Origin of the sequence: Microcoleus sp. LEGE 07076 (genome assembly GCF_015207455.1) — a bacterium.
Lineage (GTDB): Bacteria > Cyanobacteriota > Cyanobacteriia > Cyanobacteriales > Microcoleaceae > Microcoleus.
This window is the reverse complement of sequence record NZ_JADEWV010000017.1, coordinates 1-50,859: the sequence shown is the minus strand read 5'-3', so window position 1 is coordinate 50,859 and position 50,859 is coordinate 1. Positions and strand designations below refer to the sequence as shown.

At 45.8% G+C, this 50,859-nt stretch carries 46 protein-coding genes, 1 tRNA gene and 1 pseudogene; 26 read left to right on the top strand and 22 right to left on the bottom strand.

Annotated elements, in window-relative coordinates; all coding sequences use genetic code 11:
- The coding region (locus IQ270_RS04885; protein WP_193972126.1) for a ShlB/FhaC/HecB family hemolysin secretion/activation protein at window positions 1–1,555 on the top strand (1,555 nt) is incomplete at its 5' end.
- A 240-nt stretch (window positions 1,556–1,795) separates the two neighbouring features.
- On the opposite strand, the gene IQ270_RS04880 is transcribed toward IQ270_RS04885, so the two are convergent.
- From IQ270_RS04880 to IQ270_RS04870, 3 genes are all read right to left on the bottom strand, one after another.
- Entirely contained in the window at window positions 1,796–2,194 is a 399-nt protein-coding gene (locus tag IQ270_RS04880; RefSeq protein ID WP_193972125.1) for an alr0857 family protein, read from the bottom strand.
- Between the two features lie 267 nt (window positions 2,195–2,461).
- Window positions 2,462–2,977: an HNH endonuclease gene (locus tag IQ270_RS04875; protein WP_193972124.1), complete on the bottom strand. Its 516-nt coding sequence runs from the start codon at window positions 2,975–2,977 to the stop codon at window positions 2,462–2,464.
- Between the two features lie 297 nt (window positions 2,978–3,274).
- A complete protein-coding gene (locus tag IQ270_RS04870; RefSeq protein ID WP_193972123.1) occupies window positions 3,275–3,529 on the bottom strand; it encodes a hypothetical protein in 255 nt (84 codons plus the stop codon).
- Window positions 3,530–3,621: 92 nt separating this feature from the next.
- Here IQ270_RS04870 and IQ270_RS04865 point away from each other — a divergent pair, with 92 nt between their 5' ends.
- The 4 genes from IQ270_RS04865 (at window position 3,622) to IQ270_RS04850 (ending at window position 9,746) form a co-directional block, all read left to right on the top strand.
- Complete coding sequence (locus tag IQ270_RS04865; RefSeq protein WP_193972122.1) at window positions 3,622–3,957, top strand: hypothetical protein; 336 nt, start codon at window positions 3,622–3,624, stop codon at window positions 3,955–3,957.
- 189 nt (window positions 3,958–4,146) lie between these two features.
- Window positions 4,147–5,499 carry a D-alanyl-D-alanine carboxypeptidase gene (locus IQ270_RS04860; protein ID WP_339384306.1) on the top strand — a complete coding sequence of 451 codons (1,353 nt, stop codon included), beginning with the start codon at window positions 4,147–4,149 and terminating at the stop codon, window positions 5,497–5,499.
- Window positions 5,500–6,568: 1,069 nt separating this feature from the next.
- The gene (gene ldpA / locus IQ270_RS04855) at window positions 6,569–7,714 is read left to right on the top strand and encodes a circadian clock protein LdpA (protein ID WP_193972121.1); all 1,146 of its coding nucleotides are present in this window, start codon (window positions 6,569–6,571) and stop codon (window positions 7,712–7,714) included.
- Window positions 7,715–7,967: 253 nt separating this feature from the next.
- Window positions 7,968–9,746, top strand: coding sequence for a R3H domain-containing nucleic acid-binding protein (locus IQ270_RS04850; protein ID WP_193972127.1), 1,779 nt, complete (start codon window positions 7,968–7,970; stop codon window positions 9,744–9,746).
- A gap of 148 nt (window positions 9,747–9,894) precedes the next feature.
- Here the strand turns inward: IQ270_RS04850 and IQ270_RS04845 are convergent, their stop codons facing one another.
- Window positions 9,895–10,074, bottom strand: coding sequence for a hypothetical protein (locus tag IQ270_RS04845; RefSeq protein ID WP_193972120.1), 180 nt, complete (start codon window positions 10,072–10,074; stop codon window positions 9,895–9,897).
- A gap of 35 nt (window positions 10,075–10,109) precedes the next feature.
- Here IQ270_RS04845 and IQ270_RS04840 point away from each other — a divergent pair, with 35 nt between their 5' ends.
- The 4 genes from IQ270_RS04840 to IQ270_RS04825 all read left to right on the top strand — a co-directional run bounded on the left by IQ270_RS04840 (window position 10,110) and on the right by IQ270_RS04825 (window position 16,756).
- Window positions 10,110–11,774: a protein-glutamate O-methyltransferase CheR gene (locus IQ270_RS04840; RefSeq protein ID WP_193972119.1), complete on the top strand. Its 1,665-nt coding sequence runs from the start codon at window positions 10,110–10,112 to the stop codon at window positions 11,772–11,774.
- A gap of 191 nt (window positions 11,775–11,965) precedes the next feature.
- The gene (locus IQ270_RS04835) at window positions 11,966–13,063 is read left to right on the top strand and encodes a chemotaxis protein CheW (protein WP_193972118.1); all 1,098 of its coding nucleotides are present in this window, start codon (window positions 11,966–11,968) and stop codon (window positions 13,061–13,063) included.
- Window positions 13,064–13,303: 240 nt separating this feature from the next.
- A complete protein-coding gene (locus IQ270_RS04830; protein WP_193972117.1) occupies window positions 13,304–14,764 on the top strand; it encodes a methyl-accepting chemotaxis protein in 1,461 nt (486 codons plus the stop codon).
- A gap of 186 nt (window positions 14,765–14,950) precedes the next feature.
- Entirely contained in the window at window positions 14,951–16,756 is a 1,806-nt protein-coding gene (locus tag IQ270_RS04825; protein WP_193972116.1) for a methyl-accepting chemotaxis protein, read from the top strand.
- 169 nt (window positions 16,757–16,925) lie between these two features.
- Here the strand turns inward: IQ270_RS04825 and IQ270_RS31810 are convergent, their stop codons facing one another.
- Window positions 16,926–17,048, bottom strand: a complete 123-nt coding sequence (locus IQ270_RS31810) for a hypothetical protein (protein WP_255532367.1) — start codon at window positions 17,046–17,048, stop codon at window positions 16,926–16,928.
- A gap of 8 nt (window positions 17,049–17,056) precedes the next feature.
- On the opposite strand from IQ270_RS31810, the gene IQ270_RS04820 reads away from it, so the two are divergent.
- The gene (locus IQ270_RS04820; RefSeq protein ID WP_193972115.1) at window positions 17,057–19,540 is read left to right on the top strand and encodes a hybrid sensor histidine kinase/response regulator; all 2,484 of its coding nucleotides are present in this window, start codon (window positions 17,057–17,059) and stop codon (window positions 19,538–19,540) included.
- Between the two features lie 332 nt (window positions 19,541–19,872).
- Window positions 19,873–20,961 (top strand): chemotaxis-specific protein-glutamate methyltransferase CheB, encoded by a 1,089-nt coding sequence (gene cheB, locus IQ270_RS04815; RefSeq protein ID WP_193972114.1) that lies wholly within the window; start codon window positions 19,873–19,875, stop codon window positions 20,959–20,961.
- Between the two features lie 42 nt (window positions 20,962–21,003).
- Here cheB and IQ270_RS04810 read toward each other — a convergent pair whose 3' ends face one another.
- The gene (locus tag IQ270_RS04810; RefSeq protein ID WP_193972113.1) at window positions 21,004–21,393 is read right to left on the bottom strand and encodes a PleD family two-component system response regulator; all 390 of its coding nucleotides are present in this window, start codon (window positions 21,391–21,393) and stop codon (window positions 21,004–21,006) included.
- Window positions 21,394–22,054: 661 nt separating this feature from the next.
- On the opposite strand from IQ270_RS04810, the gene IQ270_RS04805 reads away from it, so the two are divergent.
- Both IQ270_RS04805 and IQ270_RS04800 read left to right on the top strand, forming a co-directional pair.
- Window positions 22,055–24,871: a GAF domain-containing protein gene (locus tag IQ270_RS04805; RefSeq protein ID WP_193972112.1), complete on the top strand. Its 2,817-nt coding sequence runs from the start codon at window positions 22,055–22,057 to the stop codon at window positions 24,869–24,871.
- 101 nt (window positions 24,872–24,972) lie between these two features.
- Window positions 24,973–25,044: transfer RNA gene (locus tag IQ270_RS04800), tRNA-Gln, on the top strand.
- Between the two features lie 200 nt (window positions 25,045–25,244).
- On the opposite strand, the gene IQ270_RS04795 is transcribed toward IQ270_RS04800, so the two are convergent.
- Window positions 25,245–26,516, bottom strand: a complete 1,272-nt coding sequence (locus IQ270_RS04795; protein ID WP_193972111.1) for a serine hydrolase — start codon at window positions 26,514–26,516, stop codon at window positions 25,245–25,247.
- A 182-nt stretch (window positions 26,517–26,698) separates the two neighbouring features.
- On the opposite strand from IQ270_RS04795, the gene IQ270_RS04790 reads away from it, so the two are divergent.
- Entirely contained in the window at window positions 26,699–27,826 is a 1,128-nt protein-coding gene (locus IQ270_RS04790) for an N-acetylmuramoyl-L-alanine amidase-like domain-containing protein (protein WP_193972110.1), read from the top strand.
- Window positions 27,827–28,151: 325 nt separating this feature from the next.
- On the opposite strand, the gene IQ270_RS04785 is transcribed toward IQ270_RS04790, so the two are convergent.
- Both IQ270_RS04785 and IQ270_RS04780 read right to left on the bottom strand, forming a co-directional pair.
- Entirely contained in the window at window positions 28,152–28,460 is a 309-nt protein-coding gene (locus IQ270_RS04785) for a carbon dioxide-concentrating mechanism protein CcmK (protein ID WP_106149684.1), read from the bottom strand.
- Window positions 28,461–28,751: 291 nt separating this feature from the next.
- Window positions 28,752–29,069, bottom strand: a complete 318-nt coding sequence (locus IQ270_RS04780; protein WP_193972109.1) for a DUF3067 family protein — start codon at window positions 29,067–29,069, stop codon at window positions 28,752–28,754.
- Between the two features lie 205 nt (window positions 29,070–29,274).
- Here IQ270_RS04780 and petC point away from each other — a divergent pair, with 205 nt between their 5' ends.
- Together petC and petA are read left to right on the top strand one after the other, a co-directional pair.
- Window positions 29,275–29,817 (top strand): cytochrome b6-f complex iron-sulfur subunit, encoded by a 543-nt coding sequence (gene petC, locus IQ270_RS04775; RefSeq protein ID WP_193972108.1) that lies wholly within the window; start codon window positions 29,275–29,277, stop codon window positions 29,815–29,817.
- A 215-nt stretch (window positions 29,818–30,032) separates the two neighbouring features.
- Window positions 30,033–31,022, top strand: coding sequence for a cytochrome f (gene petA / locus IQ270_RS04770; protein WP_193972107.1), 990 nt, complete (start codon window positions 30,033–30,035; stop codon window positions 31,020–31,022).
- A 132-nt stretch (window positions 31,023–31,154) separates the two neighbouring features.
- Here the strand turns inward: petA and IQ270_RS04765 are convergent, their stop codons facing one another.
- A complete protein-coding gene (locus IQ270_RS04765) occupies window positions 31,155–31,295 on the bottom strand; it encodes a hypothetical protein (RefSeq protein WP_193972106.1) in 141 nt (46 codons plus the stop codon).
- Window positions 31,296–31,312: 17 nt separating this feature from the next.
- On the opposite strand from IQ270_RS04765, the gene IQ270_RS04760 reads away from it, so the two are divergent.
- The 4 genes from IQ270_RS04760 to IQ270_RS04745 all read left to right on the top strand — a co-directional run bounded on the left by IQ270_RS04760 (window position 31,313) and on the right by IQ270_RS04745 (window position 34,692).
- The gene (locus IQ270_RS04760; protein WP_193972105.1) at window positions 31,313–32,164 is read left to right on the top strand and encodes an alpha/beta fold hydrolase; all 852 of its coding nucleotides are present in this window, start codon (window positions 31,313–31,315) and stop codon (window positions 32,162–32,164) included.
- Between the two features lie 79 nt (window positions 32,165–32,243).
- Window positions 32,244–32,687, top strand: coding sequence for a photosystem II protein PsbQ (psbQ, locus tag IQ270_RS04755; RefSeq protein ID WP_193972104.1), 444 nt, complete (start codon window positions 32,244–32,246; stop codon window positions 32,685–32,687).
- A 244-nt stretch (window positions 32,688–32,931) separates the two neighbouring features.
- On the top strand, window positions 32,932–34,158 hold the full coding sequence (locus IQ270_RS04750; RefSeq protein ID WP_193972103.1) for an FAD-binding oxidoreductase: 1,227 nt from the start codon (window positions 32,932–32,934) through the stop codon (window positions 34,156–34,158).
- A 51-nt stretch (window positions 34,159–34,209) separates the two neighbouring features.
- Complete coding sequence (locus IQ270_RS04745; protein WP_193972102.1) at window positions 34,210–34,692, top strand: hypothetical protein; 483 nt, start codon at window positions 34,210–34,212, stop codon at window positions 34,690–34,692.
- 370 nt (window positions 34,693–35,062) lie between these two features.
- On the opposite strand, the gene IQ270_RS04740 is transcribed toward IQ270_RS04745, so the two are convergent.
- Together IQ270_RS04740 and IQ270_RS04735 are read right to left on the bottom strand one after the other, a co-directional pair.
- Complete coding sequence (locus IQ270_RS04740; protein ID WP_193972101.1) at window positions 35,063–35,479, bottom strand: NUDIX hydrolase; 417 nt, start codon at window positions 35,477–35,479, stop codon at window positions 35,063–35,065.
- Between the two features lie 234 nt (window positions 35,480–35,713).
- Complete coding sequence (locus IQ270_RS04735; protein ID WP_193972100.1) at window positions 35,714–38,338, bottom strand: M1 family metallopeptidase; 2,625 nt, start codon at window positions 38,336–38,338, stop codon at window positions 35,714–35,716.
- Window positions 38,339–38,564: 226 nt separating this feature from the next.
- Between IQ270_RS04735 and IQ270_RS04730 the strand changes: the two genes are divergently transcribed.
- Entirely contained in the window at window positions 38,565–39,647 is a 1,083-nt protein-coding gene (locus tag IQ270_RS04730; RefSeq protein WP_193972099.1) for a class I fructose-bisphosphate aldolase, read from the top strand.
- Between the two features lie 248 nt (window positions 39,648–39,895).
- Here the strand turns inward: IQ270_RS04730 and IQ270_RS04725 are convergent, their stop codons facing one another.
- Window positions 39,896–40,036, bottom strand: a complete 141-nt coding sequence (locus IQ270_RS04725) for an SDR family oxidoreductase (RefSeq protein WP_339384308.1) — start codon at window positions 40,034–40,036, stop codon at window positions 39,896–39,898.
- A gap of 255 nt (window positions 40,037–40,291) precedes the next feature.
- On the opposite strand from IQ270_RS04725, the pseudogene IQ270_RS30695 reads away from it, so the two are divergent.
- Window positions 40,292–40,901 (top strand): annotated as a pseudogene (locus IQ270_RS30695) (IS1 family transposase); the annotation flags it as partial.
- Between the two features lie 73 nt (window positions 40,902–40,974).
- Window positions 40,975–41,349 carry a CRISPR system precrRNA processing endoribonuclease RAMP protein Cas6 gene (gene cas6, locus IQ270_RS32220; RefSeq protein ID WP_339384307.1) on the top strand — a complete coding sequence of 125 codons (375 nt, stop codon included), beginning with the start codon at window positions 40,975–40,977 and terminating at the stop codon, window positions 41,347–41,349.
- A 186-nt stretch (window positions 41,350–41,535) separates the two neighbouring features.
- On the opposite strand, the gene IQ270_RS04715 is transcribed toward cas6, so the two are convergent.
- Window positions 41,536–41,862, bottom strand: a complete 327-nt coding sequence (locus IQ270_RS04715; RefSeq protein WP_193972098.1) for an antibiotic biosynthesis monooxygenase — start codon at window positions 41,860–41,862, stop codon at window positions 41,536–41,538.
- A 122-nt stretch (window positions 41,863–41,984) separates the two neighbouring features.
- Window positions 41,985–43,040, bottom strand: a complete 1,056-nt coding sequence (locus tag IQ270_RS04710; RefSeq protein WP_193972097.1) for an Rpn family recombination-promoting nuclease/putative transposase — start codon at window positions 43,038–43,040, stop codon at window positions 41,985–41,987.
- Between the two features lie 169 nt (window positions 43,041–43,209).
- Between IQ270_RS04710 and IQ270_RS04705 the strand changes: the two genes are divergently transcribed.
- Together IQ270_RS04705 and IQ270_RS04700 are read left to right on the top strand one after the other, a co-directional pair.
- Window positions 43,210–43,692 (top strand): response regulator transcription factor, encoded by a 483-nt coding sequence (locus IQ270_RS04705; protein WP_193972096.1) that lies wholly within the window; start codon window positions 43,210–43,212, stop codon window positions 43,690–43,692.
- 88 nt (window positions 43,693–43,780) lie between these two features.
- On the top strand, window positions 43,781–44,074 hold the full coding sequence (locus IQ270_RS04700; RefSeq protein ID WP_193972095.1) for a DUF2103 domain-containing protein: 294 nt from the start codon (window positions 43,781–43,783) through the stop codon (window positions 44,072–44,074).
- Between the two features lie 97 nt (window positions 44,075–44,171).
- Here IQ270_RS04700 and IQ270_RS04695 read toward each other — a convergent pair whose 3' ends face one another.
- Window positions 44,172–44,819 carry a HEAT repeat domain-containing protein gene (locus IQ270_RS04695; protein WP_193972094.1) on the bottom strand — a complete coding sequence of 216 codons (648 nt, stop codon included), beginning with the start codon at window positions 44,817–44,819 and terminating at the stop codon, window positions 44,172–44,174.
- A gap of 18 nt (window positions 44,820–44,837) precedes the next feature.
- On the opposite strand from IQ270_RS04695, the gene IQ270_RS04690 reads away from it, so the two are divergent.
- Entirely contained in the window at window positions 44,838–45,350 is a 513-nt protein-coding gene (locus IQ270_RS04690) for a DJ-1/PfpI family protein (RefSeq protein WP_339384304.1), read from the top strand.
- A gap of 99 nt (window positions 45,351–45,449) precedes the next feature.
- Here the strand turns inward: IQ270_RS04690 and IQ270_RS04685 are convergent, their stop codons facing one another.
- The 6 genes from IQ270_RS04685 to IQ270_RS04660 form a co-directional block, all read right to left on the bottom strand.
- The gene (locus IQ270_RS04685; protein ID WP_193972093.1) at window positions 45,450–46,280 is read right to left on the bottom strand and encodes a HEAT repeat domain-containing protein; all 831 of its coding nucleotides are present in this window, start codon (window positions 46,278–46,280) and stop codon (window positions 45,450–45,452) included.
- Window positions 46,281–46,512: 232 nt separating this feature from the next.
- The gene (locus IQ270_RS04680) at window positions 46,513–46,797 is read right to left on the bottom strand and encodes a phycobilisome linker polypeptide (RefSeq protein WP_193972092.1); all 285 of its coding nucleotides are present in this window, start codon (window positions 46,795–46,797) and stop codon (window positions 46,513–46,515) included.
- A 272-nt stretch (window positions 46,798–47,069) separates the two neighbouring features.
- Window positions 47,070–47,939, bottom strand: a complete 870-nt coding sequence (locus IQ270_RS04675; protein WP_193972091.1) for a phycobilisome linker polypeptide — start codon at window positions 47,937–47,939, stop codon at window positions 47,070–47,072.
- Window positions 47,940–48,154: 215 nt separating this feature from the next.
- Window positions 48,155–48,970, bottom strand: a complete 816-nt coding sequence (locus IQ270_RS04670) for a phycobilisome linker polypeptide (protein WP_193972090.1) — start codon at window positions 48,968–48,970, stop codon at window positions 48,155–48,157.
- A gap of 149 nt (window positions 48,971–49,119) precedes the next feature.
- Complete coding sequence (gene cpcA, locus IQ270_RS04665; protein WP_193972089.1) at window positions 49,120–49,608, bottom strand: phycocyanin subunit alpha; 489 nt, start codon at window positions 49,606–49,608, stop codon at window positions 49,120–49,122.
- Between the two features lie 111 nt (window positions 49,609–49,719).
- The gene (locus IQ270_RS04660) at window positions 49,720–50,238 is read right to left on the bottom strand and encodes a phycocyanin subunit beta (RefSeq protein ID WP_193972088.1); all 519 of its coding nucleotides are present in this window, start codon (window positions 50,236–50,238) and stop codon (window positions 49,720–49,722) included.
- Window positions 50,239–50,859 lie beyond the last annotated feature (621 nt).

Here is a 50,859-nt window from a genome sequence, read left to right as displayed (position 1 = left end):
TCCCCAAACACCGCCAACAGTTGCGCCCCAACCCCCGTCAGCAGTTCCCCAGCCGCTGCCGAATACAATAATTCAGGTGCAGAAAATTCAAGTAGTTGGCAGCACAATTTTAAGCGCTGACGAAATCAATGCCTTAATCAAGCCGTTAGAAGGCCGTTCTGTCACCCTAGAACAGCTCCAACAAATCGCCGATAAAATTACCGAAATTTACCTCAATCGAGGCTACATCACTACCAGAGCAGTCTTGCCGCCCCAAACTATCAGCGCAGGGGTAGTGCAAATTCAAGTGATCGAAGGCAAGCTGGCTCTAATTAAGGTAGAAGGAAATAAAAGAGTGCATCAAAGTTACATCCGCAGCCGGATTCGACTCGGTGCCGGAAGGCCTTTAAGCACATCTTCATTAGAAGACCAACTGCGGCTGCTGCGGGTAGATCCTTTATTTGACAATGTAGAAGCCAGCCTGCGGGCGGGAGATAATGAAGCCGAGAGCATTCTGATCGTCAGAGTCACGGAAGCTAATCCGTTTCAATCTAGTTTCAGCTTTGACAATTACTCGCCTCCGAGTGTCGGTTCCGAAAGATTGGGGGTTAGTTTGCGGCACCGCAATGTAACAGGAAATGGCGACGAACTTGCGGCGGCTTATTACCGATCGCTGGGCGATTCTGACTTGTTTGATTTTAGCTATCGCATCCCGCTAAATGCGATGAACGGCACTTTGCAACTGAGGGCGGCACCAAACCGCAACAGTATTGTACAAGCACCTTTTGATGCTTTTGACATTTCCGGAAAATCGCATTTGTTTGAAGTTAGTTACCGCCAGCCGCTGCGGAGAACGCCGATCGAAGAATTTGCCTTATCTGCCGGTATTACTTATCAGAAAGGCAGAACTTTTGTCGCCGGTGTACCGACTCCATTTGGCTCGGGCCCTGACTCCAATGGTGTCACGACTACCACTGCGATTAAGCTCGGACAGGACTACATTCGGCGCGACCCCCAGGGTGCTTGGGCTTTGCGATCGCAATTTACGATCGGCACTAGCTTGTTTGATGCTACTCAAAACGAAGGTGCTGTCCCTGACGGACAATTTTTGAGTTGGCTGGGTCAAGTGCAGCGAGTACAGCGATTAAATGATAAACATTTATTAATTTTGCAGTCAGACTTACAACTTTCTGCTAATAGTTTGTTACCTTCGCAGCAATTTGTAATTGGCGGCGGGCAATCTTTGCGCGGCTACCGCCAAAATGTGCGTTCTGGCGATAACGGCTTTCGACTGTCGATCGAGGATCGGATTACTTTGCAGCGGGATGCTTCGGGAAGTCCCAAACTTCAATTAGCTCCTTTTTTAGATGCGGGTACGGTGTGGAATACTGCCAACAATCCTAATAAGTTAACCAATCAGAGATTCTTGGCAGGTGTAGGTTTGGGGGTAATCTGGGAACCGATACGGCGGGTGAGCCTGCGCCTAGATTACGCTTTTCCTTTGATGAGCATTAGCGATAAAGGCGACAACCTCCAAGATAAGGGCATTTACTTCAACATCATTTATACACCTTAGTCTGATATCAATTCCGGTTGCACTCAAGGAGATAACTGTTGACTGTTGGCTGTTGACTGTTTAGAGATTTGAACTATACCGATGCAACCGGAAACGATATGACATCTTGCACGATTATCTAGAACGGGCTATAAGATCCCGTTCCACAAAAAGTGAATTTTGTTGTGGGGCGGGATCTTATAGCCGGCCCTGAAAGCCGGATTGAGAATGGTGCTTGCACGGTGAGGTTATCCTTCAATTTCAATCGCCGACTTCTCCGACAACCTCCGCAGCAGCCTGAGTTTCGAGCCAGAGTTTGAGCAGCAATCGCTCCGCCCGATCGCTCAATACAGTAGCAAACACGCCATCAGCGCCCTCAGATAGGTCAGAAATCCACGTACCGCGCAGAGTCACTTCCACAAAATCAGCATCAGCAACACAAAGGGCGATCGCATCGGTATCATCTCGGCGGGCCTCAGATTCCAGCAGAGACAGCGCCGGCAAATTTGCCGGCAGCAAAAATGCCGCAGTGCTCGGTTCCACGCTGATGCCTTGACCCACTCGCATAGCCAGCACAACTCGCAGCGCCACTAACTGTTCGGGAGATTGAGCCAAACGCTCCAAGTTAAAGCCCGTTTCAGTGTAAGTCAACTTCAGCATATTGACAGCCCTAAATTTGAAATTGAAAGTTGGTCAGTAGTCAGTAGTCATCAGTCATTAGTCATTAGTTGTTAGTTGTTAGTCATTGGTTCGCGCATTACGCATGGGCAGTGATAAACCGGGTTTATACGAATGTAAGGATTCACGATCAATGTACTAAGAAACATCGTTTCTGGGGTCGCAAATACGATCGCGAAATACAGTTGTTTTTGATTGACTAATGACCAATGACCAATGACCAATGACTAATGACTAATGACAAATTTCCTATTCCCCAATTTGGTATTCGTGCCAAAACATTTCGGAAAAAGCCACAGTGGGGTGCATAGGAGACTTCGGCTTAGTTCGCAGAGGCATTTGAGCTTCTGTTGGAGTTCGATCGCCCTTACGAGAGTTGCACCGTTCGCAAGCCGTCACCACGTTGTCCCAAGTATGCGTCCCGCCCTTCGATCGAGGCATCACGTGATCCAGCGTCAAATGGCGATTGCTGCTGCAGTATTGGCAAGAATGAGCATCGCGGCGCAGAACTTCCCGGCGATTGACCGGCGGCACTTTCCAAAGGCGTTCGCTGTTGGCAAAAGTCAAGCGGATGTGTTCGGGTACGTGGATGCTGCTGCTGGGCGATCGCACTAGCCAGCCATTGCCGATGCTATAATCTAGAGCTTGGGCCTTGCCTGTTACCAAAAGTACGATCGCCCGTTTGATGTTGACACGGCTCATAGGTAGGTAATTCTGAGAAAACACCACCACAGATTGCCTCAATACATCAGTTACTACGCTCACGGCTGGCTCCTCCTAATTTGGATTAAAAAATTGAAGAATTGAATAATTTTAGATTTGGGACTTTCGTTGTTTCCCCAGCATCGTTCGATTGAAGAATTTTAGATTTTAGATTGGTTTTTTTTGCTAGCATTGTGAGATTGAAGAATTTTAGATTTTAGATTGGGTTTTTTGTCACTTCCCCAAGCCTTTCCAAATTGCTCAAATATCCAATCAAATGCCCCCGCTTCTGTTACCAGAGAAGCGGGGGCAAAAAAAACTGCGTTCGTGCAAATTTTCATCCTCTGTCGGTACAGTTCTCTAGCTGTACCTCCCGCTTCGAGTATCTTTCTGTGGCTGTGCCACTGACAGATACTCCCTGTCTACCTCGCTGTAATTAATTTCTGCATTCTGTCCCAATCCACTATAACTGGGTTTATTTAGGCTCCGGCCTGCCCGCGAGGTTGCTGTGACGCGAGCCTCACCCGTCCAAAAAACGTGCCGCGACGAGTCAGGGCGACCTCTGGGGCGATCGCACTTCGGTTGATAGGTGGAGTAGGTGGGGAGAAATTTCACAGCAGGCAGAAGGTGGTTAAGAGGCTTTCAATCTAGCTGTAAACATACTACACTGATATTACAGATATGTCCACCCGTCACGGAGAAAAATTATGCATACCCTACCTAGAACCTCAACCACCGAAATGGAAGTCACCAGCATTCGACTAGAAAGAGAGCTTAAAGAGAGACTCAAAGAGCTCGCGGGCAATCAAGGCTATCAAGCTTTGATTCGAGATTTGCTCTGGAATTACGTCCAGCAGAAGTCTGGAGAGTATCGCCAGATGTTTGGTCGATCGGATATTCGAGCTAGCATTAATGCCACAGCACAGCAGGAGGAACGGTGCGCGCTTACAGGAGAGTTGATTCGAGTTAATGAGCCCATGTTATTAGGCCTGACGGTGCACGGAGAAATGGTGCCGCTGAGTATGGGGAGTATGGCTGGATAAACCAGTTTATCGAGAATTTTACAACCTGCCTGGGGTGAAGGCCCCAGGCGCTGAAGATCAAATCCCAAAGCATTTGGGGAATATCTATTTAACGAACCGCGAAGACGCGAACTGCGCGAAGGAAGATAAGAGAAGGAAGACGCGCAGCTAATGAATGCTAAAATTTCCATCGGGTGTGCCGCAAGATGAATGGTAAATTTGATGGAAAAGATTAAGGTAATGTTGCAAAATCGCTACTTGACTGCTGTAAGTTCGATCGCTCTTCTCACAATTATCGCCGGATGCGCCACTACCGAATCACCTCAACTTGCAACTCCCTCTCCTGTAGCCGAATCTTCACCGCCCCCGATTCAACCAAGTCAGCCCTTAACAGTTTCTGTCAACAATCCCGAAACCGCCACCAATACCAAAATCCAGCAATATCTCAACGAGTTGACAGCCCGAGGTTCTGCCAAAGAAGATCAAGGAATTTGGATGCAATCCGGCAATACTTTGCTAGCCAATCATCAAGGTACAGTTCCTCTGTCAGCCGCTTCCATTACCAAAGTAGCAACATCTCTGGTAGCCCTCCAACAATTCGGGCCGGAACATCAATTTATCACTGTAATTAGTACCAACGGGACGATCGAAGACGGCGTATTAAAAGGCGATTTAATTATTCAGGGTAGCGAAGATCCTTTGTTTGTTTGGGAAGAGGCGATCGCCCTCGGTAACACCTTAAATCAAAAAGGCATCAAGCGCATCACTGGCAGTTTGATAATTGTCGATAAATTTTACATGAATTTTGAACTTGACCCCCTCAAATCAGGAGAATTGCTCAAACAAGCATTGAACAGTCAAATCTGGCCCAGCGAAGCCGCCGCCCAGTATCAAACACTGCCACCCAACACGCCGAAACCTCAAATAACAATTGACGGTGCTGTCAAACTTCTCCCAGCACCTCCCACCAGCGCGCCTTTAGTCAAACATTATTCTTTACCCCTCACCGAACTGATCAAAAAAATGAATCAGTACAGCAATAATCTCATGGCAGATATGCTCGCTGATAGTGTCGGTGGCGCGAAAACAGTCGCACAAAAAGCAGCAGCCGCAACAGGGGTTCCTCCCGCAGAAATTCAACTTGTCAACGGTTCGGGATTGAGCGAAGACAACCGCATTTCTCCCAGGGCTGCTTGCGCCTTGTTTATAGCTTTAGAACGCTATCTTCAACCTTACAGCATGACAGTTGCTGATGTCCTAACTGTAGTTGGAAAAGATCAAGGAATACTCTCAGAACGGGCGCTGCCCAAATTAGCAGTAGTCAAATCTGGCACGTTGGATAATGTTAGCGCTTTGGGCGGAGCGCTGCCAACTCAAAAACAAGAAACTGTGTGGTTTGTGATTATGAATCGCGGCGCTAATGTCGAGACATTTCGCACTCAGCAAGAGGTTTTGCTGAAAAGCTTTTTGAATGAGTGGGGCAGTGTTCAAGCCTCACCGCCGGAATTAACGCCGAATCCTGCTAGAAATAGTAAGGTATCTCGCAACGAAATTGTTCAATAGCTTTGAGGCTTACGCATGGGGGCTGCTGAAGTTTTTTTAATACTTCATTTGTGCCCGCAAATTTGTCCAAAAACTGGGTTTGTTTAGTCCTAATGATTCACAGCAAAAAAACTTCAGCGGCAAAAGCTGCTAAAATAAACGAATGAAAAAGCCACAGCCACCAGATATCTGCAAAAAACCTTCATCGAGCAGTTGAGCCAAACTGAAAAAGTGGAAATGTTACTGGGTTAGGAAAAAAATATTGCAAAATTACAGAAAAAACTAGCTGACGAAAGATATAGTCACCTAGGACTCCTAGGCAAATGATTTTAAAAGCAGAACTGCCGACGAGGCACTTTTGAATACACATAACGACCAAAAAGTGAGATTTTTCTAGTTAATCTAGGTGGATTATGAAGGAGTTATTCTGTATAATTTTCATAGTGAGTGGAAACTCTTGCTGACGCCACAACACGAGCGTCGAAAGTAAATTTTACCTCGATTTGAGTATAACTTTCAACCTTTAGTCCCGGCAAGTATAATAAATATTTTTTATAAAAGTTCATTACATTAGTTGTATTGAGCGCTCTATTATATACCATAAAGTCAGGAGAGCCGTTTTGGTTTGTGGGGATATTGCTTTGAGTGTGCGATCGTGTAGCTAAATACCGACAGATCAGCAGTGGCGATCGGCTATTTAACTTTCATTCGGCCTTGGTTTGAGCCGGCTCAATACGCGCCGATGCTTTGCTGGGCGCTAGATGGCTCCGAATCGAGTTTTCAGAGTTCAAAACTCTCAATCCTGCAATAGTAGTCTGCTTTTTTCTTGCACGAACCGCTAACAAGTGATATTATTATGAGTCTGTCGGCAATTAAAACTTCAGCCAATAATTAAAAATTGCATCCGTAATAAAAAATTTCACAAAAGTTAGATGGCTAAAAAAGTCATGCTAGAACCTCCACATCTGGGGCTGACCCCCCAAGTCCGACTGCTATCGGTAGCGTTTTGATACTTGTCTATGCCTGAGTCGGAAAACTCAGTAGAAATTTTCACATAGTAATTTTTAGCCGGAAGGATTAACATATAAGGGTGACAGAACATTATCATCCCCTAAACTCATTAAAAGGCGGCCATTGGTTCAAACTGATCTGTGGGGCGAGCTTTCAACACTTGCCTGCTGTTCGGAATCTCACCTTGGCTTATACCTTAGCAGGCGCTGACTGTATTGATGTCGCGGCAGATCCCGCCGCCGTCGCAGCAGCGAAAGAAGCCCTACAAGTTGCCGACGAATTACAGGCAAGAACTCAAAACCGCAGGTTTGGCGGGAAAGGGTTGCCCTGGCTGATGGTGAGTTTAAACGATGGGGAAGACCCGCATTTTCGCAAGGCCGAATTCAACCCAGCCGATTGTCCGCCGGACTGCTGGCGGCCGTGCGAAAAAATATGCCCAGCCTCGGCAATAGTTTTTCAGAGCGCTGGTGAGGGTTTTTCTGGGGTGATAGATCGGCAATGCTACGGCTGCGGTCGCTGTCTGCCAGTTTGTCCGAGCCAATTAATCTACACTCGTTCTTACGTGTCTGCTCCCGCCGCGATCGCACCTTTAATCTTGCAATCGGGTGCGGATGCCCTAGAAATTCACACGCAAGTAGGCAGAGAGGCAGATTTTGCGCGACTTTGGTCGAGCATAGTTCCTTGGGTCGATCGACTCAAGTTAATAGCAATTAGTTGCCCCGATGGAGACGGTTTGATTGACTATTTGCGGACACTTTATCAAATAATTTCCCCCCTTCCTTGTCCCCTAATTTGGCAAACCGACGGTAGGCCGATGAGCGGAGATATCGGAACAGGAACTACTAGAGCGGCTGTCAAACTCGGTCAAAAAGTTTTGGCTGCCCAGTTGCCGGGATTCGTGCAACTGGCAGGAGGCACTAACGATCGCACTGTCAGCAAGCTCAGAGCCGGCGGACTGATGAGGGAGTATGGGAAAAATTTGTCAATTCCCGATCGCCCGCACATTGCAGGTATAGCTTACGGCAGCTATGCCAGGGTTTTGCTGTGGCCTATTTTAGAACAATTAGACACAATGCAGAGCGATCGAGCATTGGCAATTCCAGCAGCCAAGCCAGCAGCCGGAGTTCAAACACCTCGGTTGAATCAGCTCGAAGCCGTCCCAGAACTTCTCTGGGAGGCCGTGAGTTTAGCTCGTTCTCTAGTTTCCCAGCTCAAAGAATTTTAGTCAGTTGTTAGTTGTTAGTTGTTAGTTGTTAGTTGTTAGTTGTTAGTTGTTAGTTGTTAGTTGTTAGTTGTTAGTCAGTGGTGATCGGTCATTAGTTAGTAGTTAGTGGTTAAGAGTTACTTCCAATAACCAATAACCAATAACCAATAACCAATAACCAATAACAAACAACAAATAACAAATAACAAATAACCAATAACAAATAACCAATAACTAAAAAAAGTTGAAAACGTCACCGAACACACCGAGGCGAATGCAGATTACAGACGACCTCAACAGATTATTAGACATCGTTCCAGATGAGATCCGGCAGCCCCTTGAGCAGCACCCGCAGCGCAACAATCTTATTGAGATTGTGATGGATTTGGGCCGCCTACCAGAAGCTCGTTTTCCATCCTTGGCCGAACATCTTTCCGAAACGCCGATTTCTAAAGCAGACATCGAGTATTGCATCGAGCGAGTCGGCAGCTTCGGCGGCGACAACCGAGCCGGTATCGAGCAAACCCTGCACCGAATTAGCGCCATTCGCAACCGCAGCGGCGAGATTATCGGCTTGACTTTGAGGGTAGGCCGCGCTGTGTTCGGGACGATCGGTATTATCCGCGATTTAGTGGAAACCGGTCAGTCAATTTTGATGCTCGGTCGCCCCGGAGTCGGCAAAACCACGGCCCTGCGGGAAATTGCCCGCGTACTCGCCGATGACTTGGAAAAACGGGTGGTAATCATCGACACCTCCAACGAAATCGCCGGAGATGGAGATATCCCGCATCCGGCGATCGGCAGAGCTCGCAGAATGCAAGTTTCCCGTCCCGAACTTCAGCACCAAGTCATGATCGAAGCAGTGGAAAACCATATGCCGCAAGTGATCGTGATTGACGAAATCGGTACGGAATTAGAAGCTTTGGCCGCTCGGACGATCGCCGAAAGGGGCGTGCAGTTGGTCGGTACCGCCCACGGGAACCGGATCGAAAACTTGATGAAAAACCCGACTCTGGCAGACTTAATTGGGGGCATCCAAGCGGTGACGCTAGGAGATGACGAAGCAAGGCGCCGCGGTTCTCAAAAGACAGTTTTGGAACGCAAATCGCCGCCTACTTTTGAAATTGCGATCGAAATGCTCGAACGCCAGCGCTGGGTAATCCACGAACGAGTTTCAGATTCGATCGACTCTCTGCTGCGGGGACGCGAACCGAACCAGCAAATCAGAAGCGTCAGCGACAGCGGAGAAGTAATTATCGATCGGGAATCAGCATCTCCCCCCGCCCGGTTCCCTGGGATGCCAGCTTCGGGCCCGGGCCCCGCTGCGGTATCAGCAATGCGGCCCGTCACACCGATTTCTGGGTGGCGGAGTGCCGGGAAAATGGTGCCGATGCCCCCTCAAGGCGAGAAATTCGCTGCTGCTAACAGCGCGCCGGTAGTTCCTGAAACTCGGTATTTCGAGCAACTCCTCGAAGAATCCCTGTCCCTGGAACCCGTACCGCAGCAGCGGGGTCGTTATTCCCAGAATGTCGGCCCTAACGGCGAAGATTTGCCCCTCCACGTTTATCCTTACGGCATAGCTCGCCACCAGCTCGAACAGGTGATTTCCACCCTGAACCTGCCGGTGCTGCTGACGAAGGATATTGAAAGTGCTGACGTGGTGTTGGCTTTGCGATCGAACGTGCGGAACCAGTCAAAATTAAGGCACTTGGCCAAAACTCGCCAAGTTCCCCTGCACACAATTAAAGCTGGGACTATTCCCCACGTAGCGAGAGCTTTGCGGCGCTTGTTGGACATGGACGACCCCGGCACCCCGGAAGTGGCAGACCTTGCCTTATTCGCCCGCAGCGGTACTTCTGACGAGCTCGAAGCTCTTGAAGAAACCCGCTTGGCTGTCGAGCAAATTGTGATTCCGAAGGGACAACCGGTGGAACTCTTACCCCGTTCTCCCAACGTCCGCAAAATGCAGCACGAACTGGTGGAACACTATCACCTGAAATCTCACAGTTTTGGGGAAGAACCCAACCGCCGCCTGCGGATTTTTCCAGCTTAAACAGTCGGGATTTGGAATCGGCATTGTTGTAGGGTGCGCGGGCCGCACCTTACCGATTGAAGGCAGCAGGTAGAAGGAAAACGGCTGATTTTTTTTCAGGCTGCTATCTGTTTTCTAGCTGCTGCTTTCGATCTGGCAATCTGCTAAATTAACGATAGTTTTTGTAGGTGAGTTCACCGCCCCAACCCGAATCTTGCGGTCGATCGACCCCACACGATCTTATTTCCGTTCGGATTGTGGCGATGAGTGCGATCGGCTCAATGACCAATGACCAATGACCAATTCCCAATTCCCCATTCCCAATTCCCAATTCCCAATTCCCCATCATAATAGATTCTACCTAAACAAATTTACCGAGTTGATATGAATGATGCACAAATTCAGCTATTTATTCAATTAATTGCGACTCACACAGGTTTAGAAATTCGCCCGCCCGATCGATCGGCTTTGGCTCAAAAACTTTTGACTCGGATGAAAGCTGTAAAAATAGCCTTTCCCGAAAAATATTATCAAATGTTAGCTGCTCCTAGTCAGGAAAGTAAAACAGAATGGCGCCAACTCGCACTGCTGCTGACAACCAACGAAAGTTATTTCATGCGGGACAAAGGACAACTTTCGCTCTTGGAAAAAGTTATTTTCCCTGAATTGATCGATCGCAAAATAAAACTGTACGAGCAATTCGGAATTAAACCAGCACTGCGGATTTGGAGTGCAGGCTGTTCCACCGGTGAAGAACCTTATTCTTTAGTTATTATTTTAAAACAGCTAATTTGTGACTGGGAAAAATGGAATATTTTAGTTTTAGGTACTGATATCAATCAACAAGCAATAGAAAAAGCGCAGCGGGGAATTTACAGCCCTTGGTCGTTTCGCTTGGTTGACCCAAAACTGCAAACAGACTATTTCGATCGGAGAAAAACTGAATGGGAAATTGACAAAAATTTGCGCCAATTTGTGACTTTTAGCCATCTAAATTTAGTCAAGGATGATTTTCCTAATATTTACCAAAATATTTATAACATGGACTTGATTTTGTGCAGAAATGTTTTTGTTTATTTTGAAGCTCAGTATATTTCACAGGTACTGAAAAAATTTGCTAAAACGCTGAGAGTAGGAGGATATTTGATGACGGGTCACGCTGAAGTTCACAGTCAGGCGATGAACGAGTTTCAAGCAAAGATTTTCCCGGAGTCGGTTGTTTATCAAACCAAGAATCTCCCCAAGGATGCACCGGGTACAATGGAGTCTTCGATTGCACCAGCACCGCAGGCGCAATCAGCGTTGGATGAATCCAGAAAGGCAGGGAAAGTTAACGGTGACAGGCGTAATTTGCTACCGGGGGGGACGGTACCAGCTAGTTTAGAGAACGGCAATTTTGGGAACCTAAGCTCGCTATTAGCAGCAGGTAACGGGCTGGGAAAGATGCTGCGAAGTCGCTATTTTGAGGGAGATCGGGCGAGCAAGAAAGTTCCTGATTTATCTCCAACCCCCGAACCAAAAAAACTCCCTACCCAAACGCCTCAGATGCTGATTTTAGAGGCAAAAGCTTGTTTTAAAAATAAAGCTTATCCTGAAGCAATTGATAAAGCAAAACAGGCGATCGACCTGCAATGTCACAATTTTGATGCCGATTATTTGCTCGCTCAAATTTATGCAAATTTAGGCAAGTATTCTCAGGCGATCGAACACTGCAAGCGAGCTAGCAAAGTAGATGCTATGTCAGTATTTCCTTATTTTTTGCAAGCTCACATTGCAGAAGAACAAGGCGACTTGGAAACAGCTAAAAGTTTTTTGAAAAAAACTATTTATCTTTGCCCGTCTTTTGTTTCGGCTTATCTCGAACTTGGGAATATATACAATAAAGAAGGTCAGCTAAATATAGCTGTTAAAATGTACAACTCATCTTGCGATATTCTCAAAAAACTACCGCCCAATACTCCGATCGAGCAGCAGGGAAAAATGACAGCTAATCAAGTATTGATGGATGTTGAAAAAAAATTGGTAAAATTGTACAGCCAACAAAAATGATGCGCCCGGAGCAGCTAAAAATTAGTTTGTAGTGAGGACTTTAGTCCTTTAAAAATCGGAGGACTAAAGTCCTCACTACAAACACTTCGATCGCAGGTAATTTACCCAATATGATATCACTCCCAAACCGAATATTATCGTATAAACCAGTTTTTTTCGCAATTTAGAGTAAATAAAGTGTCACAGTAAATATGGAAACTAAGCCGTATCTTATATTCAAACAAAACGGTTTGCTTTGCGGTGTAGAAGTCGGCTGCGTTCGGGAAATTTTCTTTCTACCGGAGCTCGCACCTATCGCCGAAGCGCCTCAAGATATTGTCGGGGCGATCGATCTTAGGGGATCGATTCTGCCAGTGATGGATCTGAATCTCCGTTTTGGGTACGTTTGGCAGGAGTATTCTGTGACAGATAGTGCGATCGTCATAGAATGGCAAGAATTTCGAGTTGCGATCATTGTCAATCAAGTTACCGAAGTTAAGCATATCTCCCAAGATGCAATAACTCCCCAACTATCTTACGGGCGAGACAAGCCAGAGGATTCCCATCATTTTTTAGCTGGATTTGCCCGCTGCGGGGCCGATATTATCATGCTGCTCGATCTCGATCGCCTAATGCGATATTCTCCTGAAACCACAAAAAATACAATGCCAGTTTCGGCAGCAGAAATCCAGGTAGAACATCAAAATTTGCAGTTAGAAACCGATCCAAAATTGTTAGCTGAACAGCCTAAACTTTTGGACAAGCCTCACATTTTTTGTGCGAATGCCACAGCGGCAGAAAAAGCAATTTTTCGAGAGCGGGCTGACAATTTGAGGCTCCAAGACGATCGCGAAAAATCTGCGGCAATTAATATGTCGCTGGCGGTGGTTGTGTTCAACGGCGAATACTTTGGCATCAATCTTGAGGTAGTGCGCGAATTTACTGACATTCGCCAAGTAACTCCGGTTCCTTGCACTCCCGATCGCATTATTGGCAATATGAATTTGCGGGGCGAGATTCTGACGCTAGTGGACATTCGGAAGATTTTAAATATGTCAGCAGACACAAAATTTCTATCGAAGGCGATCGTTGTTGAAATTGAAGATTTGGTCGCCGGTATAGTCGTTGACGAAATCTTAGACATTATACATTTAAATATGGCAGATATTGCCACTATTCCTGCAGCACTAAATTCTGCTAACCGCGAATATCTCCGGGGTACCGCTTTTTATAAAGAAAAAATTATCGCTGTTCTCCACTTGCAGAAACTGCTGACAAAAGGGGGAGTTTTTGTTGATGAAGAGGTTTGAAGAAAGATTTTAGGGCGAAATCGGAGTCGCGCCCGCACCAACGAGGTTCGCGCTAGTCGAAACTCAAGAATAAAAAGTAATCGAACATAATTTGCTATGATACTATTTGTTACTCTCACTTCGCGGGAGCGATCGCACAAGTTGCAGGCTAATTTCTGTTGCCAATGCGGGACTGCCAGCAACTATCGCAGCGTCACCACTTTACTAAGGAAAATGCTATCTTAAATTCAGGGGAAAAAGATGTTTGCTCAAATTAAAAGATTAAACATTAGAAACAAAATGTTGCTCGGATATTTAGCGCCAGCAGCTATATACTTAGGCTTGCCTGTATTAGTTTTCGGTACAGCAACTCAGGTATTTAACACTTTTCAAAAAACGGAAAATGTACAATCTGTAATCGGAGAAACAAGTAATATGTCTGTCGGTGTACAGCAAATGGCACGGGGTATCTCCGGGTATTTAGTTAATAAAAATCAGGAATTTTTAACAGATTTTAGAACAGGTGCAGAGTTGGCTCGCCAGTCAGCGAGCAATGTAGAGCCGAAGGTTAAAAATTCCGACCAGAAAATTCGTTTGCAGAAAATGCTGGAGCTAGTCAACAAATATGACGATGATTCTAACGAAATAATCCGCTTGTTTCAAGAAAATAAGAGAGCAGAAGCCCTGGCTCTATTTAATACAGGGAAGTACACAAAGTTTGTGAATGAATTTGGGGAATTGAACCGGGAATTTCGGGAAACCGAACTAAATACGATCAAGAAAACAACCCAAAGCACGAAGGTAGCTTTAAACTTTTTAGTATCGACACTGGTGATAGGTTCGCTGCTGTTAGTGCTGTTGGGTGCGAGTATTGCTTGGCTGATTTCGTCAGGAATTGCTGGAACGATCGATCGCGCAATTAGCTCGATCGCCACTTCTTCCGCCCAGATTGCAACCACAGTTGAAGAACAAGAACGTATGGCAAGCCAGCAAGCAGCTTCAGTCAATCAAACCACTACAACAATGGACGAATTGGGCGCATCTTCTAGGGCGACTTCACAGCAGATAGAAACCGCCTCATTGGAAGCAATCCAAGCTTTAAATTTAGCTGGAACAGGTACAAAAGCTGTCGAACAAACTTTAGAAGCAATGGCAACGCTGAAAACAAAAGTGCAGGATATGCAAGGGCAAATTATGCAGTTGAGCGAGCAAACCGATCGCATTGGCAATATCTCAACTGTAGTTAGCGATTTGGCAAATCAGACTAATATGTTAGCGCTAAATGCTGCCGTCGAAGCCGTGCGGGCGGGCGAACATGGCAAGGGGTTTGGCGTTGTCGCGTCAGAAATTCGCAAGCTTGCCGATCGCAGTAAAAAATCTGCCGCGCAAATTAATCTTTTAGTTGCTGATATTCAGAGGGCGATTAACTCAACAGTAATGGTGACAGATGAAGGAACTAAAACTGTGGACTCTGGCGTAAATATTGCCTCAGAAACCGCAGCGGCATTTGCCGGAGTGGCTGGTGCAATTAACAACGTGGTTTTGACTTCTCAGCAAATTTCGCTGAATGCTAAACAGCAAGCAATCGCGATCCAGCAAGTGGTGGAAGCGATGAACTCTCTCAACCAAGCCGCAGCACAAACCGCTGAGGGTATCACTCAAACTAAAGTCGGTACTCAAAAATTAAACGAAGCTGCTTTAGATTTAAAAGGAGTTGTTTAGAATAGTTATCAGTTATGATAGTTTCTCAAAAAAAAAGCAACTGCCGGCCCGCGATTCCAATCCCAGCCTGATGAGACATCTCCAGTAAAACTCGCAATCCAGCTCTTTAAAGGGTTTTTAGGAGTCGTCTATTAGTGATTCCCCAATTCTAAAATCTAAAATCTAAAAGGGTCTGAGTTATCAGTTATGATAAAAAAAAATAAAAATTTGTCTTTGAGAATTAAAGCGATTGTTTTTGCGATCGCCCTGAGTACAATCCCAGTTATATTGACAGGAACGATGACTTATGTATTTGCCACAGAGAACCTGACTGACTACGTAATTAAGTACCAAGAATCACGGGCAATTTCTACGGCAAATGAAGTCAGCAACTTTCTGTTTGAACGCTACCTAGACGTTAAGGAACTCGCTAATTTAGCTATACTGAACGACTCCAGAGTCAGCAAAACCACATCAACCAGTCAAAAACAAGCTCTGTTAGATAAATATGTGAAAGAAGGGAAAGGCTACGACAGTATTGCAGTCGCAGATGTCAAAGGAAATACTATTTTGCAATCGAGCGGAGAACCCATTACAGATTTAGGCGAACGCGAATATTTTCAGGAAGTAATTAAAACTAATCGTCCGACAATTGTGCAGCCCAGAAAGTCATTTATCACTGGCGAATATGCCATTTTTGCTGCGGCACCGGTTGTCGATATCAATACAGGAAAAACTATCGCCGTCATCAGAACTCGCACACCTACAGCTTATTTAAACCGTAATTATGAGCAAAACCAATATCAATTAACCCAAAACTCGGAGACATTAAGAAAAGAAGAATACCATTTAATTGATGGCACGGGCAAGTTTTTTTCAGCAACAGAAAGTGAGCAGGTAAGCAGAGATGCAGGCTCAGACTTTAGTGTTTTCGCTAAATTGCAAGCGCAAAAAAAGATTAACAGTGTCATCGATATCGATCGCATTGATGGAGCCAAGCAACTGATTACTTACGCTCCTATTGAAACCTCAAAAAATCTACCAGCATTGGGTTGGAGCGTAATTATTGCCAACGATACAAAAGATGTATTTGCTCCGCAAAAAGATCTGCTGTATGCTCTGATGACAGGAGTTGGAATTACTGCTGCTGTAGTTAGCGCGATCGCCACTTTTTTGGCAAATAGAACTACTCGCTCGGTAAATGGAATTGTGCGGGCGATCGCCTCTTCTTCCTCTCAAATTGCTGTCACTGTGGAACAGCAAGAACGCATCGCCAGCCAACAACTATATGCTGTCGATCGAACTGCGAGTACAATGGAGGAATTGGGCGAATCAAGCAAAGCTTGTGCCTCACAAGCCGAAGCGGCTGCTTTCGGGGCCGCACAAGCCCTTGAACTCACAGCAGGAGGCAGTCAAGCTGTAGATAATACCTTGAAAGAAATCGCAACTTTGGCAGAAAATGTCGGAGCCATTCAAAAGCAAATTTTGCGTTTGAGCGAGCAAACCGATCGCATTGGCAATATCTCCACTTTAGTCAGCGATTTAGCAAACCAAACAAATATGCTCGCCATCAACGCTGCTGTCGAAGCAGTTAGAGCCGGTGAAAGTGGCAAAGGATTTGCTGTTGTTGCCACCGAAATTCGCAAATTAGCCGATAAAAGTAAAGAATCTGCTAGCAAAATTAATGCTTTAGTTGCAGACATCCATAAAGCCATTGTTTCGACGACAATAGTGACAGATGACGGCACAAAAACCGTAAAAAATGGAGTTAAAATTGCCCGCAAAGCCTCCGACGCATTTGCTGGAGTGGCAGAGGCGATCGATCGCATTGTTTTGAACAGCAAACAAATTTCTTTTACTGCAAGAAACCAGGCGCTCGCCATTGAAGATGTAGTTGAATCTGTCAACTCTCTTAACCTCGCCGCTCAGGAAACTGCCTCAGGCATTTCTCAAGTCAAACTCGGAATTTCTCAACTCGATCGAGCAGCCCAAAATTTAAAATCCGTAGTGTAGTCAGTAGTCAGTAGTCAGTAGTCAGTAGTCAGTAGTCAGTAGTCAGTAGTCAGTAGTCAGTAGTCAGTTGTAACAACAGCCAACAGCCAACTGACAGCAGCCAACACTCAGTAGGGGTGGTGCCAAGAGTGCCCGCCCTCAACAGCCAACAGTCAACAGTCATTAGTCATTAGTCATTTGCTAGCAATTCCCAATTCCCTGCGCGGGCCTGCGCGTGCCAATTCCCAATTCCCAATTCCCAATTCCCAATTCCCAATTCCCAATTCCCAATTCCCAATTCCCAATTACCCAAAGATACATATGATTGAAGATGAAGAACTCCGAGATGTATTTAAAATTGCTAGTGAAGAACACTTGCAGAAACTAGACGAGGGATTTCTGTACTTGGAACAACACCCGGGGGATTCAGCTAAATTAGAAGAATTGCTGCGGGAAACCCATTCTCTTAAAGGCGATGCTGGGATGCTAGGCGTAAAAAATGTAGCATCTTTAGCTCATCAAATAGAGCATATTTTGGGAAGTGTCAAGCGGGGAGAAACTCAACTAAATCCAGATATTAGCGATCGACTTTCGCAAGGTTTAGACGCCATCCGCAAACTCGTTGACGAAGCCGTCACGGGTGAAGATTCCGGTATCAATACGTTTTACGTGCTTGCTAGCATGATGGGTGCCTCTAGCAACCCCCAGCCCGCCGCCCCGACAGTAGAACCAGAATCTTCACAAGTACCAGATATAGAATTAGTAAAAACGCACTTTACTGATTTGGAAACTGTGGCACCAGAAACAAACAGTGAAACTTCTTCCGTCGCTAATTTAGATAATAATTACTCTGTTGCGACTCTGCAATCAGAACACGAATTGCTGCTGCAAGTTCAAAACTTGCCTGCCGCTTCTGAAACCGCCGCTTCCCAACCCACTGTTATCAGCGGTTCTTCTAGTGCATCTTACCGCATCGAAACCATTCGGGTTGCTACCCAAAATTTAGACAATTTAATGACTCAAGCCGGCGAACTTGCTGTCACTAAAACCAGGTTAATATACCGACTTGCTGATATCGACAAATTGACTAACTTGTGGGAAAGTTGGACTAGAGAAGCTTGGCTCAATGGGTTACTTTTTTCTCAAATAAAAAATGAACAAAATGGTTCTCAACCCAACGCAATTGTCAGTCAGTTACAAAATTATTGCCAGCGTAATGAAGAACGTTTAGAACGTCTGGGAACTATAGTCAATGGCTTGAAAAATCGAGTTTACGAAGAGACTGCTAGACTAGAATTAATTGCTGAGGAATTAGAATCAGGAATTCGCACTCTCAGACTGCTGCCTTTGTCTACTATTTTTAATTTATTTCCGCGACCGGTTAAAGATTTGGCGAAGCGCGAAGGAAAAGAAGTCGAATTAGTGATTGAAGGTGGGGAAACTAGAGCTGACAAACGCATTTTAGAAGAAATGAAAGACCCTTTGATGCACATGATTCGGAATGCGATCGACCACGGCATAGAGACAGCCGCCGAGCGCAAAAAGATCGGCAAACCGGAGGTCGCTACTCTCCGAATTAAAGGCTACCATACTGCTAGCAATATTATCATTGAAGTTGCTGATGATGGTCGGGGGCTGAATGTCGATCGCATTAAACAAACTGCTGTAAAACGCAACATCTGCACGCCCGAAGAACTCGATGTCATGACAGAAAGCCAAATTCAATCGCTGATTTTTGCTCCCGGTTTTTCAACCAGAACATTTGTTACTGAAATCTCGGGACGAGGGGTGGGTTTAGATGTAGTTCGGACTAATGTTGAAGCATTAAAAGGCAGCATTCAAGTTGAATCTGTACCAGGCGAAGGATGCACCTTGCGGCTGCAACTAAGCACGTCGCTAGCTACTGCAAATGTATTAATTGTAGCAGTTGAAGGAATTGCTTACGCGCTGCCAATTGAGTTTGTTGAAAATGCTAAACTGGTTGATTCTCTTGATATTTTTGGCGTCGAAGGTAAACCAACCATACTTGCAGATGGTAAGCCACTATCAGTTGCTTATTTAACGGATTTATTGGAATTAAATAATAGAGAATGGTTGCCAAAAACTCAGGATTGGAGACAGGAAAATTGGCGAAAATTCAGCAGCGAAACAGAGGGAAAACCCCTAGATTCTAATTATCATAAAATGTCTTGTATTGTTCTGAAAGTTGGGGAAGAAAGATTTGGATTATTTATAGATGCTTTGATAGACGAACAGGATGTAGTGATTAAACCTCAAAGTCTATTGCTGAAACGGGTGCGAAATGTTTCTGGTGCAACAATTCTCGGGACGGGGGAAGTTTGTATGGTACTCAATCCCTACGATTTGATAAAATCTGTACGCAAGCAAGTTTTGTCGCGGGGGGTTGGGAGTGCGCGATCGCCCATTGAGACGGTCAGTCGCAAACAAGTTATACTTTTAGCAGAAGATTCGATCGCTACCCGCACTCAAGAAAAGCGGATCCTCGAAGGTGCAGGTTATGAAGTGGTGACAGCAGTAGACGGATTGGATGCTTTCAATAAATTAAAAACTCGCTATTTTGATGCTGTGATTTCTGACGTACAAATGCCGAATTTGGACGGCTTAGGACTGACTGTTAAAATTCGCCAGCAAAAAGAATACAGTGAGTTGCCGATTATTCTGGTAACGTCTTTGGCATCGGATGAAGATAGAAAAAGAGGCGCTGATGCCGGGGCTAATGCTTATATTCCTAAAGGTACGTTCAATCAAGATGTATTGATCGAGACTTTGAAAAGGTTAGTTTAATTGTAAAAGAAGGGGAAGGGGAAGGGGAATAAAATAAAAGTTTACGGTCAATTCCCATTGCTAATTCCCAATTGCCCAATAGGGTTGGATTAAACCCAATACCCCTAATTTCTCTTCTCAAGGAAGGGACAAGAAATTGTTCAAAGTACCCCTTCACCCAGGGAGATGTGAGGGGAGTTTCTGGGGAATAAACATCATTTACCCAAGTGTGTTGCCCAATGACCAATTCCCAATGACCAATTCCCAATGACCAATGACCAATTCCCAATGACCAATTCCCAATGACCAATTCCCAATGACCAATTCCCAATGACCAATTACTTGAAAAATTCATGTTATCGCCGATTAAAGTATTGTTGGTAGAAGATTCGCCAGTAGCTACGATCGTGCTCAAGCGCATTTTGAATAGTGCCCCAGAAATTCAAGTTGTAGGAACCGCTTGCAACGGGTTAGAAGCACTCGAATTAATTCCAAACCTTCAGCCACAAGTAATCTGTACAGATTTGAACATGGCACAAATGAACGGGTTAGAATTCACGCAGGAAGTGATGAAGAAATACCCGCGACCGATTTTAATAATTAGTGCTTCTGTTCAAGCAAAGGATACTCAAAATGTATTTGAACTTATGAAAGCAGGTGCATTAGATGTTTTTCCGAAACCGATTGGCGGGTTGGCGTCAGATTACGATCGCCTCGCGAATGAATTAATCGCTAAAGTTAAAGTTTTGTCGGGAGTTAAAGTTTTTACGCGGCATCAAAGGCTGGGATCAATCGAAAAAAGCGATCGCCCCATCCCAAAAATTAATCAATTATCAATGCAGAATTATCAATTATCTAGCGGCACTCTCAAGTCTCAAACTATTAAGTTATTGGCTGTCGGCGCATCTACAGGCGGGCCGCAAGCGCTGCATTCAATTATTTCGCAATTTCCGGCTAATTTGCCTGTGCCGGTAATTTGCATTCAGCACATCAGTGAAGGATTTTTGCAGGGATTGGTAGAGTGGTTGGGTTGTGAATCTAAACTGCCTGTAAAAATAGCTGGTTTGGGCGAATTTCCCCAAGCTGGTATTGTTTATTTTCCGCCAGAAAAACGTCATTTAGAATTGGATTATCAAGGGCGATTTATTTATTCTGAAGCTGCTAGTGAAGCGGGACATTGCCCCTCTGTAACGGTAACATTTAAGTCAGTTGCTAATTTTTACGGTCGGGCGGCGGCGGGAGTTTTACTAACAGGAATGGGTCGAGACGGTGCTGAGGGTATGCTGGCTATTGCCAGACTAGGCGGCTTGACAATTGCTCAAGATGAAGGCAGTTGCGTTGTTTTCGGAATGCCGAAAGAGGCGATAGCCTTGGGTGCGGCCCAATACATTTTACCCGTCAGCGCGATCGCTCCTCTGCTGTTGGCGAAATTAAAAGTTTAGGACTTTGGAAAAATATGGCGGTTTCAACCGCCGAGTTTTCTTTTATGATTTGAGATTGATAAACTTACCAATTACTTCGCGTAACTTTTCAGCATCAAAGGGCTTAGTTAAATACTCGGTTGCTCCCGCCAAACGCCCCTGCACCTTATCAAAAGCTCCATCTCTGGCTGTCAGCATAACGATCGGCAAATGTTGAAATTGAGGCAAGCTGCGTACCGTGCGGCAGAGTTCCAATCCGTCAATACCGGGCATCGAAACATCCAGCAACAAAACCGAAATTTGTTCGTGATAAATTGTTGACAAAGCATCGACTGCATTGTCTGTCACCAGAACTCGAAACTCTTTGTTTAAAGCTTGTTTGACAAGTCCTTGCATCACCACGCTATCATCAACTGCCAAAATAGTTGGTACTTGACTGCTAGTTGCAGACATATCTTTCTCCCTGTTTATTTATAGTTATTGAAAATAGAAAACACAATTCCCACCAAAAAATCGATCGACTCGAAAACAGGTATTGCCAGATATATCGCCCATTACAACACTTGCAAAACCTGCATCCCAACCCAGAAACCCTCGACGGTGGAGTTTGACCAACTATTGTTACAAAGTTTAACATTTTGGCAATCTTTTCTACTTCATTTTTTCACTGTAGTCGAGCTGCCTGTGGCACAGCTTGGTAAACCGCACTGGTATTGTGGCACAAATCGATCGTTTTAATCTACCAGCAAGCTTGCTAGTCACGATTAGAGAAGTCTGTTAATATACTATTAAACTACTAAAAATTATAAGTAAGCTATCGGCCATTTATCGATCGAAGGTGCTTCCTCCCGGGCGAGGCTCTAAAATGTAGCCTCCCGGAATTATTCAACAGTACAGTCAATTCCAAGTATAATTTATACATTCTAAGATCCGCGGTGCTCTAACTTCATAACTCAAAAGTTTCAAGGTCAGTCAAGGGGTTGGTCTGATTTTGGCGCAATCCGCCTGCGCGCGATGCGGCGCCGACAGTCTCCCGGCACAAAATTCAGAGCTGGTTTTTCAAGAGCCAGTATTGAGAAAAGCGCTTTGCCAGCAACTAGATGGGCAGTTACAAATGACGAAAGCACCGTTGCCTCTTGGTAAAAAAGTATTTGAGCTCCATAACATAGACTTATATCAGCTTCTCGGCTCTGCTCCGGAGGCTTGCTTTGACGATTTGGTGGGCTTGGCAGCTCAGATGAGCCGAACTCCTATTGCTTGTTTGAGCTTGATTGACGCTAACCGCCACTGGTTGAAGTCGCAGGTAGGTATCGATCGAACTTTAGCTCGCTGCTACCTGAACTTTTGCGCCAGCGCCTTCGACCAAATTCCAGCAGAGTTCGCCACGGACTCAAACTGTTTCTCGGAATTTGACCGAGCAATTCGTCCACAAAAAACGTCGGTTGCTGCCGAATCTGCTTTTGTCGCACCCCGTGCAAATTCCTTCAAGAAACATCTCGCCCCCGTCATTGTCCCAGACGCTTCCACGGATGTGCGACTTGCCCAGCATCCGCTCACCGTTTCCTACCCCTTCGTGAAATTTTACGCCGGCATCCCAGTCGTCACCTCCGAGGGGCAGATGCTGGGATTCCTCTGTGTCGCGGACTTGGTGCCGAGAGAGTTGACAAAAGAAACAATAGATGCTATTGAAACTTTAGCTCGGCAAGTGGGGAGTTTGGTGGAGCTGCGGTGGCAATTAGTCAAAGCCCAGAAACAGACAACAGAGGTAGAAGAGATCGCCTCTGACAACAACCAAATCTCGGAGTTAGTTCGATCGAACCAGGACTTTTTCTGGGCAGTAGAGACGCCTGAGAGCGACAGGAGAATATTTCAGACAAAAAAGCTGTCGGCGATGGGGGAAACAGCCAAATCTCAATATTGGCGAGAAAATTCAGGAGGCATCAAGGGCGAGCCAGATCGCCAACTAATCCGAGAAATAGTTGCCGACTCGCTCTATGCCTCCGATCGTCGCCCAGCAACCACAGCCCGGTTACAGGAGCGATCGCGCTTGGGAGCGATGCAAGCTAAAATCGGTGCAGCTCTCGGAGGTGGCGGGACAATACCGGTCATCCTCAACCGCTGCACCGAGGCAATCGTAGATTACCTCAACGCGGCAGGGGCGAGCATTTGGACGTTCCACCCCCAGACAGAGCGGTTAGAATTGCAGGCCGCTTCAGGACTCAGCAGCCAAGAGAGGGAACGGGAAATAGAAGATTGGGTGCGATCGGGCCAACCGGGAAAACTCCAAACTGCCCCTGTGCTGCTGCTGTCGCTCCCGTCCCTCTGGGCCGTGGCCTATCCGCTGATTGTGGAGGAGCGACTGGTAGGAGTGATGGCTGTGTCCAGCAGCGCTGCTGCAACTGAGGGGGCGCTAGAAGTTTTGGGGTGGATGGCTAACTCGATTGCGGTGGCGATCGATCGCCTCAAAGCCAGAGAAGAATTGTTGAGCCGTCGGGAAGGCTTGCTGCTGGGCCTCGCCAGCCAGATGCGAAATTCCCTGGATCTCGACAAAATTTTAGATACGGCTGTCAACGAAATTCGCAGCTTGTTGCAGGTTGACCAGTGCTACTTTTTGTGGTACTCAGTCTCCGGGCACGGACTGCCCAGCTTTGCGATCAGCCACGAGGCGGCAAATCCCGAACTCAAAGATCGGCTCGCAGAATATCCGATCGAACAAATAACGCTGCTGGCAGAAAAAATTAGCAACCGCCAAACGCTCAGGATCGGCGACGCGGCAACAGCACCCTGCATAGAACCGCCCACGCGAGCTTTTTTGACCGGTGTGGGGATTGTTTCTAAGCTGCTGCTGCCGCTCAAGACTCGCTCCGGTCAAATGGGGGCAGTAGTTTGCAACCATTACAGCAGTCGCCGTTTCTGGGTGGCGAGCGAAGTGGAATTGCTGCAAGCGGTGGTGGAGCAACTGGCGATCGCGATCGACCAAGCCGAACTTTTTGCCCAAACCCGGGCGGCAGCCTTAGCCGCTCAAACTCAAGCCCGCCAACTGACAGAAACTTTGCAGAGTTTGCAGCAGAAAGAAACTCAGCTCATCCAAAACGAAAAAATGTCCTCTCTCGGTCAAATGGTCGCCGGCGTCGCCCACGAAATCAACAATCCCGTTAATTTTATTTACGGCAACTTGACATATTGCGAGCAGTATGTAAAAGATATCCTGGATTTGCTGCGCTTGTATCAAAAGCAATACCCGGAACCCGGGGCAGAAATTCTCGAAAAAAGCGAAGAAATTGATATTGATTTCGTAGTGCCGGATTTGCTGAAAATTCTGTCTTCAATGGAGAGCGGAGCCGAACGCATCCGCAACATAGTTTTGTCTCTGCGGAACTTCGCGCGGCACGACGAATCGGACATGAAGCCAGTCAACATTCACGAAGGAATTGACAGCACGCTCCTGATTTTGCAAAGCCGCTTGAAGTCCAACGGGCTGATGCCGGGAATTGAGGTAATTAAAGACTACGGTGACTTGCCGAAGGTAGAGTGCTTTCCCGGACAGCTAAACCAAGTATTTATGAATATTTTGGGGAATGCGATCGACTCTGTGGAAAATCAGCCCGCACCCAAGACCATCGTCATCTCGACGGCGGTGGTGGACTCTGACTCGGATGCTGCTGAGTCAGGAAAGTCGATCGGTAAACTTGTGCTGATTCGGATTCGCGACAGCGGGCCGGGATTGACCCAAAAAGCTAAATCCCGCTTGTTTGACCCTTTCTTTACCACTAAACCGGTGGGTAAGGGTACGGGACTCGGCTTGTCTATCAGCTACCAGATTGTGGTGGAGAAACACGGCGGCAGTTTGAAGTGTATCTCCGAAGCCGGACAGGGAGCGGAGTTTTGCATAGAAATCCCGCTGGCTCGCCCGAATGCCCTCAAAAAATAAACTGGCGGGCGATCGGTTTCAAAAACATTTTTTAAATTTTACTGTCAAATTGCTTGACAAATTCTGGTGTTTCAATGTTAAGATGATGAATGTTAAGACGTTGGGGCGTCGCCAAGTGGTAAGGCAGCTGGTTTTGGTCCAGCCATTCAGAGGTTCGAATCCTTTCGCCCCAGTTAAATGGTTTTTCGATGGTTGAAGAAGAAGGACTAAACTCCTCACTACAAATCTGATTAATTGGTTCGTAGTGAAAACCCAGAGTCCTTCATCCGATCGCAGGTTTGATCGTTCGGACCCAGAGTCCTTCATCCAATTGCTAAAATCCCGACTACAAACCAATTTTATTGTAGTTGTTCGATCGCACATCCTATCACTGCTAATTGCTGGGTACGCGAGGGTTTAGCCGATCGAACACGTAGCGCGAAATTGCCGGAAAAGCTGTTTCGTCCCTGGAATAAGCCGGATCGTCTGCAAAAACAACTAAGATATAAATCGCGCGATCGTCCAAAGTTCTGACAAATGCCGCTTCGCTGCGGGAACCAGATGTATAGCCAACTTTGGAACCAAAATAAATATTAGTTGGTAAAGACTCGCCCAGAAATCCTTTGATCGAGTTGCTAGGGTCATTTTTCCATGCCTTGGGGTCTAAATCTCTCGTCAGCAAGTAAGCCATTTTACGGCTGGCGACGCTGGAAACCGCTTGTCTAGTATAAATTTCATATATTAATCTGGCGGCTTGATCCGTAGTGACTTGATTGCGAATCGGCTGGGAAGCATCGCCCCGCAATTGCAAGTCGCGACCGACTGGACCTTCTTGCCTCAAATAATATATGGGATAATTTTTGGTGCTTATACGAATATCATTGTAGCCGGCTGACTGAAAAAATGAGTTAATTTGCTGGCGCTTTTGCAGCCAAGTTTGCAACTCTTCTCCCCCTAGCCGTCCGCCGGATTGCGTATCTGTGATTTTGTCTAAAATCCTGCTGGCGGCATCGTTGTTGGAGATGCCAATCATTTGTTCTAGGTCGTTTTTAAAGGCAGATTCTTTTTGCGTAATTTTGCCTTTTTCTATGGCTGAGTAAAACGCTGCCATCCAAAATAACTTAGCAACGCTAGCGGGAAATCTGAGAGTTTGATTTTGATATCCGGCAAAGGTGTGGGTTTTGGGATTGCTGACATCAACTAAGGTAATTGATAGCGCTTCTGCGGGCAGTCCTTTGCCGATCGCAATTTTCACAGATTCATCAACAATTCCTTGCAATTCTTGAGAGTAAACTGAATTGGGAGGTGTTTTGATGTTGTAGCTGAAGCTAGGTTCGCTTTGAGGATCGATTACACTTTCCGGTGTTTGAATTGTCGGCGGCGAAAGGGCCTCTTGAGCCAAGATAACTGGCGGTTCTGGGGTACGGCGAATTCTCAACGGTATTGTCACAATCCAACCGATCGCGATCGTCCCGGCAATTAAGCACAGGATGTTACGGTATTTTAAGCGAGAAAATTTCGTCCTGACTCGGCGACGAGATTTGACGGGAGGCTGGCTGCTTTGGCGGATTGGCTTGATTTGGCTTCGGCGCCCTATTGGGCCTCGGGGCTGTACTGGGCGTTGGGGAGCCATTGGGCGCGGGCGGCGTCGGCGGTCTATTTGCATTACAGTGTTGTGGTATCAAACTGGCACGATCAGTTTATAATAGGGCGGCGTCTAAATGACAAGGGTGTCGCTCGAGTCCGAGAAATTGCCAATTCGATCGCGTCTCCTAGGCTGATTGAGACTTCTAGTAATTGTAAAGATTTTAGGATAGCACTCTGTTTAAGCAAAATCCTTTGAAAAACATGAGAAATTTTTGGAGTTTGGTTGTTTTGGGATTTGCGATCGCCAGTGCGAATAATTCCTTGATACCTGATATTTTGGCATTTGAGTCTCAACCTGCTGTCGCTGCTGTCGATCGGCAAACCAAAGCACAGGGCGCGGATGCAGCCGCCCAGTTGACGGGAAAAACAGAAAATCCAGAAACCACAAACCAGCCGACTGTTTCCAGTTTCCCGAGTCTGTTTTGGGAAATCAACAATTTATCTAAAATTTCTTATTCCCAATTGCTAGAAGTGCTGGCTAGACGAGAATACTCAGACAATACTGCCAGAGAAAATGCTGCACAACCGGAAGATATAGCACGTTTTGCAAAGATTGTACAGTACGCAAAACAGCAAAATTTGCCCGATCGCGCGATCGGAGAAATAGTACAGGCGATCGCCGATAACTTCCAAGGAAAGCCCTACGCCGAAGGTTTGCTGGACAAATCCGGCGAAGAAAAATTAATCGTAACTTTGAATAAATTTGATTGCGTTTTGTTTGTAGAAACCGTTTTGGCTATTTCGCGAGGCGTAGCAATCACAGATTATGACTATCAAAATTTTGTAAATCGGATAGAACAACAGCGGTATTTAAATGGTAAAATGAACGGTTATTGCAGCCGATTGCACTATTTCTCCGAATGGATTAACGACAATCAAAAACGGCAAACAGTAGAAAATATCACCGCTCAATTGGGCGGAATGCCCATGAATAAAACACTAAATTTCATGAGCCAGCACCGCAGTAGTTACCCGCAAATGCTCAAAGACGAAGCAACTTATCAGTGCATTGTCAGCCAAGAAGCAGACTTAGCCAAAACTGCGGTTAGTTACATCCCGACAAATCGGATAAAAAGTATTTATTCTCAGTTAAAACCAGGGGATATTGTGGCGGTAGCCACTGATGTTAAAGGATTGGATGTCACTCACACGGGTTTTGTGTACAGGAATGCAGACGGGAATTTGGGTTTAATTCACGCTTCGCCGTCTGGGGCGGTGACTGTTGCTTACGACTTGCAAAGATATATTAGCAGAGTCGAAAGTGCGATCGGCATAGTAGTCGCTAGGGCGATCGATCCGCGCCAGCAGCCATCGCCAGCAAAAAAATAAATTCCACCAACAACTATAGCCTTTTTCAGCTAGGTGAGGTACACTCCCACAATCGGGAAAATAGCTTGCGTAGTGATGCTTTGGCGGATTGTTGTTTGTTTACTCGTTTGTCTATTTGTTTGATAGTTGCTTGTTTTCTCAGTTCACTTTACCTTGCTTACGCAGTCATGGATGATAAATAGGTTTGATTCCCCAGACTTAGTATTACTTGTGTCCACCGCCCAAAAAGATAGATAAACCGGCAAAAATATAGAGACACGATCGCCCGCGTCTCTATAATTACTAAAAGTTAAAATTAGACACCAAAGTTTTGACAAAACTTTGACTACATTCGGAACTGTTCGACTTCGGGAGTATAGCCGATCGGCAAAATGTAATCGAGATTCTCGTGGGGACGAGCAATGATGTGATACGACAGCAACTTTCCGCCATCGACCTTTTTAACTGATTCAATTCCAGCAGCAACGGCTGCTTGCACTTCAGAAATATCTCCTCGAACTATAATTGTCCAGTAGGCGCGGGTTATCTTTTCATAACGAACTAAAGTAACTCGGGCTGCTTTCACCATTGAGTCTGCAACTTCTACGGCGGCGGGAAATCCTAAGACTTCAACCATTCCAACTGCAACACCCATTACAACATTCTCCTAAATTTCACAAGATATCCGAGACTCATTGTATGTGAAAGTGTTGACAGAAAATGGTTGGGATGATTTTGGTCGGCGAGAAACCTCGCTTGCGAGCGAGCTGTACAATATTCTAAAGCGGGGACAGCATTACCAAAAAATGCTTTTTACAAAAATAAAAATGAAATGCTCCCTGTAACTGGATCTGATATGACTGACAACTGACAACTGACAACTGACAACTGACAACTGACAACTGACAACTGACAACTGACAACTGACAACTGACAACTAGCAGATTCAAAACTCGTCAAGCAACCACTCCGAGGCTCTTTCACCCAAATCTAGGGGAACACTGACAGCTTTACCCAAGCGCGGACGATCGCGAGTATTGACAATATACTCTCTCACCTGTTCCGTGCTGCCCCAGCCGTTGAGGTAATTCGCCACCGCGTCCAAATGCTCGAAATAATCAGCCTCCGTCATCGGAAAAGACGCCTGTTCCAAATATTTCCACATCACCTGCACAAAAATCTTGCCTCGCGTCCGCCGCAATCTGATATCGTAAGATTTTCCCCATTTTTCTAGCAATAGCTGGTGTAAATCCTTGCCCGTCATGGTTGCTCCTGAGTTAATCCATTAAACAATAAAGACAAAGTTCAAAAAATGTAATAATACTCTAATAAAGGCTGGAAGGCGCATTCTTAAAAGGAATTTTCGCTGCCTAAAATTTGTGCGAGCAGATTGGCGGCAACGCTCTGAATTGTCTGCACGCACAGATTCCCTAACAAACAAACGTAACTTAAAACCGTAAAGGCAGGTCATGGCTCAAACTTCTGCTGGAAATCCCGATGTCCCCGATATGGGACGCCGCCAATTTATGAATTTGCTGACGTTCGGTACAGTCACAGGTGTGGCACTGGGCGCACTCTATCCCGTTGTCCAATATTTTGTTCCTCCTTCGAGTGGGGCAGCAGGTGGCGGAGTCACTGCTAAAGATGCCTTGGGTAACGACATCATCGTTAGCGAATATTTGGCTTCGCACCCTGCGGGCGATCGCACTTTAGCCCAAGGTCTCAAAGGCGACCCCACTTATCTGGTGGTGAAAGAAGACTTATCTCTGGCCGAATACGGCATCAATGCAGTCTGCACTCACTTGGGTTGCGTCGTGCCTTGGAATGTTAGCGAAAACAAGTTTATCTGTCCTTGCCACGGTTCTCAATACAATAATGAGGGCAAAGTGGTGCGCGGCCCGGCGCCTTTGTCTCTGGCTCTGGCCCACGCCACTGTCGCAGATGACAAGATTGCTTTTACACCTTGGAAAGAAACAGATTTTCGCACCGGCGAAGCACCTTGGTGGTCATAGTTAGTGGTTAGTAGTTAGTAGTTAGTAGTTAGTAGTTAGTAGTTAGTAGTTAGTGGTTAGTAGTTAGTAGTTAGTAGTTAGTTTAAATAACCACTAACCAATAACTAATAACTAATAACCAATAACCACTAACCAATAACCAATAACTAATAACCAATGACCAATGACCAATGACTAATGACTAAATTGTTAGACCTTTGAGATTGAATACTCTGATGCCACAAACTAATTTATCTGCGATATTTCGCCGCAGTGCCAAGACGATCGCCAAAACTGCTTTAATTGCGATCGCCGCCGCCGGATTTTTCCTCACCAGCGACATCGCACTTCCCCAAGCAGCATTTGCTTACCCTTTCTGGGCCCAGCAAACAGCACCCGCTACTCCCCGCGAAGCCACAGGTCGGATTGTCTGCGCTAACTGTCACTTGGGCGCAAAACCCACCGAAGTAGAAGTACCGCAATCTGTTTTGCCTGACACAGTTTTTGAAGCTGTTGTCAAAGTTCCCTACGATACTAACGTGCAGCAAGTGACCGGCGACGGCAGCAAAGGCGGCTTGAATGTAGGCGCAGTTGTGATGTTACCCGAAGGTTTCAAAATTGCTCCGGCTGACAGAATTCCCGAAGAAATGAAGGAAAAAGTCGGCGATCTTTACTTCCAACCTTACAGCGAAACCCAAGAAAATATTGTTTTAGTGGGCCCGCTGCCTGGTGAACAGTACAAAGAATTGGTATTCCCAGTTTTGTCGCCAAATCCCGCAACTGACAAGTCCGTTCACTACGGCAAATACCTAATTTATGTCGGCGGCAACCGCGGTCGCGGTCAGGTTTATCCGACAGGCGCCAAGAGCAATAATACTGTTTATAATGCTTCGGTAGCTGGCAGCATTTCTAAGATTGCTACACCTGAAGATGGCGGTTATGAGGTGACAATTCAACCAGCAGAAGGTGCAGCGGTTGTTGATACAATTCCTGCTGGCCCAGAACTGATTGTGACTGAAGGACAAACAGTCGCAGCCGGCGAACTTTTGACGAACAATCCTAATGTGGGCGGCTTCGGTCAAAAAGACGTGGAAATTGTGCTGCAAAGTGCAGGTCGAGTTAAAGGATTGATGGCTTTCGTGGCTATAACCATGCTGGCTCAAATTATGCTGGTTCTCAAGAAGAAACAGGTCGAAAAAGTTCAAGCTGCTGAAATGAATTTCTAGGCGGGACTTTAATGATTTGGGTAAGGCGATATATGCGTACCCAACTATTAGGTAAGTAAGGCGGGTATTCCCCGCCTTATTCTTTAGATAAATATCACAAACGCGCGATAATAACTAAAGCCTTCTTCTCTACTAGATTTTTTCTTCCCTATTCTCTTTTCCCTCGAACCTCTTCCCTATTCCCTCGAACCTCCCCCCTTGGGGGGGCAGGGGGGGTTCTTCTTCCTTCTTCCTTCTTCCTTCTTCCTTCTTCCTTCTTCCTTCTTCCTTCAACTATAACAAGTAAAATAATGTCAATTGATGAAAAAGTAATTCAGGTAGGGTCGCTGGAATGGTTTTATCGGGAAACAAATCCGGTTAACGAAAGTGATAAACCGCCGGTGCTGCTGCTGCACGGTTTGCCGTCCCAAAGCTTTACCTGGACAGCAATCATGCCGGATTTGGCGGCAAGCGGATTTAGATCCGTAGCGCCGGATTGGGTGGGGTGCGGGCGATCGACAAAACCAGACAAGCGCGACTTTGCCTACACTCCCGATGCTTTTGTAACCGCCCTGGACGGCTTTATTCAAACACTAGAAATAGACCGATTTTCCCTCGTTGTCCAAGGATTCTTAGCTTCGGCAGGCATTCAATACGCTTTGCGAAATCCCGATCGAATAGATCGTTTAGCAGTCATCAATACACCAGTTTCAGAAAATATAAAATTGCCTTGGAAAATGCAGCAGTTGGGACTGCCTTTTATTGGCGACATGATGACGCAAGACCCGCTTTTGGTGGACAGAACCCTCGAAGGCGGCTGCCGCAAAATCATATCAGACAGCGATTTAGATGTTTACCGCCGCCCATTTCTCAAAAGTTCGGATGCGGGGCGATCGCTAATGAATACAGTCCGCAACATTCAATTACCGCAGTCAATGGCAGAAATTGAATCCGGCTGGCAAGGATGGACGCGCCCAACTTTATTTGTGTGGGGTTTGACCGACCCTTGGCTGAGTGTTGAACCCGCTCAAAAGTTAGTCAGTTCCCTGAAAAATGCCGAGTTAGTCACACTAGAACAAGCCGGGCATTACCCTCAAGAACATTGGTCAGAAAAAGTTGGCGAGGCTGTGATCACTTTTCTGCGCCGCCAAGAGGTAAAATAATCTTTTGTACCTCAATCTCGGTGCCAAGCGGTGCCAAAAGTACCAGCCCGCAACGAGAAATCTAGAATCTAAAATCGCTATGACTCGTCCCCGTTCATTTTTGGCCTTGATGATGGCGTGTTTGATGGCATTTCTGGTTAGTTGCAGCAGTGTGGAAGCAAAAGTTCCCACGACTTACACAACTGCCCAGATCCAGCAAATTCAGCGCTATGTTCCTACCCTGACAGAGTTCCGATCGCGGATGGATACCCTAGGAACCCTAATTCAAAATAGAAATTGGATTGATACCAGAACTTACATTCACGGGCCTCTCGGCGACTTGCGAAACACCATGAAATCCTTGTCTGGCACTTTGTTACCCAAATCTCAACAACAAGCTGTTGATTTAACTAAGAGTTTGTTTGCGGATTTGGTAGATATTGACAACGCTGCTAAATCATTCGATTCTGCGAAAGTTTCGGCTAGTTATCAAAAAGCTGTGAATGATTTTGATACCTTCTTGCAGCTACTTCCTAAACCCTAATCCATCGATATGAGACGGCGGTTGATACCCCGTCTGCACACAGGAAGTCCACTTGTCTGTCTAAAGAAAATAAAGATAAGACGGCGTTATCAACTGCGTCTGCACACAGGAAGTCCACTCGCTTGCGGTGTAAAGAAAACAAAGTAATTTTAACAGTCGGTTCTTCAACCCGCTATCGTCGCGTGAAAGTTTGTAGAGACGCGGTTGATACCGCCCGGTCTTCTTTTATAAAAAATAAAATTGAATGGTTCGCATTGCAATTATTGGTTGTGGTATTGTCGGGACATCGATCGCCTTTGAACTAAGTCAATTTCCCGAACTAAAAGTCACCGTGTTCGACAAACAACCGCCAGCACAAGGTGCTACAGGTGCCGCCCTCGGTGTTTTGATGGGAGTTATCAGCCACAAAACTAAGGGCAGAAATTGGCATTTGAGAGAAACCAGCCTTCAGCGCTACGAAACTTTGATTCCTGAATTGGAAGCAATTACGGGGCGAAAAATTCCCTTTAACAAACAGGGAATTTTAATGCTTTGTTCGGAGGGCGATGATTTAAGTAAGTGGGAAAAGTTGATAGCAATTCGCCAGTCTCAAGGTTGGAACTTAGAACTTTGGGATGTGGAACGAGTGCGCGAGTTTTGCCCTCATCTCTATCTAAATGATAAGATTATTGCAGCAATTTATTCGCCTCAAGACCGGCAAGTCGATCCGACGGCGCTAACTTTGGCTTTGATCGATGCTGCTGAAAGAAATGGGGTAATTTTTGAGTTTGGGGTGGCAGTTGAAGGCCTCACGGGCGGGCAAGATGCCAGCCCCACAAACAACTTCATGCCTTATGGAACAGGCATCTTGCCTGTTATTGAAAATGGTGCAGGCGGGCAAGATGCCAGCCCCACAAACAACTTCAGGCCTTGTGGAACAGGCATCTTGTCTGTTATTGAAAATGGTGCAAAACATCAGATTCAAACAAGTTCGAGCAAGTTAGAATTCGATCGACTAATTGTGGCGGCTGGTTTGGGTTCTACTGCTGTCACTGCATCCTTAAATCAATTGGTGGACATTCGCCCGGTGTTGGGACAAGCGCTGCATTTGCGGTTGAAAAATCCGTTGGGAAACCCAGATTTTGCGCCAGTAATTACCTGCGATGACGTTCACATTGTACCTTTGGCAAATCAAGAATGTTGGGTAGGGGCGACGGTGGAGTTTCCCGAAAATGGCGGGGAAATTCCGGCGAATGCTGATAGGTTGGAGGAAGTGATGGCTAGGGCGAGATCGCTTTGTCCGGCCTTAGCCGAAGCCCAAATCATCAAGCAATGGTCGGGATTGCGCCCGCGACCCGAAGGGCGGCCGGCCCCAATTATCGAGACGCTTGCGGGTAACAGCCGCGTTCTCGTCGCCAGCGGCCACTACCGCAACGGTGTTCTGCTGGCCCCTGCAACCGCGCGATCGATCCGAGAAATGATTTTGCAATAATTAACAAATCTTAATATAATTAAGAAAGCCATTCATATCTTACATCTAAAAATGTCCGAAAAACCTTTAGGCAAACCCCGCTCCTTGTGGCGAGTAATTTTGCTGTCCGCAGTCAGTCTGCTGCTATATTACGGATGGTACAAATGGATTATTCAAGAAGAATTGCGGAGTTATAACGGCAAGGGTTGGTCGGGGACACTTTGCTTATTGCCCTTTGTTTTAGGAGTAGCCATCCCCCAAGCTTTGCGGATATTCGACCCCGATGTTCCCGGATGGTTTGGTTGGTTTTCCTTCCTGGGAATTGCTTGGATTTACATCGTGCAGTTCAAACTTTACAACACAGTCAACGAACTTTACCGCCAAGAAGGAATCAAAGAACCGCTAACAGTTTGGTGGATTTTTGTACCGGGTTTAAATTTAATTGTTGGTTTGCGTCAAATCCATTTCTTAAGCCAATTTTGGGCAAGAAAACAGGGAATTGAAGTTAAGGATAACTTAGCCGAAAGCATTCCTTTCCTCTCAGCTAACGCTTGAGGTAAAACTTTTCACACCGATATCATAGGTTTGTAGTGAGGACGAAGAGTCCTTTCCATTTACACCGGAATAATGATTTTCCGAGTGTAGTGCGATAGACAAATTAGGTACGTAGTTGCGATGAAAGCGCTCTTTATAATACAATACGGTTTACTTAAGATAGTCCGAAGAGAGGAACGAAGCAATCTCCGTATCTATTTCTCATCGGATTTTACCCCCAGAGCGCTATATCAGTAAACGGTATTGGTTTATAATATTAGGAAAGAGCGCTTTCATCGCAACTACGTACCTTGGCCCAAATGCGAGCCGACCTTTCTCTATGTTTGAGTTAGTTAATTAGGACTCTTCGTCCTCACTACGAACCTTTCAATCAGCAAAACCGATTTGGTAAATTAGCAAGAATTTGTTTAAGCTCCGGTTCATAAACCCGCTTAATTGCTTTCGGAATACTCACCCACTGCCGCTTTCTCTTGCTAGCTTCAGGCCAATTTTCCAGAACAGTTTGTACTTGCAGTAAAAATACTTCTACCTGACAAGTATAGCCGGACTTTTGATACTCGTAAGTTCCCAGCAAATCCGGAAACACTTTACCCAACAAACCTGCTTCTTCCCAAGCTTCTTTGGCGGCGGAATCTTGGGGAGTCATGTCAGGTTCAATTAATCCTTTGGGAATCACCCAGCGCTTGCTAGCCGAAGAAGTAATCAGCATTACTTCAATTTGTCCGTCTTGAATGCGGTACGGAATTACTCCAGATTGTTCTACCAATACAATTGTTCTGCTACTCATAATTTATGAAATATATTGTAGTGTACAAGCTGCTTCAACTTAATTAACAGTTAAAGATTCAAAACAAAAATTCCACCCTGGTTTTACATAACTTACGCGCGAGAAACTAAAAACCCGGTTTGTGAGTAAATTTTTCAGATAAATCCAAGATTTATCGGAGAAACCGGGTTTTTAAGCATTCATCCTATTTAGCAAGTCGCGGTTGTAGAAATTCTGTTTGTTAGGTCAATTTACCTAATCTTTGTCTTTCTTCGCCTTAGCCTCCAGATTTTCCATCCGACTCTTCAAATCTTGATTCTCCTTTTTCACCTGATCTAACTCCTCGCGCAACTGCTTTACCGCTGCATCGGAACCAGCATTTTTCTGCACTCTTTGCACAGCTTCATCAGCCATCATGCGGACGCGGCCATCAGGAGTTTGGTCAGCTAAAGAACGCAAAATTCTGATAGCTTTGCGAGTTTCCATCTGTCCTAAACCGACAACTACAGATACTTGAGTCAAGAAAAAAGTCTCTTTAGAAAGTTCTGCCAATCGGTGCAAAATCCGTTCCAAATTGAGCTTAGTTTGACCTGTCGAAATTGTCCCCAAAGAGCGAATTGCCGCCAAGCGCAAAGCTTGCGGAGTACCGACGGCTGTGTATTTCAAAATCAGGTTGAGCGCATCTTCCGAAGTTTTCATTTGCGCCAAACCGGAAATAGCACCCGATCGCACAACCTCATTCCAGCCCTCGCGCTCTTTCAAAACCAATTTTAACTCTTTCAGTACCTGTTCGTCGGTCGGTTTTTCGTCGGGGTTAGCCCCTGCGATCGAGCCCATCGCACTCGCTGCGGCCGCTTCTACATAATAGCTGTCGTCGCCTTTTTCGACGATCGACCTCAGCGCCTTATAAGTCTCGTGAGTCTTGATTTGGCCCAGCGCATTCACCACCGCGCGACGCACCCGAGCATCTTTATCCTTCAAACCAGTTACTAAACCATCAAAAGCTTGGTCGAGTTTAATATCAACTAACTCACCAGCTACTTCCGCCCGCACAGCCCAAAACTGCTCTTTTTTGAGAACTTCCGACAGCGCTTTCACAGCTTCCAAGCCTCCCTTTTTCGCCAAAGCTTGGGCTGCGTAAATCCGGGAAACAGGGTCGGGATCGAATTGTAACTGAGCTTTTAGTTCGGCAACTCCATACTCTAGAGCAACTGTTTTTAAGTATTTATTACCAACATCAAAACTGATAAATGCGGGCTTTTCTTCTAGAGGGAAATAGAAACTTTGCTCGCGTTCGTGCACTCGAACGGTGAAAGTTTTTATATTAGGAATACTCCGCTCATCTGCATCTTTTTCCGGTTGGTAGCCGAAGCCGATCGGAATTTTTAGATCAAAGACATCTTTGCTGTTACCGCTGCTATTTTTGCTGTCTTTTACTTGAGTTTGGGTTACAGTTACTTTGGCTAATTTGCTGTCGCCATCCCAGGAATAAGCAACTTTGTAATCGGGATGACCGCCGCGATAAACGTACTGGTCAAACAAAAAGGTCAGATTGCGACCAGTGGCTTTTTCGATCGCCCTCAGCAAATCAATGGTTTCCACAGTTTGGTGAGCGTTATCCCGCACAAAAGTGTGAATTGCTTTGTAAAATAGTTCGTCGCCCAACTCAGCGCGAATCATGTGATACACGCAAGCGCCTTTTTCGTACAAATGGCGATCGTACAATTCGATCGCTTCGCGGTAAACGTGAGTCACCATCGGGCGACGGTAGCGAGAACTGTCTTCAGCTAAATAATTGCGGGCTTCACCTAACATATAATAAGCCGCATCTTCTTTGCCGTATTCTTTGTCAGTCCAGAGTACCTCGGAATAGGAAGCCATGCCTTCTTTGATCCAAGCATGAGACCAGTGTTTAATTACTACTAAATCGCCGAACCACTGGTGAGCCAATTCGTGGGCGACTAAGCTTTCTGTACCGCGATTGTCGAGGCTGGCGCGTTCGTCTAACAAGCACCTATCTGTTAGCAAAGTTGTCGAAGTATTTTCCATGCCGCCGAAGATGAAATCATCGACGCAGACTTGAGCGTATTTAGGAAAAGGGTAAGGATAGCCAAATGCTTTAGAGAAAAATTCAATCATTTTGGGCGTTTTGCCCATGCTGCGCTTACCGTCAGCTTCGCGACCTTTTTCGACGTAATAATTAACTGGTTTGCCGTTCCATTCGTCTTTGATTTCGGCAAAATCTCCAACTGCTAAGGTCATTAAATAAGTCGGATGTACCTGAGTTTGCGACCAGTGATAAATCTTGTCGTCTCCATCGTTTTTTGTGCTAATTAATTCACCGTTGGAAATAGCAAAAAGTTGTCGGGGAACTTGTACTCTAATTTCGGAAGTTGCGAGTTGTCCGGGATAGTCGAAACAGGGAAACCAGAAGCGGGAATCTTCGTCTTCGCCTTGAGTCCAGACTTGTGTTGGTTTGTCGGGATAGTGTTTGTCCGGGCCGACAAAATAGAGGCCGCGCTGGGGTTTTTCGACCGAGTATTCGATCGCAATTGTAATTGGTTCGTATGCTTCGGTTGGTTCGTGCAGGTGAATTTGCAGCACTTCGCCGTCGCTGTCGAAATTTTGGTCAATTTCGCCGACTTTTACCGATTTAATGTTCAGGTTTACAGCATCTAAGGTTAATTTTTCGATGCCGCTGCGGACTGGATTGATGCGGATGCTGCAAGTGCCGCGAAAACTTTGTTTGGGAATATCCAGCACTAAGTCGAGGAAAATATGCTCTACTTGTCCGGGGCGATCGGGGTTGTAGTGGGGTTTGGCACCGGGCATCTCGAAGGATTTGTGACTGTTGTCAGAATCAAAGTAAGTGTGTGACATTGTGATGGCAAAGTGGTGTATCGATCGGCGATCGCTGGCAGCGCCGATCCGGCTGAACTGCTAGCTTATTCTAGAGTAGCGCGTCCTAGTTGGTGTTGTCTCTAATCTTGTTAAAAACTCTGGCGATCGTTGTCGGGGTATAAAAAATGATTTTTTAGCTACAATATCAGCAAGGCTAATGTCTGCAATCATCAGCCTGCAATTGAAATTGAGAGGGTAAATCTGCATGACAGCTACACTATCAGTTCCTAGTGCGATCGCATCTTGGCTGGGCGACGAAGCCGAAGACTTGCTCACCCATCAAGCCAAAATTTCTAAAGATTTGTTGCACCTGCCGGGCCCGGATTGGGTCGATCGCATTTTCGCCCTGACCGATCGATCTCCTCAAGTTTTGCGATCGCTCCAGCAACTTTATTCTAGCGGACGCTTGGCAAATACGGGCTATTTATCCATCCTGCCGGTAGACCAAGGAATCGAACACTCAGCAGCCGCTTCTTTTGCACCAAATCCCATCTATTTTGACAGCGAAAACATCATCAGACTAGCAATTTCTGCGGGCTGCAACGCTGTCGCGACAACCCTGGGAGTGTTGGGAAGCGTATCTCGCAAGTACGCGCACAAAATTCCTTTCATTGTCAAACTAAATCACAACGAATTGCTGACTTATCCCAATCAATCCGACCAAATAATGTTTGCTTCCGTCGAACAAGCTTGGAATTTGGGAGCCGTTGCAGTCGGAGCAACAATTTATTTTGGTTCGCCGGAATCGACGCGGCAAATCCAAGAAGTCAGTCAAGCTTTTGCTCAGGCTCACGAGTACGGAATGGCAACAATTTTGTGGTGTTACCTCCGCAACGATATCTTCAAACAAGACAAAGATTATCACTTAGCAGCGGATTTAACAGGTCAAGCAAATCACTTGGGAGTGACAATTCAAGCTGACATCATCAAGCAAAAATTGCCCGAATGCAACAACGGCTACGCAGCAGTTGCTAAAGCCAGCGGCCACAGTTACGGCAAAACCGACAGCCGTGTTTATTCCGATTTGACAACGGATCACCCGATCGATCTAACTCGCTATCAAGTGCTCAACTGTTATGCAGGAAGGATGGGTTTAATCAACTCTGGCGGTGCTTCGGGAAAAAGCGATTTTGCAGAAGCAATTCGCACGGCGGTAATCAACAAACGCGCTGGCGGCTGCGGCTTAATCTCCGGCCGCAAAACTTTTCAGCGTCCCTTTGAAGAAGGTGTAAAATTGTTCCACGCCATTCAAGACGTTTATTTGTCGCCCGAAATTGCGATCGCCTAAACATTCACACCACACTAAAATTAGGGTGCGTGCTGCCAACCCAATGCTATAAGGTTCGTAGTGCGGACTTTAGTCCGCTCTTATTCTGCGGACTAAAGTCCGCACTACGAACCGTTTTGGTTATGCTAATCTACCGGACATGATATCAGTTCTAATCCCGATCAAAAAACTCGATCGAACGGTTTGATTTCCATACTGTGCAACTATCAACTATCAACTGTCAACTGTCAACTGTCAACTGTCAACTATCAATGAGCGGTATAACCCCCATCAATTACCAATTCTGAACCAGTAACAAACTTCGATTCATCCGATGCCAGATCAAGAATACCGTAAGCAACATCATCAGGTTCACCCATGTGTCCCACCGGATGTAAGCTATCAAGGATTTTCCGTCCTTCAGTTAGTAATAAATATGTAGTGAAATCTAATTACACTAATTCAATACATAGGATACTTTTATAACTAATACCATCAAATTTTATGATTTTAATATTTATTTATCGTTTGAATGTAGATTGAGTTACAGTCATGCTATCATCAGAGATTATTGCTGGAATCCTTGATATCTGCCAACAACATTAGTTTAGTCATATAATATACTATTCTTACGACCAAATTGCCCTGAGTGTGGTTAAAATCACATACTTAGAAATGGTAGAACTCACAATAAAAAACCCAAATACAAATGTCAAATTTGCGGTCGCTAATTTCTCGAAAATCCGACCAAAAAAGTAATTAGATTAGCAACACAAAAATTAATTGCTCGACTTCTTTTGGAGAAGATTTATTTGGTTAGTCTAGCTATAAGCACGGGTGTTTCTCAAAAATGGTTACAGGATTACGTAAATAATAAATATGCCTCAATCGAACCCACAGTAAACGTTAAACCTAAAAAAGTTAGATTGAATGTTGAATGTGATGAACTGTGGTCATTTGTAGATTGCCAATAAAATAAGCAATGGGTATGGCGCCGCAATGGATAGAGAGACCAGAGAAATTATTGGTGTTTATGTTGGTGCTCGTAGCGAAGAAGGAGCAAAACAATTTTGGAATTCTCTACCTTTTGTATATTGACAATGTGCTGTGTGCTATACAGATTTTTGGGCTGCATATGCTTTTATTTTTCCTTCGCTACGCCATTAGCCGGTTGGTAAAGAAAGTGTAAAAACTAATCACATTGAAAGATTTAATAATAGTTGGCGCCAACGTGTTTCTCGGTTCGTAAGAAAAACTGTTTCATTTTCTAAAAAGTGAGAAAACCATATAGGTGCTATTTGGTATTTTATCCATCATTACAACTATGTCTTGAGCCAATAAATATCTAATCACTACATATTTATTACTACCAGATTGCCTAATTCAACTTTGGCAGCAACTGAATTTTGACCGCCCTTGGCATCTTTGCCCTACAGATTTGTACATTACCAATATTTTGAGCGAACCGCAATCAAACCAGCCTTGGGTAAATTTTTGCAGTTACGCCGAATTGTTCGATCGCGCTTCCGACACCAATCGCCAAATTGCTTTTAGTTTTTGCACTCCTACTAATTTTCGGCAAGGCGTGTACGATAGTGCGATGCCGACTAGAGAGAGTATTTTTGGCAGTTTGGCAAATCGTTGGAACAAGTACAGCGAAATTGCGATCGAACCCACTTTCACAGAAGCGATTTTTCCCAATTTCTTCGATATCCGCACCTAAGTTTGTACGGATTCCCGCAGTAAATTTATCGGTTGCGTCGGGGATATTAGTTACCGAATCATGGGAGATGTTAATCCGGTTGCTATCAAGCAAATTAATCCTTTAGCAGATTTTGCGCTTTACAGCGAAGTCGGGCGAAAAACACCGATAGAAATGGGAATAACGCGCCGATTGCACAATTTTCAATCATTCGCTTTTCGGCTTAATTTCACTGACTACTTCGTAAACATCGGTGTCGGGAATTTTGGCAAACAAAGGTGTCATCTGCTTCAATATTTGTTGATATGCTTCGCTTTGATTGGCGGCCATTTCTTCTACGCTTTCCCAAAAAATGATCGCAATACCTTTGTCTGTATTGGGCAGTTGCAGCAGGTACGCTCCCTTAAAACCTGTGGCATAAGTTGCAACGGCTTGTTCAAAAAGTTCTTCTGCTTCTTTGAATTTTCCTGGTTTAAATTCGCCAATGGCAACGTAGGCAAACTGATGTCGCAGAAAGTCTAGAAATTCTGACATATTTTTTTACTCAACAAATCGCAATACACCAAGTTATATTTTACCCGATCGGCGAATGTTTGTAAATATCGCTGTCGATCAGTAGATCGACCTAAAAAACCTAACAGCGATCGCTCTTTCGATTATTCTGATCTATCTAACCAAACCATTAAATCGGATAAACTAGAAAATCCGGCTACCTCCTCCACCAAACTCTCTAATTGCTCAACCGATAATTCTCCAATTCGCGAAACTACATCGGGATTTACGGCTCCGACACGTCGCTCCAGCAGGCGCAAGATTAAGGCTCTTTGACCTGCTTTAATTCCTGCTTGAATCCCTGCTTCACGGCCTTCTTGAATACCTGCTTCACGGCCTGCTTGAATACCTGCTTCACGGCCTTCTTGAATTCCTGCTTCACGGCCTGCTTGAATACCTGCTTCACGGCCTGCTTGCATCAATTTAGCCCTAGCTCGCTCCAAGCCTTCTTCTATACCTCGAGAAACTATACCCCGCTGTTCTTCGATCGCCCTCTCTTGAGCTTCCATATCCTCGAACTCTTTCAAGCTTAAGTTAGCCTCATTGGCAATTTGAAAAGCTTTTTCTAGTTCTGGAACTGTTTCCATTGTGGCTGGGATTGTTTCTAAATCGGGAGTGTGCTTCATAAAATAAATCCATTTGTCAGTCAAAGTTGTGAGTTCGTTTAACTCTTTTTTGAACTTTGGCAACTCGACAAAAAACATTTCAACTTCGAGATGGGGATAATCAAATAGTTTTTCTTTTTCCTTGAACACAAAATGAGAAATAACATCAGGTTGTTCTTTGAACATTTCAAAATCAGCGATCGTCAAAGCTATTACTGGTTGCAATTTAGCATAACTTTCTCGAATCTTGAGTTGGTTGGCATAGGTTTTGGCTAGGTTGTAGATGACTCGTTTTTCAAAAGCAGCTACATTCAAAACTTGCATTTCAATAATTACCGTCTTGTTGCCGGTAATTCGAGCTTTGACATCCAAATAACTATCTTTGAGTCCGCTGACGGTAGCAGCCGAGTAAGGGTCAATAATTTGCAAGTCTTGGATGATTGGCTCACCGGCGTAAATTAGAGCATTTAAGAAGCTGACGAGGATGTCTTGGCTGTCGGTGGAACCAAAAATTTTTTTGAAGGCAAAGTCTGTTTTAGGGCTGATAAATCTCATGATATTTTTACGGAACTGTTTTATTGATTTATGAAAGATTGTGATCAAGTGCGATCGCTTCGGGGTTGCGAAAAATGGGTAGCTGCAATAGCCCACTTGAATTTATAATAATACGGGTGATATAAATTTAACATGCAAATAAAAATAAAGCCAATAAGAAGTGACAAAAATGAATAAAATATTAGTAATTGAAGACAATAAGTTAATCCGAGAAACCGTTTTAGAACTTTTGGTATCGCGAGGTTATGAAGCTGTCGGCGCCGAAAACGGAAAAGTCGGTATCCAGTTAGCGATCGCCCAAATTCCCGATTTAATCTTGTCTGATGTGATGATGCCGTACCTCAATGGCTTTGAAGTATTCGCGGCTTTGCGATCGCACCCTGCAACCGGCAACATTCCGTTTATTTTTATGACAGCCTCCGAAATGGAACAAGCCCTAGAAATCCCAGCAGACGGCTATCTCAAGAAACCTTGCAGCATCACAGAAATCCTCGGGGCGATCGCAAATCAACTAGAAAAACCAAAAGTTACCAACCCAAAACATCAAAAAGTACAGGACAATTCTGGTAAAGAAAATCTCAGCTTGCGCGCCCGGAATCAAAAATCTCGGTTTGAGATGCCGTCGCTTTGCTCTCAATCACTCGCACAGTAACGTTTTTGATACATAAGTTGAGGTAATTTCAAATTGGTTCGGCCAGGGGGTGGCTTAGACTGGGTATGTTGAATTTGGTAAAAAAGTCATGAACCCACAATCCAAAGGCCGTCTAGTTTGGAATCACTCAACCCACCTTCCCGGTTTGATACCAATTTTAGAGCGACTCACTCTCAAAATGGGCATTCAAACCGTCACGCCGGGGGTTATCAACAAAGTTAAAGGACACATCCCCCGCATGACATTAAGAGTGTCAGTACCCATCCGCGGGGGATTTAAAATCATCGCCAGACAGGGCAAAACCGTACAAGAAGTCTTTATATTAACTACTCTCAGTCAAAGGGACTTGGAAGAGATAATAGCCCAAACCCTAGCCAAGTGACAATTTTAGGACTTACGCAACTCTCGCACGACCGTCGTTGTAGGGTGCGTCAGACTGGGTTATTGAACGACGATCGAGGATTGGGGTCTGACGCACCTTAATTGCTATATATGCCTGGTGCGTGACTCCTGAATTTTTCTTTGGCCAGCAAAGCCCGAGCCCTAACTGCCAAAGTTTCATCGCTTTGGGCTATTTCCTCAAGTTGGGTCAAAACTTCCGTTAACCAATCCGGTTGAACAGTCGCAGCAACCGCCAAAGCTTGCAAAGCCCCCGCTGCTGCGTAGCGAACCACCCATTCCGGGTCTCGGGACGCTTGCAGCAGGGTTTTCACTGCGCGAATTTGAGCATCTAAAACTTGTGCTTGCGGCATAAGTTCCCAGCAAATCGTCCCCAAACCTCTAGCCGCCGCCCGCCGCACGCTCAAAGCAAAGTCATTCGCCGCCGCATCGAGCAAAATATTTAAACCCCTGGGGTCGCCAATTCCAGCCATTGCCCGAACCGCCCAAGCTCTCGCTCCGTAATTGTAGCCGTCAAGCTGTTCTAGCAGCGGGAGTACAGCGGGTTCTCCGAGTTGAATCAGCCCGTCAACGGCGGCCACAGCGGCGCCTGGGTTGTTGTAGCCGAGGACTGTTATTAAGGTAGGAATTGCTTCTGTTGAGTCAGCAGCCGCCAATGCTTTGACTGCGTTTAACAAGCCCTCGGAAGAATCTGCTTGTTCGACTGCGCGAATTAGTTCTAATGCCATTGATTTATACAATTTACCGTGATCATTGTAATTGTAGGTTGGGTCGATCGCGCGATCGGACAAGTGGAAATGATGCAAGATATAGAGGTACTGGATTTTCTGCGCCAACAGGGGAAAACACCAAAATATATCACGTCGGTTTGTACTGGTTCTTTGATTTTAGCTGCTGCTGGACTGCTTCAAGGATACCGCGCTGCTTGCCATTGGGCATTTCGCGACCAGCTAGCAATGCTGGGTGTTGAAGTTGGAACCGAGAGAGTTGTTGTCGATCGCGATCGAATTACAGGTGGCGGCGTAACTGCTGGCATCGATTTTGGGTTGGTGCTTGCCGGCAAGCTCTGCGGCGAGGAAACTGCCAAAATGATTCAGCTACTTCTAGAATACAATCCCGCGCCGCCTTTTAATGCTGGTTCCCCCGAAAGTGCTGGAGAGATTGTAGTTGAGCAAGTCAAAGAATTTGGCAAGCAGCTAATAGAGGCATCTCTAGAAGCAACGAAAAAAAGAGCGATCGTATTAGGTATGAATAGTTAAGTTAATATCAATCTCTATTGGCTCTTAGTCCGCTTGGAGTGGACTTCGTTTTTGTAGCAGCGATTTCAATCGCCGAGGCTGATCGAAGAGTTTTAAAGTTTACAGCAAACTATCCATTAAATTCATAACTTGAATAGCTTCATCTGACAAAGATAGTGATGCTTGTTGTTCGAGGTGATGCTCCAAAACTCCTTTGAGGGCAATCAATTTCATGCTATTTTCAGCTAAAGTTTCCGCAATAGCTGGCGCTGCGGGTAAATAGCCGATCGCCCCCAAGTCCATCAAAGCCGATCGCCTCAACTGCAAATTATCCCCATTCAAAGCAGTCACCAACCTTTCTCCGTAAATGCGATCGCCAGTCAACTGATACATCGCCCGCGCCGCAGCGTACTGCACCCGCTCCACAGAATGCTCTAAAAAAGGTGCAATTAGCGGTATAGCTTCTGTCGCTCGCAGCGTACCCAAAGCTTCAATTACCGAGTCGTAAGGCTGCACCAGGTGCGACTTTCCAGCCACTCGCACGGCCTTTGCTACCCCCCCATCTAAGAGTTTCATCAGCGACGGAATCGCATCGATCTCGCCCAGCATTTCTAGAGCTTGAGCCGCCGCTTCCCGCACGTAATAATCCGCGCATTCCAAACACCGAATCAGCGCCGGTAAGGCTTGTTTGTCGCCCAATTTACCCAGTGCCCGCGCCGCATTTCGCAATAGGGAGTAGTCGCCAATTTTTGTTTGTTCTGATTCTTCTTGCAAAGCCGCAATCAAAGCTGAAATTACCGCCGGTTCCTTAACTCGAAATCTGCCCACCCACCAAGCAGCGTAATACCGGAGACTGTAGTCTTGGGAGTGCAAATTTGCGATCGCCTGTTCTACTGTTAAAGACTCGCCCTCAGCTACACCAGCCGGTGAGTCGGATTTGTCAAAATCCATAGTTATTGGTTATTGGTTATTGGTTATTGGTTATTGGTTATTGGTTATTGGTTATTGGTTATTGGTTATTCGTTATTGGTTATTCGTTATTCGTTATTGGTTATTCGTTATTGGTTATTCGGCGATTGAAATCGCAGCTACAAAAACAAAACCCGCCTGCGCGGGTTGGGGAACCGGGCGATTTCGATCGATCTTTCAATCACCGATTTCAATCGCCCTCTGAAGGAGACTATTAATTATCATCCTCGGATGATTCAGGCGATGATTCTGCCGATGATTCGGCGATCCCACTTAGCGGCTGAATGTTCACAATCTTCCCGCCCATGCGAGTAATCCGCTGCATTGCTTGATTCATCCGATTGTACGGCACGGTGATAAATGTACTCGCGCTCGATCGAATCGAATAATCGATATTTTCTGTATCATCGCTTTGGCGCAAGCCCACAACTTCGTACCGAAAACAGCGACCTGCGGAAGCTGTATTGCCACTTTTTCCAGCTACAATTTGACCCAACATAAGCTTCTTGGTAATTGGTAATTCTGACTGTTGACTGTTGACTGTTGACTGTTAGCTGTTAGCTGTTAGCTGTTAGCTGTTGACTGTTGACTGTTAGCTGTTGACTGTTAGCTGTTGACTGTTGACTGTTAGCTGTTGACTGTTAGCTGTTGACTGTTGACTGTTGACTAATAACAACTAACAACTAACCACTAACCACTAACCACTAACCACTGAGGGCGGGATCTCTTGGCACCGCCCCTACCAACTAACAACTGCCAACTGCCAACTGACTAAATTGGAGTAATGCTGGCGATTTTCGCGCCCATGCGCTGAAATTTCTGCATTTGCGAGGACAAATCATCAACAGGTACGATAAACGCCTTGCTGCTGCGGCGCACGCTGGGATAACCGCCCGTGCGAATTCCCGAAACTTCCACGCGGAAAAGCCGCCCTTCCTTGCCGTAAGCTGCCCCGCCGCCGAAACCGGTGCCGGGAGTCACGTTTCTGGCAGAAGGCCGATATGCCCAACCCTCATTACCGCCAGAAGGCCCCACTACCGCAGTCGCGCTGTTAGTGCCGAGTTCGACAGCTAAGCGAGAGTTATTGCCTTCTAGTTGCGAGGTATCGCTGTTTGCATAGCCGCGGTACAGCCGGAACATCCGGGTAAAACCAACGGTTTTTTGCCCGCGCTGCGTGTTAAAGCCGCGGTAGTAAGGGACAATATTTTCGCCGAAGTTTTCTTGATACTCTACTGAATCGACATAAGAATCGATATCAGCATCGTAGCCTTGTGTTTGGTACAAATCTAAGTGGTAAACTACTTCAGATTCGTCGTAGGGAGCGCGACCGAGCAAGTGTTTGTAGTTTAGTTCGATCGTCCGAGTTTGGAAGCTGCTGTATAAAAACTTAGTTTTGTACAGTTCCGATTTTGCTACTGCGCGCACAAATTCTCGCACTGTTAAGCCGCCATCTCGCAGCAGAGACTCAGCACTTGTCAGGCGTTCCGATTTCATCAAATAATCGTTGCCCAACAACTGACGGTAAACGGCACGAATTACTGTTTCTACATCATCTTTGGTGTAGTTTGGGCGCAATTCTACCTGCGGCGCATCGCTCAATGCGGATGTTCCCAGTCTCGACGCTGCTGTCGTAATAGCCACCAGATTTTCTCCTAAATTAATAACAAAAATTTCAACCTTTGTTGCACTTGAGATTTTTAGGACTCACACCAAAATGTCCCGTAGGGTGCGTACTCTCCACCTTACCTGCGTATATGTGCTTCTGCAAGTAGGGTGGAGAGTACGCACTTTACGCATACACATTAATTAGTCCTAATTTGCTTGCTTGCCCTTGCAAAAAAACGTCTTTACAAACTTTAAGCTGCGGTAATACTTACCACTTTGCCACCGCGTTTGTTGATTTGTTGCAATCGGCTCGAAAGCTGTTCGTAAGGCACGAGATATTCGCTAGTAGTCCGTCGCACTTGGGGCGAAAACTTAGCCGCGCCTTGCATTGCGGTGACTCGATAGAGTTGACCGCGAGAACCGCCGGCAGCACCAGCGAGAGATTGTCCGCTAGAGGCTGTGTATATCGGCGAAGCCGTATTTCTCGCTACTTCCCAAGTTAACCGCGCTTGGGTTTGGTTTTGCGAGCGATCGCTATTTGCGTAGCCGCGATACAGTTGAAACATCCGGTTAAAACCGACTGTTTTTTGATTTCTTTGAGTCGCGAAACCGCGATAGTAAGGCACTATGCTTTCGCCAAAGTTTTCTTGATACTCTACTGAGTCAATATAAGAATTGATTTCAGCTTCGTAGCCCTCAGCATTGTACAAATCAACGTGGAAAGCAATTTCCGATTCGTCGTAAGGAGCGCGTCCCAACAAATGCTTGTAATTAAGCTCAATTAACCGCGTTTGCGAGTTCGGGTAAAAAAACTTTTTCCGATAAGTTTCGGACTGAGCAATTGACCGCACAAAATCCTTAACTGAAATCTGTCCTTGCATCAGTAGAGATTCGGCGCTGGTAACTCGTTCGCTCGACATTAAATACTCGTTGCCGAAAACTTGGCTGTAAGCTGCACGAATTACTGCTTTCGCATCGTCTTGCGTCCAGTGGGGTCGCAGTTCTACCTGTCCGGCTTCTTCAAATGCTTTTATTCCCAACCTTTCTGCTGCACCTAATCCCGCCATCTTCGCTTCTCCCTTTTTGCTTTAAAAAACTGAAAACTTCTAAAAAAAGTATTTGGAAAACTAGGCTCAGATCGCAGATGCCCGGAACTGTAAACAACCGCTAACACTCAAGCTAACTGCAGCTTTACAATTCCGGGCATCACGCAAATCTAGCTCAGGGCGTTGATTGCGTAGTCGAGGTAGGAATTAGCTTCCACTGCGGGGTCGCCACTCAGGCCGTGGTTGCCTTTGATGTACTTGAGAGCTTCAACGTACCAGCTAGGAGACAGTTCAAATGTCCGGTTGATTTCGTCGATGCCTGCAATCAGGTACTCATCCATTGGGCCTGTGCCGCCTGCAACTAAGCAGTAGGTCACCATCCGCAGGTAGTAGCCGATGTCGCGGGCGCACTTGGCTTTACCGGTTGGGGTAGAAGCGTAGTTGGGGCCTTGCATTTGTTGGGTGTACGGGAATTTGTTGTACACTGCTTGGGCTGCACCGTCGATCAAGCGTTGAGAATTCCCTGTCAAAGCTTTGGCTGCTTCTAAGCTGGCGGTTGCTTGGCGGAAACGACCGAAAGCTGTTTGGATTTCGGTGCTGCTCAAGAAACGGCCTTGAGAATCTGCTGCTGTGACTGCTTCAGTCAATGGGGTCTTCATAGTTTTGCTTTCTCCCTAAGGTTTGCGGTTGTTTTCTACGAATGCGATTTGTAAAAGCCCGATCGATATATCGAATCGTTGCTTGACAAATTTGGTTGCAATGGCTGGGGTTTAGCCTACTGCGGAAGCGGCGCGATCGAAGTAGCTGCCGACTTCAGACATCAGGGAGTTGCAATCTCCACGAGTTACACCGTTGGGATCGTTAGCGATCGCCAAAGCTGCTTCTTTCATTTTTTGAACGCCTGTTGCTACGGAAGCGCCTGGTGTTCCCAATGCCAAGTATGTTTCGCGAAGACCGTTCAAGCAACGGTCATCGAGTACGCTGGCGTCGCCTGCGAAAATCGCGTAGGTGACGTAGCGCAAGATGATTTCCATGTCGCGCAAGCAAGCTGCCATGCGGCGGCTGGTGTATGCGTTGCCGCCGGGGGCGATCAACTGAGGCTGTTCAGCGAACAAGGAGCGAGCTGCATTTGCAACAATGCTGGAAGCGTTGCTGGTGATGCGGTTTACTGTATCCATGCGCTTGTTGCTTTCGGCAACCATTTGGCTCAAGGCATCAAGTTGGCCGGTGGCCAAAAATTCGCCGCGAGCGTCTGCTTGGGAAACCACTTTTGTAAATGCGTCAAACATGAAAGAACTCTCCTACTTGAGTTAATTGAGTTTGGTTGCGGTATAAAACCGTTAAGTTAAATTTGTTCAGGCTCGATCGCCTGCAAGGGTTGAAGGTTGACCCCAGCTACTGCGCTGGTCGCCTCGTTCTCTCCTTTTCCGCTACCTGTACTATTGTGACATTGCAGCGGACATTTCAGAAACCTTAGAAAATTTTACACCTTTTATGAGATGCGACAAACCTTGTTAATCATTGTTTTGTTAACTTTCGCCTGTCGTTTCAACCTTCTGATAACCTTTATACAATGCTCGACCGCCTTTGTTTATTACAAATTATTACAGGAACTTATCCCTGTGAAAAGGTAAATCGCGGACACGAAAATTGGGGACAATCTACTTCTTAAGGTAGATGCGGGTTTGCTGCTGCTAGCTACGGGCTTGGTTGCAGTGCCTGTTTGTGACTGCGGGTGGGACTAAATTCTCCGGTAGCCCGATCGCAACTCGGAGCTTTGCAGCCCCAAAAACTAATTGTTAAGAAAAGTTAAGAAAATTAAAGTTTTGCCACAAGAGGGCAGGGGAATAGAGAAAACAGCAGGGGCGGGTTCACTCTTGAGCTTTCAAACTTGCAGATAGGTTACATAT

Bases quoted from the DNA above. Each gene is read 5' to 3' on its own strand.
- IQ270_RS04880 (WP_193972125.1), bottom strand. From the start codon at position 2,194: ATGCTGAAGTTGACTTACACTGAAACGGGCTTTAACTTGGAGCGTTTG.
- IQ270_RS04865 (WP_193972122.1), top strand. From the start codon at position 3,622: ATGCATACCCTACCTAGAACCTCAACCACCGAAATGGAAGTCACCAGC.
- IQ270_RS04860 (WP_339384306.1), top strand. From the start codon at position 4,147: ATGGTAAATTTGATGGAAAAGATTAAGGTAATGTTGCAAAATCGCTAC.
- IQ270_RS04850 (WP_193972127.1), top strand. From the start codon at position 7,968: ATGCAGATTACAGACGACCTCAACAGATTATTAGACATCGTTCCAGAT.
- IQ270_RS04845 (WP_193972120.1), bottom strand. From the start codon at position 10,074: ATGATGGGGAATTGGGAATTGGGAATTGGGAATGGGGAATTGGGAATT.
- IQ270_RS04840 (WP_193972119.1), top strand. From the start codon at position 10,110: ATGAATGATGCACAAATTCAGCTATTTATTCAATTAATTGCGACTCAC.
- IQ270_RS04835 (WP_193972118.1), top strand. From the start codon at position 11,966: ATGGAAACTAAGCCGTATCTTATATTCAAACAAAACGGTTTGCTTTGC.
- IQ270_RS04830 (WP_193972117.1), top strand. From the start codon at position 13,304: ATGTTTGCTCAAATTAAAAGATTAAACATTAGAAACAAAATGTTGCTC.
- IQ270_RS04825 (WP_193972116.1), top strand. From the start codon at position 14,951: ATGATAAAAAAAAATAAAAATTTGTCTTTGAGAATTAAAGCGATTGTT.
- IQ270_RS04820 (WP_193972115.1), top strand. From the start codon at position 17,057: ATGATTGAAGATGAAGAACTCCGAGATGTATTTAAAATTGCTAGTGAA.
- cheB (WP_193972114.1), top strand. From the start codon at position 19,873: ATGTTATCGCCGATTAAAGTATTGTTGGTAGAAGATTCGCCAGTAGCT.
- IQ270_RS04810 (WP_193972113.1), bottom strand. From the start codon at position 21,393: ATGTCTGCAACTAGCAGTCAAGTACCAACTATTTTGGCAGTTGATGAT.
- IQ270_RS04805 (WP_193972112.1), top strand. From the start codon at position 22,055: ATGACGAAAGCACCGTTGCCTCTTGGTAAAAAAGTATTTGAGCTCCAT.
- IQ270_RS04795 (WP_193972111.1), bottom strand. From the start codon at position 26,516: ATGCAAATAGACCGCCGACGCCGCCCGCGCCCAATGGCTCCCCAACGC.
- IQ270_RS04790 (WP_193972110.1), top strand. From the start codon at position 26,699: ATGAGAAATTTTTGGAGTTTGGTTGTTTTGGGATTTGCGATCGCCAGT.
- IQ270_RS04785 (WP_106149684.1), bottom strand. From the start codon at position 28,460: ATGGGTGTTGCAGTTGGAATGGTTGAAGTCTTAGGATTTCCCGCCGCC.
- IQ270_RS04780 (WP_193972109.1), bottom strand. From the start codon at position 29,069: ATGACGGGCAAGGATTTACACCAGCTATTGCTAGAAAAATGGGGAAAA.
- petC (WP_193972108.1), top strand. From the start codon at position 29,275: ATGGCTCAAACTTCTGCTGGAAATCCCGATGTCCCCGATATGGGACGC.
- petA (WP_193972107.1), top strand. From the start codon at position 30,033: ATGCCACAAACTAATTTATCTGCGATATTTCGCCGCAGTGCCAAGACG.
- IQ270_RS04760 (WP_193972105.1), top strand. From the start codon at position 31,313: ATGTCAATTGATGAAAAAGTAATTCAGGTAGGGTCGCTGGAATGGTTT.
- psbQ (WP_193972104.1), top strand. From the start codon at position 32,244: ATGACTCGTCCCCGTTCATTTTTGGCCTTGATGATGGCGTGTTTGATG.
- IQ270_RS04750 (WP_193972103.1), top strand. From the start codon at position 32,932: ATGGTTCGCATTGCAATTATTGGTTGTGGTATTGTCGGGACATCGATC.
- IQ270_RS04745 (WP_193972102.1), top strand. From the start codon at position 34,210: ATGTCCGAAAAACCTTTAGGCAAACCCCGCTCCTTGTGGCGAGTAATT.
- IQ270_RS04740 (WP_193972101.1), bottom strand. From the start codon at position 35,479: ATGAGTAGCAGAACAATTGTATTGGTAGAACAATCTGGAGTAATTCCG.
- IQ270_RS04735 (WP_193972100.1), bottom strand. From the start codon at position 38,338: ATGTCACACACTTACTTTGATTCTGACAACAGTCACAAATCCTTCGAG.
- IQ270_RS04730 (WP_193972099.1), top strand. From the start codon at position 38,565: ATGACAGCTACACTATCAGTTCCTAGTGCGATCGCATCTTGGCTGGGC.
- IQ270_RS04715 (WP_193972098.1), bottom strand. From the start codon at position 41,862: ATGTCAGAATTTCTAGACTTTCTGCGACATCAGTTTGCCTACGTTGCC.
- IQ270_RS04710 (WP_193972097.1), bottom strand. From the start codon at position 43,040: ATGAGATTTATCAGCCCTAAAACAGACTTTGCCTTCAAAAAAATTTTT.
- IQ270_RS04705 (WP_193972096.1), top strand. From the start codon at position 43,210: ATGAATAAAATATTAGTAATTGAAGACAATAAGTTAATCCGAGAAACC.
- IQ270_RS04700 (WP_193972095.1), top strand. From the start codon at position 43,781: ATGAACCCACAATCCAAAGGCCGTCTAGTTTGGAATCACTCAACCCAC.
- IQ270_RS04695 (WP_193972094.1), bottom strand. From the start codon at position 44,819: ATGGCATTAGAACTAATTCGCGCAGTCGAACAAGCAGATTCTTCCGAG.
- IQ270_RS04685 (WP_193972093.1), bottom strand. From the start codon at position 46,280: ATGGATTTTGACAAATCCGACTCACCGGCTGGTGTAGCTGAGGGCGAG.
- IQ270_RS04680 (WP_193972092.1), bottom strand. From the start codon at position 46,797: ATGTTGGGTCAAATTGTAGCTGGAAAAAGTGGCAATACAGCTTCCGCA.
- IQ270_RS04670 (WP_193972090.1), bottom strand. From the start codon at position 48,970: ATGGCGGGATTAGGTGCAGCAGAAAGGTTGGGAATAAAAGCATTTGAA.
- cpcA (WP_193972089.1), bottom strand. From the start codon at position 49,608: ATGAAGACCCCATTGACTGAAGCAGTCACAGCAGCAGATTCTCAAGGC.
- IQ270_RS04660 (WP_193972088.1), bottom strand. From the start codon at position 50,238: ATGTTTGACGCATTTACAAAAGTGGTTTCCCAAGCAGACGCTCGCGGC.